The 42,557-nt window shown below is 62.2% G+C and carries 40 protein-coding genes; 10 read left to right on the top strand and 30 right to left on the bottom strand.

Annotated elements, in window-relative coordinates; translation table 11 throughout:
• Positions 1-432 precede the first annotated feature (432 nt).
• On the bottom strand, positions 433-2,388 hold the full coding sequence (locus tag ACWKY3_RS05040) for a glucosaminidase domain-containing protein (RefSeq protein WP_449315333.1): 1,956 nt from the start codon (positions 2,386-2,388) through the stop codon (positions 433-435).
• 491 nt (positions 2,389-2,879) lie between these two features.
• Between ACWKY3_RS05040 and ACWKY3_RS05035 the strand changes: the two genes are divergently transcribed.
• Together ACWKY3_RS05035 and ACWKY3_RS05030 are read left to right on the top strand one after the other, a co-directional pair.
• Positions 2,880-3,605 carry a B3/B4 domain-containing protein gene (locus tag ACWKY3_RS05035; protein WP_449315332.1) on the top strand — a complete coding sequence of 242 codons (726 nt, stop codon included), beginning with the start codon at positions 2,880-2,882 and terminating at the stop codon, positions 3,603-3,605.
• Between the two features lie 95 nt (positions 3,606-3,700).
• Positions 3,701-4,021 carry a type II toxin-antitoxin system RelE/ParE family toxin gene (locus ACWKY3_RS05030; protein WP_449315331.1) on the top strand — a complete coding sequence of 107 codons (321 nt, stop codon included), beginning with the start codon at positions 3,701-3,703 and terminating at the stop codon, positions 4,019-4,021.
• Between the two features lie 57 nt (positions 4,022-4,078).
• On the opposite strand, the gene ACWKY3_RS05025 is transcribed toward ACWKY3_RS05030, so the two are convergent.
• A complete protein-coding gene (locus ACWKY3_RS05025; protein ID WP_449315330.1) occupies positions 4,079-5,359 on the bottom strand; it encodes an O-acetylhomoserine aminocarboxypropyltransferase/cysteine synthase family protein in 1,281 nt (426 codons plus the stop codon).
• Between the two features lie 426 nt (positions 5,360-5,785).
• Between ACWKY3_RS05025 and metA the strand changes: the two genes are divergently transcribed.
• On the top strand, positions 5,786-6,727 hold the full coding sequence (gene metA, locus ACWKY3_RS05020) for a homoserine O-acetyltransferase MetA (RefSeq protein ID WP_449315329.1): 942 nt from the start codon (positions 5,786-5,788) through the stop codon (positions 6,725-6,727).
• Entirely contained in the window at positions 6,708-6,944 is a 237-nt protein-coding gene (locus ACWKY3_RS05015) for a hypothetical protein (protein WP_449315328.1), read from the top strand. The genes metA and ACWKY3_RS05015 overlap by 20 nt, the downstream gene beginning before the upstream one ends.
• 64 nt (positions 6,945-7,008) lie before the next feature.
• Here ACWKY3_RS05015 and ACWKY3_RS05010 read toward each other — a convergent pair whose 3' ends face one another.
• Positions 7,009-7,635, bottom strand: coding sequence for a sugar O-acetyltransferase (locus tag ACWKY3_RS05010; protein ID WP_449315327.1), 627 nt, complete (start codon positions 7,633-7,635; stop codon positions 7,009-7,011).
• 24 nt (positions 7,636-7,659) lie between these two features.
• Positions 7,660-8,541 carry a putative manganese transporter gene (locus ACWKY3_RS05005; RefSeq protein WP_449315326.1) on the bottom strand — a complete coding sequence of 294 codons (882 nt, stop codon included), beginning with the start codon at positions 8,539-8,541 and terminating at the stop codon, positions 7,660-7,662.
• A 202-nt stretch (positions 8,542-8,743) separates the two neighbouring features.
• Here ACWKY3_RS05005 and ACWKY3_RS05000 point away from each other — a divergent pair, with 202 nt between their 5' ends.
• Positions 8,744-9,223 carry a DUF2510 domain-containing protein gene (locus ACWKY3_RS05000; RefSeq protein ID WP_449315325.1) on the top strand — a complete coding sequence of 160 codons (480 nt, stop codon included), beginning with the start codon at positions 8,744-8,746 and terminating at the stop codon, positions 9,221-9,223.
• 217 nt (positions 9,224-9,440) lie between these two features.
• Here the strand turns inward: ACWKY3_RS05000 and groL are convergent, their stop codons facing one another.
• The 3 genes from groL to ACWKY3_RS04985 all read right to left on the bottom strand — a co-directional run bounded on the left by groL (position 9,441) and on the right by ACWKY3_RS04985 (position 13,783).
• Positions 9,441-11,072: a chaperonin GroEL gene (gene groL, locus ACWKY3_RS04995; RefSeq protein WP_449315324.1), complete on the bottom strand. Its 1,632-nt coding sequence runs from the start codon at positions 11,070-11,072 to the stop codon at positions 9,441-9,443.
• 56 nt (positions 11,073-11,128) lie between these two features.
• Positions 11,129-11,416, bottom strand: coding sequence for a co-chaperone GroES (locus ACWKY3_RS04990; protein ID WP_449315323.1), 288 nt, complete (start codon positions 11,414-11,416; stop codon positions 11,129-11,131).
• Between the two features lie 279 nt (positions 11,417-11,695).
• A complete protein-coding gene (locus tag ACWKY3_RS04985; protein WP_449315322.1) occupies positions 11,696-13,783 on the bottom strand; it encodes an FAD-dependent oxidoreductase in 2,088 nt (695 codons plus the stop codon).
• A gap of 305 nt (positions 13,784-14,088) precedes the next feature.
• Here ACWKY3_RS04985 and ACWKY3_RS04980 point away from each other — a divergent pair, with 305 nt between their 5' ends.
• Positions 14,089-15,060 (top strand): LysR family transcriptional regulator, encoded by a 972-nt coding sequence (locus ACWKY3_RS04980; protein WP_449315321.1) that lies wholly within the window; start codon positions 14,089-14,091, stop codon positions 15,058-15,060.
• Here ACWKY3_RS04980 and ACWKY3_RS04975 read toward each other — a convergent pair.
• The 10 genes from ACWKY3_RS04975 to ACWKY3_RS04930 form a co-directional block, all read right to left on the bottom strand.
• A complete protein-coding gene (locus tag ACWKY3_RS04975; RefSeq protein WP_449315320.1) occupies positions 15,024-15,704 on the bottom strand; it encodes a response regulator transcription factor in 681 nt (226 codons plus the stop codon). The genes ACWKY3_RS04980 and ACWKY3_RS04975 overlap by 37 nt on opposite strands.
• Before the next feature lies 1 nt (position 15,705).
• The gene (locus tag ACWKY3_RS04970; RefSeq protein WP_449315319.1) at positions 15,706-17,049 is read right to left on the bottom strand and encodes a sensor histidine kinase; all 1,344 of its coding nucleotides are present in this window, start codon (positions 17,047-17,049) and stop codon (positions 15,706-15,708) included.
• A gap of 210 nt (positions 17,050-17,259) precedes the next feature.
• The gene (locus ACWKY3_RS04965) at positions 17,260-18,774 is read right to left on the bottom strand and encodes an FAD-dependent oxidoreductase (RefSeq protein WP_449315318.1); all 1,515 of its coding nucleotides are present in this window, start codon (positions 18,772-18,774) and stop codon (positions 17,260-17,262) included.
• A 320-nt stretch (positions 18,775-19,094) separates the two neighbouring features.
• On the bottom strand, positions 19,095-19,913 hold the full coding sequence (nadE, locus tag ACWKY3_RS04960) for an NAD(+) synthase (RefSeq protein ID WP_449315317.1): 819 nt from the start codon (positions 19,911-19,913) through the stop codon (positions 19,095-19,097).
• A gap of 1 nt (position 19,914) precedes the next feature.
• The gene (hypB, locus tag ACWKY3_RS04955; protein ID WP_449315316.1) at positions 19,915-20,568 is read right to left on the bottom strand and encodes a hydrogenase nickel incorporation protein HypB; all 654 of its coding nucleotides are present in this window, start codon (positions 20,566-20,568) and stop codon (positions 19,915-19,917) included.
• A 3-nt stretch (positions 20,569-20,571) separates the two neighbouring features.
• Positions 20,572-20,940, bottom strand: coding sequence for a hydrogenase maturation nickel metallochaperone HypA (gene hypA / locus ACWKY3_RS04950; protein ID WP_449315315.1), 369 nt, complete (start codon positions 20,938-20,940; stop codon positions 20,572-20,574).
• A 184-nt stretch (positions 20,941-21,124) separates the two neighbouring features.
• The gene (tatC, locus tag ACWKY3_RS04945) at positions 21,125-21,946 is read right to left on the bottom strand and encodes a twin-arginine translocase subunit TatC (protein WP_449315314.1); all 822 of its coding nucleotides are present in this window, start codon (positions 21,944-21,946) and stop codon (positions 21,125-21,127) included.
• Positions 21,947-21,949: 3 nt separating this feature from the next.
• Entirely contained in the window at positions 21,950-22,930 is a 981-nt protein-coding gene (locus ACWKY3_RS04940; protein WP_449315313.1) for a Sec-independent protein translocase subunit TatA/TatB, read from the bottom strand.
• A gap of 260 nt (positions 22,931-23,190) precedes the next feature.
• Complete coding sequence (locus tag ACWKY3_RS04935) at positions 23,191-23,391, bottom strand: CASC3 protein CASC3 (RefSeq protein WP_449315312.1); 201 nt, start codon at positions 23,389-23,391, stop codon at positions 23,191-23,193.
• Positions 23,392-23,394: 3 nt separating this feature from the next.
• Positions 23,395-24,750, bottom strand: coding sequence for an amidohydrolase family protein (locus ACWKY3_RS04930; RefSeq protein ID WP_449315311.1), 1,356 nt, complete (start codon positions 24,748-24,750; stop codon positions 23,395-23,397).
• Between the two features lie 267 nt (positions 24,751-25,017).
• Here ACWKY3_RS04930 and ACWKY3_RS04925 point away from each other — a divergent pair, with 267 nt between their 5' ends.
• Positions 25,018-25,836, top strand: a complete 819-nt coding sequence (locus tag ACWKY3_RS04925) for a hypothetical protein (protein WP_449315310.1) — start codon at positions 25,018-25,020, stop codon at positions 25,834-25,836.
• 129 nt (positions 25,837-25,965) lie between these two features.
• Here the strand turns inward: ACWKY3_RS04925 and ACWKY3_RS04920 are convergent, their stop codons facing one another.
• Complete coding sequence (locus ACWKY3_RS04920; RefSeq protein ID WP_449315309.1) at positions 25,966-28,149, bottom strand: HelD family protein; 2,184 nt, start codon at positions 28,147-28,149, stop codon at positions 25,966-25,968.
• A 146-nt stretch (positions 28,150-28,295) separates the two neighbouring features.
• Between ACWKY3_RS04920 and ACWKY3_RS04915 the strand changes: the two genes are divergently transcribed.
• Complete coding sequence (locus tag ACWKY3_RS04915; RefSeq protein WP_449315308.1) at positions 28,296-29,042, top strand: class I SAM-dependent methyltransferase; 747 nt, start codon at positions 28,296-28,298, stop codon at positions 29,040-29,042.
• Between the two features lie 72 nt (positions 29,043-29,114).
• Here the strand turns inward: ACWKY3_RS04915 and ACWKY3_RS04910 are convergent, their stop codons facing one another.
• Complete coding sequence (locus ACWKY3_RS04910) at positions 29,115-29,531, bottom strand: YjdF family protein (RefSeq protein ID WP_449315307.1); 417 nt, start codon at positions 29,529-29,531, stop codon at positions 29,115-29,117.
• A 1,587-nt stretch (positions 29,532-31,118) separates the two neighbouring features.
• Between ACWKY3_RS04910 and ACWKY3_RS04905 the strand changes: the two genes are divergently transcribed.
• Positions 31,119-31,370 (top strand): type II toxin-antitoxin system Phd/YefM family antitoxin, encoded by a 252-nt coding sequence (locus tag ACWKY3_RS04905; RefSeq protein ID WP_449315306.1) that lies wholly within the window; start codon positions 31,119-31,121, stop codon positions 31,368-31,370.
• Positions 31,364-31,669, top strand: a complete 306-nt coding sequence (locus tag ACWKY3_RS04900; RefSeq protein ID WP_449315305.1) for a Txe/YoeB family addiction module toxin — start codon at positions 31,364-31,366, stop codon at positions 31,667-31,669. Before ACWKY3_RS04905 ends, ACWKY3_RS04900 begins: the two co-directional genes overlap by 7 nt.
• 363 nt (positions 31,670-32,032) lie before the next feature.
• Here ACWKY3_RS04900 and ACWKY3_RS04895 read toward each other — a convergent pair whose 3' ends face one another.
• From ACWKY3_RS04895 to ACWKY3_RS04845, 11 genes are all read right to left on the bottom strand, one after another.
• On the bottom strand, positions 32,033-33,112 hold the full coding sequence (locus ACWKY3_RS04895; protein WP_449315304.1) for a PseG/SpsG family protein: 1,080 nt from the start codon (positions 33,110-33,112) through the stop codon (positions 32,033-32,035).
• Positions 33,105-33,680 (bottom strand): formyltransferase family protein, encoded by a 576-nt coding sequence (locus ACWKY3_RS04890; RefSeq protein WP_449315303.1) that lies wholly within the window; start codon positions 33,678-33,680, stop codon positions 33,105-33,107. The genes ACWKY3_RS04895 and ACWKY3_RS04890 overlap by 8 nt, the downstream gene beginning before the upstream one ends.
• Positions 33,604-34,152 carry a GNAT family N-acetyltransferase gene (locus tag ACWKY3_RS04885; RefSeq protein ID WP_449315302.1) on the bottom strand — a complete coding sequence of 183 codons (549 nt, stop codon included), beginning with the start codon at positions 34,150-34,152 and terminating at the stop codon, positions 33,604-33,606. The genes ACWKY3_RS04890 and ACWKY3_RS04885 overlap by 77 nt, the downstream gene beginning before the upstream one ends.
• Positions 34,145-35,173 (bottom strand): pseudaminic acid synthase, encoded by a 1,029-nt coding sequence (gene pseI / locus ACWKY3_RS04880; protein WP_449315301.1) that lies wholly within the window; start codon positions 35,171-35,173, stop codon positions 34,145-34,147. The genes ACWKY3_RS04885 and pseI overlap by 8 nt, the downstream gene beginning before the upstream one ends.
• Positions 35,174-35,178: 5 nt before the next feature.
• Positions 35,179-35,907 (bottom strand): pseudaminic acid cytidylyltransferase, encoded by a 729-nt coding sequence (gene pseF / locus ACWKY3_RS04875; RefSeq protein ID WP_449315300.1) that lies wholly within the window; start codon positions 35,905-35,907, stop codon positions 35,179-35,181.
• Complete coding sequence (pseC, locus tag ACWKY3_RS04870) at positions 35,877-37,088, bottom strand: UDP-4-amino-4,6-dideoxy-N-acetyl-beta-L-altrosamine transaminase (RefSeq protein ID WP_449315299.1); 1,212 nt, start codon at positions 37,086-37,088, stop codon at positions 35,877-35,879. Before pseC ends, pseF begins: the two co-directional genes overlap by 31 nt.
• A 10-nt stretch (positions 37,089-37,098) precedes the next feature.
• Positions 37,099-38,121 carry a UDP-N-acetylglucosamine 4,6-dehydratase (inverting) gene (pseB, locus tag ACWKY3_RS04865; RefSeq protein ID WP_449315298.1) on the bottom strand — a complete coding sequence of 341 codons (1,023 nt, stop codon included), beginning with the start codon at positions 38,119-38,121 and terminating at the stop codon, positions 37,099-37,101.
• Between the two features lie 133 nt (positions 38,122-38,254).
• Complete coding sequence (locus tag ACWKY3_RS04860; RefSeq protein ID WP_449315297.1) at positions 38,255-39,697, bottom strand: lipopolysaccharide biosynthesis protein; 1,443 nt, start codon at positions 39,695-39,697, stop codon at positions 38,255-38,257.
• A 12-nt stretch (positions 39,698-39,709) separates the two neighbouring features.
• Positions 39,710-41,116, bottom strand: coding sequence for a hypothetical protein (locus ACWKY3_RS04855; RefSeq protein ID WP_449315296.1), 1,407 nt, complete (start codon positions 41,114-41,116; stop codon positions 39,710-39,712).
• Positions 41,109-42,341: a hypothetical protein gene (locus tag ACWKY3_RS04850; RefSeq protein ID WP_449315295.1), complete on the bottom strand. Its 1,233-nt coding sequence runs from the start codon at positions 42,339-42,341 to the stop codon at positions 41,109-41,111. The genes ACWKY3_RS04855 and ACWKY3_RS04850 overlap by 8 nt, the downstream gene beginning before the upstream one ends.
• A gap of 22 nt (positions 42,342-42,363) precedes the next feature.
• On the bottom strand, positions 42,364-42,557 hold a 194-nt coding region (locus ACWKY3_RS04845; protein WP_449315294.1), incomplete at its 5' end, for a hypothetical protein.

Below are 42,557 nucleotides of genomic sequence, written 5' to 3'. Positions count from 1 at the left end.
GAGCTGTCAAAGTACAAAATCCAACAGTTTAAAAAGTTCAGAAACTCACGATTTGGGTCTTGACTTCATATAGCTGGTCTCCTCTCTCTTTGCCCCTTCTCCTTGCGTTCCATGATAGCCCCCTCCAAGCGGCTCCCCGATTCAAAGACGATAGCGTTAGGATTGCGATTCATTAATGGTTGTTGCGGCAACCGCTGATGGGTCGGAAGGCGCGGCGGCTCGCCTCGCCGCCCCTCCTTGTCCCGGCCCTCCTTGCCAATTCGCAAGGAAAACGCAAGCGCGCCGCAATGAAGCCTTCGCCCGCTCTGCGCTATGATGCGAACAAGGCAAGGCCGTCTCTCCCTCGGCGGCCGCCAAAACGAAAAAGGCGGGGCGCATGGCCCCGCCTTTCTTTTCGTATTCGTATCCCGAACGCCGCGCCCGGCACCGGCCTCACAAACGGCCTGCAAGCGCCCCCTCGCTCTGCACGATGGCCTCGACCTCCGCTATCAGGGCCTCCCCGTACGCATCCTGCCCTACCCCGTTCTGCGGCCCCGCGTCCGGCGTCGCGACGCGCCCCTTCGCAACGGCGTCCCGCACAAAGAACCCGTCCACCGCAAGGGAGCCCTCGTCAAGGGCGCGGCGCAGATCGTCCGCGTCCATGCTCCCGGACGCCCACGCCGCGCGCAGCGCCAGCTCGCCCTCGCTCAGCGAACGCACCTCCAGGATGCGGCGCGCGAAGCTTGGCGCCAGCTCGTCCACGCTAGCCACCTTGACGTCCTCGCCGGCCTGCGGTGCGTGCAGGTAGAACCCGTCCCCCAAATACAGGGCCACGTGGTACACGTCTCCGGCGCGATCGAAGAACAGCAGGTCGCCGGGCAGCAGGTCATCGAACCTGACCGGTTCGCCCTCGTGCTGCATGTCGTAGGTCGTGCGGCCAAGCGTGATGCCGAACGCCTCCCTGAACGAATGATAGATCAAACCCGAGCAATCAAGGCCGTCGGACGAGGCGCCGCCCCACACGTAAGGCGTCCCGATGTGCGACGTGGCCTCGGCCAGCAGCGCGGCGATGGTGCGGTTGTTGTCCACCGTTTTGTAGTCGAGCACCTCGTCGAATCGGTCCAGCTCATACGTCTCTATCAGGCCGATGATCTTCCCGGCGTACTGCGTGTCGGTGGCGTAGCGCCCCTGCAGGTACTGGGCGGCCTCGCGATAGGTGCTGGCGTTCTCGCGCCAAGCGCCCTGGTAGTAGCTGCCCATGTCGTCTCGCAGCAGGCAGGCGTAATCGCGCAACGAGTCCGACACCGTGTCGTAGGAGCGGAAGCTGCCAAGCACTTGGTAGAGCGTCCCCGCCCCGTTGTCCTCGGACGTGAGCAAAGACACGCTGCGCTGTCGGCCCTGTCCGTCGGTCCAGGCGCCCTTGATGCCGAAGAGGTTGTTGTGGGGAGCCGCCGCAAGCTGGCTGGTCCCCGAGCCGCTTTCAAGGATGGCCTGGGCTATCATGACCGAGGCGTACAGCTGGTGCTCCTGGGCGATGGCGCGCGCCTGCTCGCCGATGAGGGCGATGAACTTCTCCGTGTCCATGTCCTCGGTGTAGCGGTGCACCACGGGGATGGCGGTGGTGTCGGCGCGCCAAGAGCTGAGCGGAGAACCAGAAGCGTGCGCGGAATCGGCGGCCGCGCCCTCAACCCGCAGCGAAGGAACGCTCGGATCCTGGTTCTCGGGCGCAGGACCAGGGACGTCTCCCTCGTCTGCGTCCGAACCGTCCTGCGCAGGCTCATCGGGGCCAGCGCCGTCTTCCGTCTCCGCGTCGTCGCCGACGCCCTGAGCCGGATCGTTCGCATCGGCGTCGTCATCGGCCCCCGCGTCGTCGCCGGCCCCTGCGTCGTCGCCGGCGCCCTGCGCGGGATCGTCCGCATCGGCGTCGTCATCGGCCGCGCTTCCCGCGTCGCCGTCGGCATCCTCGTCGGCCGCGCCGTCATCGCCCTGGACGGGCTCCTCCGCATCGGCGCCATCGTCGGCCCCGGTGCCCGCATCGGCGCCCTCCCCGTCCGCAGGCGCATCCGCGTCGTCGGAAGCGGAACCGTCCCCGGCACCCGCAGATCCAACGCCAACGTCCGACGCGCCGCTTCCGGGCAGGCCGGCCTCAGCTTCGGCGGACGCGCCGCCCTCGGACGCAATCGGAACCCGCGACCCGGCGGAGACCGTGCCAAGGCCGGTTCCCGCTTCGTCCTTCTTGCCATCAACCTCGCCGGCGCTCTGCCGTTCCGGCGATTCGTCCCAGCCCTCTTTCGCTGTCCGAGATCCAGCCGCATCCGAAGAACCCGGTTGGGCAACGGCCCCAACAGTGGGCACGGACGCCGCCAGCATCACGGCTATCGCAGATGAGATCACTTTTCCTTTGTCCATGTTCGGTTCGCACCTTCTTTCCCGGTCGCATTCTCCGCCGAACAGCTTCCGAGAATCTCCTCGCAGTTTCGGAGGGCTTCCCCTCGCACGGCGCGGGGCCTCCTTCAAACAGCTCGACTTCCGTTAAAGGCAAGCAGCCTCCAACAGTATGAACGTTCAGCTTTATCTGGTACAGTAAAAATACCATATTCGGGAAATTCTCCGGATCCCCCTTGCCCCATCGAAAACCAGTCGAAAACCCCGGCGCAGGCCCCTTCCCTTCTTCGACCGCTCGCATCCGCCCCGGACCGCATGCGGCGCGCCTGCCCGGCCGGCACGCAAACCCCCTAGGGGCAGATCGCGTTGCCCATCCTGGGGAAAGTCGGCTACACTGGGCACGCACCAGAAGAGGAGGCGCATGCCGACATACCCGCCCAGCTTGCAATTGCACCGCATTCCGAATGGTTCGATTGGGACATCCAGGACGCAGCGAACAGACAACAGGAGGAGCCATGCAAAAGTTCATCGCGGAGGAATCGTTTTGGGAGCTGTTCCCCGAGGCGGCGATCGGGGTGGTTGTCGCAACCGGCATGAAGCCCACCGGGGAAGTGCCTTTCGAGGACAGCGCGGCCATCGCAAAGCTGCTCGCCGAGGCCAACACGCAGGCCGATCGCCATCTCACAAGCAACACCATCTCGCAAAACGAGGCCGTGCGCGTGTGGCGCGAGGCCTACCAGAGGTTCAAGACGAAAAAGGGCGCGCGCTGCTCGATCGAGAACCTGCTCAAGCGCGTGCTCAAAGGAAATCCCGTGGGGTCCATCACGCCGTCGGTGGACATCTACAACGCCGTCTCGCTCAAATACGCGCTGCCCGTGGGCGGCGAGGACATCGACTCGTTCGAAGGCGACCTGCGCTTGGGCATCACCGAGGGCGGCGACGCCTTCTGCGCGCTCGGCGAGGACGAGAACGATCCCACGCTGGCCGGCGAGCTGTGCTATCGCGACGATGCGGGAGCCGTGTGCCGTTGCTGGAACTGGCGCGATGGCCGTCGCACCGCCCTGTCCGACGATTCAAAGAGCGCGTTTCTGGTGATCGAATGCGTCGATCCAACGCGCCTCGGCGATCTGGACGCGGCGCTTCGCGAGCTTGCCCAGCTTGTCGAGCGCTTCCTCGGCGCCTCCGTCGAAACGCGCGCCATCGTCGACCGCGCGCACCCTGATCTGGTCATCGTCCCCTGACCAAACCAGCCGGACGCCACGCCGCCAGCGAGCGCCTCAAATTGCCGCCGTTCCCGCGGAAATGCGCAGACGCTTTGCAGACAAGATGGCCCATTATGAAGCATGACGTCGTATTTGCCGATAGCTTTGAAGAGGACTTGTCCTCGCTAGCAGCTTACGAAATGCAGTTCACCCTGTCTTTAGATGCGGTTTTCGAGCACTTCGACGCCATTGTGGACGAAGTGGCTTGCGCGCTTGAATTGCTTCCCGAGCGTTATCCGGAGAAGACCTCTGGTTTCACAAGCGCGAAAAGACGCAAATACACCATTGGGAAGTATGCGGCGTTCTACCAGGTTGACGAAGCTGCCCGCATTGTGCGCGTCGAGCGGCTCCTTCACAGCAAAGCCAACTTCGAGCGCATACATTTTGGGAATTGAGGTCCGTGCGGCGAGGCACGCCGCACGGACGGAGCACGCACATGAAACGCAAGGCCGCTACACTGCGGCAAGCGCCTGGTCCACGTCGGCCAGCAGATCCTCCGTGGCCTCGATGCCGCACGAGAGGCGCACAAGGTCGGGCGCGATGCCGGCGGCGGCCAGCTCCTCATCGTTCATCTGGCGATGCGTGGAGGCGGCCGGGTGCAGCACGCAGGTGCGCGCGTCAGCCACATGCGTGGCGATCTGCGCCAGCTTGAGGTTGGCCATGAACGTCTCGGCCGCCGCACGTCCGCCTGCCACGCCGAAGCTCACCACGCCGCTCGCGCCGTTTGGCAGGTACTTCTTGGCCAGCTCGTGCTGCGCGTCGCCGGGCAGGCCCGGGTAGCGCACCCACGCCACCTTCGGATGGGCCGCCAGGTGCTCGGCCAGCGCCAGGCCGTTTTTGTTGTGCTGGGCCATGCGCACATGCAGGCTTTCCAGCCCCAGGTTCACCAGGTAGGCGTTCTGCGGTGCCTGAATTGAGCCAAGATCGCGCATGAGCTGGGTCGTCGCCTTCGTGATGAAGGCGCCGGCCAGGCCGAAGCGCTCCGTGTACACCACGCCGTGGTAGCTCTCGTCAGGCTGCGTGAGGCCGGGGAACTTGTCCGCATGCGCGTTCCAGTCGAAACGTCCCGCATCAACAACGGCACCGCCCACGCTGGCACCGTGGCCGTCCATGTACTTGGTGGTGGAGTGCGTCACGATGTCGGCGCCCCATTCGATGGGTCGGCAGTTCACCGGCGTGGGAAACGTGTTGTCCACGATGAGCGGCACCCCGTGCGCGTGCGCGGCTTTGGCGAAGCGCTCTATGTCGAGCACGGCGAGCGCGGGGTTGGCAACGGTCTCGCCGAACACGGCCTTCGTGGTGGGCCGGAACGCCGCCTCAAGCTCCGCATCCGGGCAGTCGGGCGCCACGAACGTGAACTCCACCCCCATGCGGCGCATGGTGTGGGCGAACAGATTGTACGTGCCGCCGTAAATGGCCGAGCTGGCCACCACATGGTCGCCCGCGCCGGCGATGTTGAACACGGCGAAGAAGTTGGCCGCCTGCCCCGACGACGTGAGCATGGCCGCCGCGCCGCCTTCCAGCTCGGCTATCTTGGCCGCCACGGCGTCGTTCGTGGGGTTTTGCAGCCGTGTGTAGAAGTAGCCGGCCTCCTCGAGGTCGAACAGGCGGCCCATATGCTCGCTCGTGTCGAACTTCCAGGTGGTGGACTGGTAGATGGGCACTTGGCGGGGCTCGCCGTTGCCGGGGCGGTAGCCGCCCTGCACGCAGACGGTGGACAGTGACTCGCTCATGAAACGCTCCTTGCGTTACGGGTTCAATGCGACCGGCTCATTATAGCGACGCGGCCCGAACCCCGGTAGCGGCCGGTTTCGGATAATGGGCAATCTCTTTTTACGATAACCGGATTATCTGCTGAAAGGATGACCTGCGAACGAACCGACATCGACACGCGGCGCCAACCCTCACGCGCGCGTTGCCAACCCCTCGCCTGCTGCGCGTTCGCATGCGTGCCGCCCCTTGCCAGCGAACGCGCCCGGGCGCCGCCAGACGCGGGCGCAACAAACGGCGAACTCGGATTCCGCCTGCTGCGCACGCGATAACCTGTCATCGCTTTTACGTATAGCCTAGCTATCTGTTTTGCGCGTTGACGACGCAGGGACTGTCGTACAATGGACGCTCGCACCAACCGCACGCCACCGGACGAAGAAGGAGCCTTCATGCCCATCAGAATCCCCGACTCCCTGCCCGCCACCGACATCCTGGAAGGCGAGAACATCTTCGTCATGACCGAGCACCGGGCCATGCACCAAGACATCCGCCCCTTGAAGGTGCTCCTGGTCAACCTCATGCCCACCAAGATAGTCACCGAGACGCAGATCATGCGCAAGCTCTCGAACACGCCGCTGCAGGTGGAGGTGGAGCTTGTGCAAACAGCGAGCCACGTTGCCAAGAACGTGTCCGAACAGCACCTTGAGGCGTTCTACACCACGTTCGACCAAATCAAGGACCAGCGCTTCGACGGCATGATCATCACGGGCGCACCGGTGGAGCTGCTGGACTTCGAGGATGTGGATTACTGGGACGAGCTGGCCGCCATCATGGACTGGTCGGCCGCCAACGTCCATTCCACGTTCCACATCTGCTGGGGCGCGCAGGCGGGCATCTACCACCACTACGGCATCCCCAAGTACGAGCTGCCCGAAAAGCTCTTCGGCGTATTCGACCACACCGTGGTCAAGCCGTCTTCGCCGTTGGTGCGCGGCTTCGACGACACGTTCCGCGCGCCGCACTCCCGTTTCACCGAGGTGCGCGCCGCCGACATCGAGGCGCATCCCAGCTTGGAGCTGATCGCCACGTCGGAGGAGGCCGGCGTCTACATAGCCAAGAGCACCGACAGCCGCCACTTCTTCGTGTTCGGCCATCCCGAGTACGACGCGGGCACGCTGCAGGCTGAATACGAGCGCGACATCGCCAAGGGAATGGACATGGCGCTGCCCGCCCACTACTTCCCCAACGACGACCCCGCGCAGCAGCCGCGCTCCACATGGCGCGCCCACGCGCAGCTTTTGTACACGAACTGGCTGAACTACTATGTGTACCAGACCACGCCTTACGACCTTGACAAGGTGGGATCGGACGATGACGGAATCCAAGCGTAGCCGTCCACGCTACCGCATCCGCCCCGTGACGACGCCTCTGCCCTCGCGCGGGATGCGAAACGGGGCGAAACGGCAAGACGACACCACGCAAACTGCCGGGGCGGGCGCACCCGACCCGTTCGTCCGTCCCGAAGCCGAAGACGACGACGGCTACGACCCGTTCTCCGACCGCCCGCCCGATCCCGAGCCCGCGTTCCAAGAAGACCCCTGGCGATGAGGGGCAAAGCGCCGGCCGCCCTCGAACGAACGCGCCAAGCGCCCCCGGCGGAAGCGCCCCGCCCTCAGCGCCCTTCGGCCTCCACGGCCGCCCGGTAGGCGGCGCGCTTGGCTTCCCAGTAGGAGGCATCCTCGGCGGTGATGGGGCGCAGCACGCGGCAGGGATTGCCAGCTGCCACCACGTTTTCGGGAATGTCCCTGGTCACCACCGAACCGGAGCCGATCACCGTGTTGCTGCCGATGGTCACGCCCGGGTTCACCACCGCGTGCGCGCCGATCCACACCCTGTCGCCGATGACGATGGGCTTGCAGCTTTCCAGCCCGCTCGCACGCACGTCCGCGTCAAGGGGGTGCGTCGCGGCGCACAGGCTCACGCGCGGCCCCACCATCACGTCGTCGCCAATGGAGATAAGGCAATCGTCGAGAACGATCAACCCGAAGTTCGCGAAAAAGCGCTCCCCCACATGGAGGTTGCAACCGTAGTCGCAATGCAGCGGCGGCTCGATGCGCGAGCCTGCGCCCACCGCGCCCAGCAGCTCCTCCAAAAGCTCGCGGCGGCGCTGGTCCTCGTCTTCGCGCGTGGCGTTGTACAGGCGCGTCAGACGACGCGCCCGCATCCCCATCTCCATCAGCTCGGCATCGCCCTCAAACAGGTACAGCTCGCCCGCCAGCATGCGGTCTTTCTCGGACATGAGCCTCCTCCCAAAGTCGGCGGCCTAGAACACGATGCCCAGGGCGTTCGCCGCCAGCCCCCACAGCACTCCCGTGGCGTACAGCCCCGCCACGATGGCCGCGTTCTGCCGCCAGCGACGGTTCGAGCGGAACAGCACGAGCAAGCCCACGCCCGCGCTCACCAACAGGCCGGCCAGCATGGCGCCCGACCCCAGCGCGCCCTCCACGTACAGCTGCGCGATAACCACGCTGGCCGCGCAGTTCGGCACCAAGCCCACCAGCGCCGCGCCGAACACCGACAAGGCCGGGTTCGCACCCAGGAAATCGGCGAGCGCGTCCTCCCCCACCGCCTCCAGCACGCCGTTCAGCGCCACGGTGACAACGAAGATGAACAGCGTCACCTGCAGCGTGTGCTTGAGGGCGCTTCTCAGGATGCCGCCCTCGCCGCCATGGCAGTGGCAATGATCCTGCTCGCACAGCTCGTGGATGTGCAGCGGCGCGTCGATGCGACGCGCGATGCGCATGCCCGCGTCAACGATGAAGCCCATCACCATGCCGATGACCACCTTCGTCCCGACGATCTTCACGATGACGTCGACCGGCACCTGCTCGGCTAAGAAAATGGGCAGCATCTCGTCGGAGGTGGAAAGGAACACCGCGAACAGCGTGCCGAGCGTGACCACGCGCCCCGCCCACAGCGTTGCCGCCGCAGCCGAGAACCCGCACTGCGGCACCGCGCCCAGAAGCGCGCCCACGAAAGGACCCGCCGCTCCGGCGCGCTGGACGGCGGCCTCGGCCTTGCTGCCCGTTTTGTGCTCGAGCCACTCCATGGCCAGATACGTGACGAACAAGAACGGAACGAGGTAGAGCGTGTCCTCGACAGAATGCTCCAGAACATGTCCTGCGATATGCGTGAATTCTTCCATAGCGCCGTATTGTAACCCACCGCCGAACCCCGGCGCGACGCAACGCCCCATCGTCGCGAAACAGCCACGTTACAGATGCGTGACACCCCTGTAACGCAAAATTGAATGCGCTTCTTCTTCGCTGATCATCGGGCCTTCGTCGCCGAAATTGACGTATACTTGCAAATAAGTACTCAGTTCTCTATCAATTTTGGAGGCAGCTATGACCAACCCGCAAGCCGGATGGTATCCCGATCCGTCGGGAGACACGTCGAAGATCCGCTACTGGAACGGAACGCAATGGACCGACGACTACGCCGACGCGCAGCCTTCCGCCGGACAGACAGCAACAGCAACGGCAACGGGCTTTGAGGCCCAGCAGCCTGCGGCAGACAACCCGGGCGCCACGTCCGCACAGCCGACCGTGAGCAGCACGACGTACTATCCGCAAGCTGTGCCGGTGTCGGGGATGTCGGACAACGACCGCACGCTCAGGCTGGTGGCGTTCGTGTTCTGCATCTTAGGAGCGGTGGCATGGTGCTGGGCCATCATCCCGCTGGCATGGATGGTCCCCATGACGGTTCATGCCTGGGGCATCTACAAGGGCACCAAGGACAACACCACGGCGTTCGGCGTGTGCACGCTCATCTTCCTGTCGCTGGTAGCCGGCATCCTGCTGCTCGTCTCCAAGAAGGACCGGTAAGACCTCGTCGTATGCGGGTCGTCCGCCGCGCGTGCGAGCGGCGGACGACCCGCATACGCGCACGCGCGATCCACCGACGCCGCACTGCGGACAGCGTTCGCCGCTTTCGCAGCGACCCGCATTCGCGCACGCATGACTCACCCGCACGTGAAAAGGGAGGGGCCGCATCGCGCGGCCCCTCCCTTCGTTTGCAGGCTGGTTTCGCAAGCCGGACGGCTTACATCATGCCGCCCATGCCGCCGCCGGCGTTGGCCAGCGCGGACAGGTCCGGACCCTCCTGCGGGATCTCGTTGATGGTGGCCTCGGTGATGAGGATGAGAGCCGCCACGGAAGCCGCGGACTGCAGCGCGGTGCGCGTGACCTTGACCGGGTCGTTCACGCCCATGTCAATCATGTTGCCGTACTCGCCGTTGGCGCAGTTCAGGCCCTCGCCCTTCGCCATGCCCTTGACGTGCTCGACCACAACGCTGCCCTCGTAGCCGGCGTTCTGGGCGATGGCGCGCATCGGAGCCTCCAGGGCCTTGCGAATGATGGCGACGCCCACTTCCTCGTCCTTGTCGGCGGTCTCCACCGAGTCGAGCGCGGGCAGGGCGTCCACCAGGGCCACGCCGCCGCCGGCGACGATGCCCTCCTCCACGGCCGCGCGGGTGGCCTGCAGGGCATCCTCGATGCGGGACTTCGTCTCCTTGAGCTCGGACTCAGTGGCAGCGCCCACCTTGAGCACGGCCACGCCGCCGGAGAGCTTCGCCAGGCGCTCCTGGAGCTTCTCGCGGTCGAAGTCGGAGTCCACGCGCTCCAGCTCGCTCTTGATCTGGGCGATGCGGTCCTCGATGGCCTTCTTCTCGCCCGCGCCGTCCACGATGAGGGCGGTGTCCTTGGTGACCTTGACCGTCTTGGCATGGCCCAGCATGTCGATGCGGGCATCGGCCATGGTCATGCCGAAGTCCTTGTCGATGACCTGCGCGCCCGTGACGGCGGCGATGTCCTCCAGGATGCGCTTGCGGCGGTCGCCGAAGCCGGGGGCCTTGATGGCCACGCAGTTGAACGTGCCGCGCAGCTTGTTGAGCAGGATGGTGGCCAAAGCCTCGCCCTCAACGTCCTCGGCGACGATGAACAGCGGGCGGCCGGACTTCATGATCTCCTCCAGCAGGGGCACCATGTCCTGGATGTTGGTGACCTTCTGGTCGGTGAGCAGGATGTAGGGGTCGGAGAGGACGGCCTCCATCTTCTCCATGTCGGTGGCCATGTACGGGGAGATGTAGCCGCGGTCGTACTGCATGCCCTCCACGATGTCCATGTCGATGCCGAAGGTCTGGCTCTCCTCCACGGAGATGGCGCCGTCCTTGCCCACGGCCTCCATGGCCTCGGCGATCTTCATGCCGATCTCGGCGTCGCCAGCGGAGATGGTGCCCACGTTGGCGATCTGGTCCTTGCCGGCAACCGGCGTGGCGTCGGCCTTGATGGCCTCGACCACGGCGTCGGTGGCCTTCTGGATGCCGCGGCGGATGCCCAGCGCGTCGGCGCCGGCGGTCACGTTGCGCAGGCCCTCGGACACGATGACGTCGGCCAGAAGCGTGGCGGTGGTGGTGCCGTCGCCGGCCACGTCGTTGGTCTTCACGGCAACCTCGCGCACCAGCTGGGCGCCCATGTTCTCGACGGGATCCTCAAGCTCCACGTCCTTGGCCACGGTCACGCCGTCGTTGGTGATGGTGGGGGCGCCGTAGGACTTCTCCAGGGCCACGTAGCGGCCCTTGGGGCCAAGCGTCACCTTGACGGCGTCGGAGAGCTTCTTGACGCCGGCGGCAAGAGCGCTGCGGGCATCGGCCTCGAACTTGATGTCTTTCGCCATGATGCTACTATCCTTTCAACTGCGTTGCTGTTGCTTGGGTATGAAGCGCCTGAGGGCTACGCGAACACCGCGTACAGATCGTCGGCGCGCAGGATGAGCACGTCCTCGCCGTCCACATGGATCTCGGTGCCGCCGAACTTGCCGTAGACCACCTTGTCGCCCACCTTCACCGGCACGGGCACCAGCTTGCCGTCCTTGTCCAGCTTGCCGTCGCCCACGGCCAAAACGGTGCCGCTCTGGGGCTTTTCCTTCGCCTCGGTCGCAAGGTACAGACCCGACGCCGTCGTCTCCTCGGCCTCGTCCTGCTTGACGATGACGCGATCACCCAGAGGTTTCAGATTCATAACGCTGCCTTCCTTTCGTCGTCCGACGCGTGCACGGATCGTGTAGCGCATCTTCGCTATTTAACCACTCCTGTGCGGTGACTGCTAGCACTCTGCGGTAACGAGTGCTAAACATTGAGTTATCATAGCAGCCTCGGTGGCGAATGCAAGCGAATTCGCCGAAATGTGAGCGCCTGTGACTGAGGTTTGACACAATCGCCAGACGATCGCCACAATTGAAAAAGGGCGGCCGCGCCTGTGCCGGCGCGGCCGCCCTTGCCTTGGAAGCTCTCCCGTTCGTCAGCGCGCGGAAACGCCCCGCCCGGCAATCTGGCCGAACGTGAAGATGTCCGCGATGGCGTTGCCGCCCAGGCGGTTGCCCGCATGAACGCCGCCCGTCACCTCGCCTGCGGCGAACAGGCCCTCAATGACCTGGCCCTGCTCGTCAAGCACGCGGGCCTTGGCGTCAATGACCACGCCGCCCATGGTGTGGTGCAGCGACGCGCGGCGCGGGCTGATCACGAACCCGACGCCCTGCGTGCCCTCCACCGCCTCGATGTCGACGGCGCCCGAGATGACCTCTTTGCCGAAGTCGTCGTCTTTTTGGTTCTCGAAGTAGCGGTTGTACGTCTCGATGGTGGCGCGCAGCGCGTCGGCGGAGAAACCCGGGGCGACGCCTGCAGCGGGGCTCTTGGAGGCCTCGGCCAGCTCCTCGAGCGTCTCGCCGTACCACACCTGGCCCGACTCGACGAAGTCCTTGATCGAGCCCGAGGGCGCCATGCTCTCGTACTCGGCGCCCTTCACCCAGCCGTCCTCGCCGGCCACGCCGGCGTACAGGATGTAGAAGATGCCGCCCTCGAGCTTGAGGGACGCCTTGGCCAGCACGTCGCGCTCGGCGTACTCGTCCACGAACCGGTTGCCCGCCCCGTCGATCCATATCTGCTCGGAGGCGTCCCCCCACACGCCGTCGGTCATGGTTCCCTTGACCGGCGACGACGAGGGCATCATCTGCGCCACTTCAAGGCCGGTGGTGGCGGCCCCCACCTCTTGGGCCATGACGATGCCGTCTCCTTCGTTGGTGCCCATGTTGGTGGTCAGCGTGGTGTCGCTGAGGTCGTCGCCCCAGTACTTGTCGTACTCCTTCACCATGGCCGGGTTCGCGCAGTAACCGCCGCATGCGAGCACCACGCCCTGGGCGGCGTTGATGGTGATCTTGGTGCCGTCCGAGCGCTCGGCCACCGCACCCGCAACCGCGTTCCCGTCCATGACCAGCTGCTTGGCGGCCGTCTCGGCGTACGAGGACACTCCGACCTTCTCCGCCGCCTCGCGCAGGCACGTGATGCGGTCCTTGCCCTCGACGAACGTGTGCGTGCGCGGCCACATGGCGCCGAGCACCGTGTACAGGCCCTCGGTGGCCTTCGAGCCGTACACGCACTCCATGCTTTGGGCGTCCATCCACTCGAACGTGCCCAACGCGTTCTCGGCGAGCGTGCGCGCAAGATCGATGTTCGAGGCAATCCACGTGCCGTCGGACAGCTCGCGCAGACCACCGACGTAGATGTGCCACATATGCAGCGAGACGGAGTCGAACCCGGGCAGATCGACGCCGGGCGTCTTCCCCTCGTTGGCCGCGTAGTACGCCCGTATCTCGTCTTGCAGGGCGACGAGCACGTCTTTCCATTCAGGGAACTGGTCGAACTTGAGCGCGGGGTCGTCCGTCGAAAGGGCCAGATAGCCGTCGAGCGTTCCCTTCTGGGCCGCCGAGAGCCGCATGATGGCCTGGGCGTCAGGGTCCACCGCGTTGAAGGCGGCGCCGGCCATCATGGTGTTCCCGCCGAACACCGAGCCCTTCTCGATGAGCGTGACCTGCGATCCCGCCTCGGCCGCCGTGATGGCCGCCGACCAGGCGGCCCCGCCCCCGCCGATCACCAGCACGTCGGTGTCCCACGTCTCGTCCGGACCGGGAGACGCTGTGTAGGCGTTCTTCTTCAGGGCGCCCATGTCAAGCCCCGCGTTCTTCGCCGCATCCTCGGCTGCGGCCATAAGGCCCATCGAGCACAGCGTGGCCCCGGTCACCGTGTCCAACGTGGTGGTTTGGTGCTCCACGATCTGGGCGGGAATGCGCTCAAGGGCCACTTCCGCCACGTGGGGGGTCTCCTTCGCCTCCACCACATCGACGTTCGTGATGATGCCGCTGCTCACATCGATGGACACCTTGATGTCGCCCTGCATCCCCTGACCCACGCCCTCGAACGTTCCGTTGACGGCGGCGCCGGCGTCGGCGTCGCCCGCTCCGTTCGGAGCGCAGCCGCCCGCCGTCGCTCCGGCGGCCGCAAGCGCGCCCAGGCCCAACGCCCCCTTGAGAAACCCCCTGCGATCAAGTGCCATGACGATTTCCTTCCTCCTGCTCCTGCGGATCCTGCGAAACGAGGGCGCACCGCACGCCGCTTTGGGCATCGCGGCGCCCAAACTGAGAAAAACCGCTTTCGCGCAACGCGCCCTTCGAGGTCAGGATAGACGCGCGACGCAACGCAGGCGAAGCAACGTATAGCTGAAAGCGACAACGATTTGTTGAAAGAGATGCCTCGGACTCATCGAAGGGCGCATGCTAGAATGGGCACGGCGTTTGAGGGCGCCCGCGCATCGCAGAAGACGGCCTCAAGCCGCAAAAACACGCGACGGAGGGGAACGCCGTGATCGACATCGACATGAGGCAGCTTTCGTACTTTCTTGAATCGGCGGAAACCGGAAGCTTCTCCCGCGCCGCCAAGAGCCTGTTCGTCTCCCCGCAGGCCGTGTCGAAAGGCGTTCAGATCCTCGAGGGCCGCTTGGGCACGCCGCTGTTCGACCGCAGCAACGGGCTGCATCTGACGGAGTTCGGCGCGGCGGTTCGCGACGAGGCGCGCAGCGTGTTTCTCGGCCTCGACCGGATCGAGCAGATCGCCTTGCGCTACCGGGAGGGCGATCAGCGGGTTGTGGCGGTGGGCATCAACCCCCTGTGCCTCAAAACGCACGGCGGGACGCTCGATGTGGACTCCCTGCGCGACGCGCAATCGGCCCTCCCCGAAATCAAGTGGAAGTTCGTCGAGATGAAAGGCGACCTTCTCATCGACGAGGTCATGCGCGGAACGCTTGAATTCGGCATAAGCGGCTCCACCCCGCCAAACGGCGCGGAGAAGACGGTGCTTTCCCTCTACCCTATGGCGGCCGTGGTGTCGGCATCGCTGGCGCGGTTCAGGAGCCAAGCGTCCGCAACGCTGCGCGACCTGGCCGAATGCGGGGCGCTCTCCCTCCCCGGGGAGGAGGCCATCCTCGCGTCCCTTCTTGATCAAGCCCCCGCCCTGGAGCCGTCTTTGCGCTTGTCGCCCCTCCAGATAGAGCTGGAAAGCGACACGAGCGCCATCGCCCGAGGAGACGTCTTCGCCATCAGGCCCCTCCAGCACGCGCAGCGGACGATTCGCGACGAAGGGGTTCTTGTCGTGCCGCTTGCCCACGAGGACGGAACGCCCGTCGTCATGCCGCTGCACCTGTTCTGGCGATCCCGGGAGCTCACCGAAGCGGAATCGCGCTTCGTCAAGCACATCGAGGATCTGTACCGCGACCGATCCGCCGACGGGGAAGGGGCGCGCTACCGCAGGCCCGGCTTCACCAAGCCGCTTTCGTAGGCGCGCACGACAAGCTGGGCGCGATCATGCGCGTCGAGCTTCGCCATGATGCGCGCGAGGTGCGTTTTGACCGTGGCGGGCGAGATGAACAGGTCCGATCCTATCTCGTCGTTCGTCAGGCCGCGCGCCACCAGCACGAGGATCTCCCGTTCGCGGTCGGTGAGCTGGGACAGCCCGGCCGCCCGAGCAGCCGCCATGCCGATAGGCCGTGCGGCCACGAACGTCTCGATGAGCCGGCGTGTGATGGAGGGCTGTATGAGCGCGTCGCCGCGCGCGACGATGCGCACGGCGGCAGCGATGTCGTCGGGTTCGGCGTCTTTGAGCAGAAAGCCGCTCGCACCGGCGGCAAGGGCGTCGTAGACGTACTCGTCCAAGTCGAACGTGGTCAAAATGAGCACATGCACGTCGGCAAGCCGCGGATCGCTGCGAATGGCGCGCGTGGCCTCGATGCCGTTCAGATGCGGCATGCGAATGTCCATGAGCACGACGTCGGGCTTCAGGCGCTGCGCAAGCTCGACGGCCTCCTCGCCGTCGCGCGCCTCCCCCACCACGTCGATGGTCCCGTACGACATGAGGATGAGCCGAAACCCGCTGCGCACCAGGTCTTGGTCGTCGGCCACCAGCACGCGCGTCTTCTCGCCCATGCTATGCTCCCTTCTCCCCAAAACGGGTTGCGGCCGAATGCGGGAAGCTGCCGTCCGGCGAAGCTCCGTCGCCGGCCGCACCGCCAAGCGGGATGCTCGCCGCCACGCGAAACCCGCCGGCAGCCGCGTTGCCGGCCGAAAACGATCCGCCCAGCAGGCGAACGCGCTCGGCCATGCCCTCGATGCCGTGGCCTCGCCCGTCGGGCGCCTGTGGCAGCCCGCCGCCAGGCTCTGCCGAAGCGCCTGGTTCGCCAGGCGCGACGTAGCCGCGCCCGTCGTCCTCCACCGCAAGGCGCGCCTGCCCGTCCTCCGTCGCCAGCCGGATGGACACCGTTCGCGCGTCGGCATGGCGCACCGCGTTCGTGGCGGCCTCCCGCGCGATGCCGAACAGGGCCATGTCCACATGGGCGGGCACGTCGGCGCGGCGGTAGCGCGCCGTGTCCACAACTGCCGCAAGCCCCGCATCGCGCAGGTAGGCCGCCAGATCGCCCAGGCGGTCGGTCCCTGCTGCGGGAGCCGTCTCGGGCGCCTCGTCGCCATGGCGCAGCACGCCGATCATGCTGCGGATGTCGTCCAAAGCGGTTTTGGCCGTGGCGCGCACCGTGGCGACGGCCTCCTTCGCGGCGGCCGGGTCGATGTCCATCATGCGCTCCGCCGCGGCGGCCTGGACGCTCACGGCCGACAGGGAGTGCGCCGTGATGTCGTGCACCTCGCGTGCGATGCGCACGCGCTCCTCCTCCACGCGGCGGGCCGCCTCCTCCTCGCGCGAGCGCTCCGCCTCCGCAGCGCGCTGCTCGGTGGCCTCCACGTAGGCGCGGTGGGTGCGGTACGCGTACCCCGCGAAGCCCGCCGCAACCACCAGGGCGATGTTCTGGAAGCGCGTGAAGAACGCGAGGCTGGCCGTGCGCGACGGCGCGTCCGCCAGCAGAAGGCCCGCCACCGCTGCCGCTGCCGCTGCCACCGCCTCAAGGCGCCCCCGCTCGCTGGCGATGGTGCACACGGCCACCACGGGGCCCACGATGGTCAGAGAGAACCCCGCGAACGCGTTCTGCAGGCCCAAGAACGACACGAGGCAGAACAGAAACACGGGCCACGGGAAGCGGCGGCGCAGCACCAGCGGCAGCGTGGTGATGGCAAGCGCCACGAACACCTGCGCGTTCGGCACCACGTTCACCGTGCCCAGGTACTGGCGCAGCGCCAGATCGGGAATCACGATGGAGGAGGCCGTGAGCATGAGCTGCGCCGCGCCGAACAGAAACGCCGCCGCAGCCACGGCCACGTCGACGGCCCAGTCCTTCGGAGTCATGTCGCAGTTGTTCACCAGGTAGTTTTCCATAGCCGCCATACTACGCGACCCACGCCACCCGCGCCATACACCAACCGGCGTAAAGCGGAACTCTCTGCCAAACCGCCATTGACGCAAGCCCGTGCCCATCGCGCTCCAAGCCGAACGCCCCCTCATCGGACGCCCCGGAAGGCCCGGCCCGTTCGTCGGCCGGACCTTCCGGGGCGCCGGCGACGACTCGGCGGGAGCGTCCAAGCGGACCTTTCCGCGCTACCCCTCGGACGAGCTGAGCGCGTCGACCACGGCCTGGCCCACCAGCATGCCGAACGTCCCGTTCGACGCCAGCCCCTCGCCACCGTCGGCCGCCACCGCCCCGCAGCAGCACACGTTCAGGATGGTCGCGCCCGACGTCCCTATCAAGCGCCCGTCCTCGTCGGTTGCCGCGCCGCCGCGCGTGCGGTAGCGCACCGGAAGCTGCTTGACGGCGTAGTAAGGCGCTTCGAGCGTTTCCAGGTTGGCCTCGCGCCCGAAATCGTCATCCTTCCCGGCCTCCGCCATCTGCCCGTAGCGGTCGAACGTGGCCCGCAGCACTTCCGGGGAAACCCCTATGGCATCCGCCAGATCCTCCACATTCTCGCACGGACCCACCATCCGGCGCGCGTTCTTGCTGGAAATCTGCGCCGCGCTGCGCGATTGGGAGCCTTCGCTCAAGCGCTCGTCGAACACGGTCCACCAAAAGCCGCGCTCGTCGCTAAAGCACGCGTCCGCCGCGGCGTTCACGTCGTCTTCGCGCGCGAACCGGTGCCCTTGCGCGTCCACGACAAGCGTCGGCGCGAACATCCCCCACGCCGAAACCGGCGGCAGATCGCCGATGAGCGGCAGCGTCAAGTCCATGCCCGACAGCTGGCCGCCCGCGCGGCGGCACAGCTCGTGCCCCTCGCCCATGGAGGCGTACGTGTAGCAGCCGACGCGCAGCCATGCCGGCGCGTTCTCGTCCACAAGCGCCTGATTGCTGGCGAACCCGCCCGTGGCCACAACCACGCGCCGCGCCCGCACGTCTATCACATCACCGCTCTCCTGCGCAAGGAAACGCACGCCGCAAACCGCAGCCTGCTCGTCCAACACGAACGCGACCGCCCGGTAGCCCGTCTGGAACGCGACCCCCTTGCCCGCAAGGGCGTCGCGCAGCGGCACCATGACGCTTTCCATGTCGCCAAGGCCGTTTTTCGGCAGGAGGATGGCGTCGTTGACCCCTTCGCGGGCGTACTGGGACGGATCGCAGAACTGGGCGCCGTAGACGTCCTCCATCCGGTCGATCCACGTTGGAGCCGCCAAGTACAACCGCTTTGCGAACTCCAGGTCGCTCGCCCCGGCATTGGAGAGCTGCTTTTTGCGCGCGGGCCACGCCTCCTCCGCGGTCTGCGCGATACCGGCAGCCTGCTGCAGCTTGCTGCCCGCCACGTGCATGATGCCGTTCGAAGAATAGCTCTCCCCGCCCAGCAAAGACAGCTTCTCGGCCACCATGACCGAAAGCCCCGCCTCGGCGGGCGCCATCGCGGCAGAGAGGCCGGCGATCCCGCTGCCCACCACCAGCACGTCCACCGACGTCGAAAACGAGACGGGCGGCTGGCCGACCGCCGTCGCCTCGGCCTCCGTTCCACTCGCATCCGTCGAGGGCGGCATCGCGTCCGTCACCTGGTCAAGAGCGCAGGCGCCCAGCGCTCCGCCCGCCGCCAGCGACGCGGCCGACACGCCGGCCAGCTTGAAGAACGAACGGCGCTCCATGGCGACAGGGCTCCTTTCCTCATTGGCATGTTCGCGCACACGCCCCAGAGTATAAGGACGCGCGACGCATGCGAGCCGGCCTCGCACCCTGCCGTCACGCAATCTTCGCAAAGAGACGTGCAAGGAGGACGCCCCTGCCCGGGAAGCGCCGCAAGGCACTCCCTTGGGCACCGAGCGCCCCCTCGCCACGCTGAGGCGTTCGCGCCTTCGCGTCGCGTCGCCCTAAAGCCACGCCCTGCCGCACGCAAAGCCCGGCAACGCGGACGCGCCGCCGACGCGAGGGGGTCGGCCAACGCCGCGTGCGCGCGCCCGCGCGGCGCTTACCCGTAGAACGGCGCGTCGGGAAACGGAGGCTCCAGGGCGCGCTTGAACGCGGTCGCGCGCACCGTGGTCAGCACGCGATCCACGTCGCAGCGGGCAAAGCCGGCCGCCTCCAGCGCCTCGGCGCCCAGACCGCGCTCCACGTGCGCCACAAGCAGCGCATCGAGCGTGGCGTAATCGATCCCCAGGCTCTTCTCGTCCTCTTGACCAGGTGAAAGCTCTGCACTCGGCGGCTTGATGAGCACGTGCTCGGGAATGGGTGGCACCTGCCCCGCCGCGCGGGCCTGTTCGTTGCGCCAGCGGGCCACCTCGTACACGTCGGTCTTGTACAGCCCGCCGATAGGGGCGAACGCGCCGGCCGTGTCGCCGTAGAGCGTGGAGTAGCCCATCATGGCCTCGCTCTTGTTGCCGGTGTTCACCAGCATCCAGCCGTGCGCGTTCGACAGCGCCATGAGGCACACCATGCGGCAGCGCGCCTGCGTGTTCTCGGCCGCCAAGCCTGAAAGCTCGCCGCCGCACGCCGGCGCAAGCGCGCGCGCAAACGCCTCGTACGGCTCGCGGATGGACACGGTCTGCGCCTGGATGCCCAGGTTGGCGGCCAGATCCTGCGCATCCGTCACCGAGTGGTCGCTGGAATACGGCCCCGGCAGCAGCACGCCGTGCACGCATTCGGCCCCCAGCGCGTCAACGCACATGGCAGCCGTCACCGACGAGTCGAGGCCCCCCGACAACCCGATCACCACCTGGGAGAACCCGGCCTCCCTCACGAAGCCTCGCAACGCATCGACGCACGCGTCGTAACGCTCGTCGGCCCGCATGCTACTGGATCTCCCGGATGCGCTCGGCCAGCCACTCGGCCCATTCCTCCACGCCCTCGCCCTTCGTGGCGGCGATGGGGAAGATGGGCGCGGTCGGGTTCAGCTGGCGCACGGACGCATCGAACGCCTCGCGATCGAAGTCGAACACGGACATGGTGTCCACCTTGTTGAGCACCACGGCCTCGGCCACCTGGAACACGCCGGGATACTTGAGCGGCTTGTCATGGCCCTCGGGCACCGACAGGATCATCACCTTGGCGTTCTCTCCCAGATCGAAGTCCGTGGGGCACACCAGGTTGCCCACGTTCTCCACGATGATGAGATCGAGCCGCTCCAGATCCAGCGCGTCCACGGCCCGCTTGATCATGGCGCTCTCCAGATGGCACGCGCCGCCCGTGTTGATCTGCACGGCGGCAATGCCCTGGGCCTTGATCTTCTCAGCGTCCACGTTGCTGGCGATGTCGCCTTCGATGACGGCGATGTTGAACTCGTCGCGCAGCGCGTCGATGGTGGCCAGGATGGTGGACGTCTTGCCCGACCCGGGGCTGGCCAAAAGGTCGAGCACGAACACGTGATGCTCGGCGAATCGCGCGCGCAGCTCGGCGGCCAGCTCGTCGTTTTTCTGCAGGATGGGCTGCTTGAGATCAATCTGCATGGGTTACCCCTCGCCTTCCTCGTCATCCGGAATATCCACTTCGATGCTGTCTATTTGCAGTTCGCGGCCGGCTATGAGCTCGGTGGCGAAGCCACCGCATTCCGGGCACAGCAGATGGAAACGGTCGTGCTCGAACTCGGCGCCGCATTCCAAGCAGCGGCTCTTCGGCCGCACCATGGTTATCGCAAGCTCCGCGCCCTCGCACAGCGTGCCCTCCGACAGGGCCTCGAACGCGAACTCCAGCGCGTCTTTGATGGCCTCGGTCATCTCGCCCACCGACAGGCTCACTTTGAGGACGCTCGTCGCCCCGGCCTGCCGCGCCGACACCTCGACCGCCTCCATCACGCCGGTCATGATCCCTAGTTCGTGCATGACGCTCCTTCGCACCCGATTCCCGTTCGCACCCATGGTAGCCGAACGGCCGGACCGAACGCGCCTAAGATGGCGCGGCGCAGGGCGAACGTCACCCGGAATACGCAAACGGCCCGCCGCAACCAGCGACGGGCCGTCCTCGGCAACCGGGCGCAACCGCGCATGCGACGCGCCCCGCTTCCGCCTACTTCTTCTTTTTCTTGGCGGCCTGCGCCTCTGCGGCCTCCTCCGCCTCTTCGCGCTCAAGGTCCTCCGTCTGCTTCTTGATGCGCTTGCTCAAAACGATGCGCGCCATGAGCAGGCTTATCTCGTACAGGGCTATCAAAGCCGCGAACATGAGCAGCATGGTGACCGGCGAGGCGTCCGGCGTGGCCATGGCCGAGATGACCATGAGCGCCACATACACCGTCCGCCAGCTGCCACGCAGCTTCTTGTACGGAATGACATCGAAGATGACCAGGTAAAACACCACCAACGGCAGCTCGAACGCAAACCCGAAGGCAAGCTCGAACTTGATGATGGTGTCGATGTAGGTGGACATGCGCGGAGCAACGGTGCCGAAGCCGGCGGCCTGATCCGTCAGCCATTGGAACGCCGGATCGAGGATGACCAGATAGCAGAACACCGTGCCGAACACGAACAGCGCAACGGCCGCGGCGAACGTGGGGATGAACCACTTGCGCTCGTTGGGCTTGAGCGCCGGCAGGAAGAACGCGAGGATCTGCCAGAGGATGACCGGGGCGCAGGCGACGATGGCGGACCAGATGGAGATCTTGAACCGGGTGGAGAAGCCCTCGAACGGATCCAAGGCTATCGTGGTGGCGGCGCCGGTCTCGTCTTGCGGAATGTAGTTTTTGATGGGTTCCAGCAGGAACTGGCCGATGGTGTCCGAGGCCAGGTAGAACACGATCACGCCCACGACGAGGCAGGCGATGATGCGCACAAGGCGCATGCGGAGCTCGCCCAGATGGTCGAACAAGGGCATGCGCGCCGGTCCGATAGGCATGGCTTACTCCCCTTTCCCGTCGGTCGTGGATTTGGCGGCTTCCGCAGCCTTGGCGGCCTCGGCGGCCTTCCTGTTGGCGGCACGCGTTGCGGCGGCCTTCTTCGCGGCGGCCGAGCGGGCGGCCGCTTTTTCCGCGTCGGTCTTGGGCGCGGCCTTCTTGGCGGCCGGCTTCTTGGCTGCGGCAGGCTTGGAAGCCGCGGGCTTGCTCGCCGCAGACTTCGCGGCCGAGGGCTTGGCGGGTGCCGACTTGGAAGCCGTCGCAGCGGGCTTGGAGGCTGCGGGCTTGGAGGCCGTCGACGTCGCTGCGGGCTTGGGGGCCGTGCTGGAAGCGGGTTTCGCAGCTGCCGGCTTGGGAGCCGCAGCGGCGCTCTTTCCGACTGCGGGCTTGGCGGCCGTGGCCGCAGGCTTCGCGGATGCGGGCTTGGCGGCGGAAGTCGCCGCAGGCTTTTTCTCGGCAGGCTTGTCGCCAGCGGGCGCGGACGATGCGGCGGCCGGCTTCTTGGCCGCAGGCTTCGTGCCGTACAATTCGCTGGGAGACGGTTTGGGCTTGGCAGCGGACGACGCGGCCGGCTTGGCGGCGGCCTTGGACGCCGTCGCAGCCGCAGTTGCCGTCGCGGCCTCCACCGGCTTCTTCTCGTCAGCCTCGCCCTGGGCCTTCTCGGCCTTCTCGGCCTCGGCGGCCCGCTTTGCGGCCCGCTCCTTGTCGTAGCGCGCCTTGCGCTCCGAGAAACTCTCGGTCTTCTCGGCCTTCTTGTCTCCGTCGGCCACCTTCGACAGCGCCTCCAACGGATTCTTGAACGGCTCGTCGGAGTCCGGGTCGTACACCTCGGTCTTGATGACCTTGTTCATCTCCTCTTGAGCGCTTCTGAACTTGTTGATGGCCTTCCCCAGCGTCTTTGCCATAGCCGGCAGCTTGTCGGGCCCGAAGATGAGGAACCCGAACAGCAGAATGAGGAACAGCTCGAATCCACCGATTCCAAACAAAGCAAACCCCTTTGCGCGGTCTATCCGTTCTTGCATATGCGCCTGGACGCGCACCGAATCATACTAGCACAACGAAGCGCGTGCGCGCCGAAGGAGTGCCCGTCACGGCAAAAACCGGCAAAATCGCGCCGAAGCGCCCAGCACGCTCGACGTCCCCGACACGTCCGAAGCGCCCAGCGCGCCCGATGCTACCGAGACGTTGGCGCGCTCGAAGCACCCGAGGACCCCGCGCGCTCAAGCCGCCCGAAAGCCCGCGCGCCCTACGCGCCGCCGTTCAAGAACGCCAGCGCCACCGTGGGGATGCCCAGCGCCAGCACCAAGATGACGCACACCACCACGGTGAACACCTTCTTGGTTTTCTCGGCCGCCGCGCGACGCTCCTTCTCGCGCCGTTCGCGCTCCTGCGCCGCCTTGACGCGCTCGCTTTTCTGCTTGGCCGTGAGCTTCTGTTTCTTGGTCATGGTCTACGCCCTCAGCTTGCCGCGGATCTCGATGACGCGGGCGATGTTCTTCGCAACCTCCACGCCCACGTTCCACTTGTTCTTCTCGTACAGGATGGAGCCGTCCACCATGGTCATGAGCACGTCGGCCCCGCTCGTGCCGCCCACGATGGCCGACACCGGCTCGGTGGTGGGCGTCTGATGGGAGCCGGACAGGTCGATGGCCACAATGTCGGCGCGTTTGCCCACTTCAAGCGACCCTATCTTGTCGTCCAGCTTAAGCGCCCGGGCGGCGCCGATGGTGGCCATCTCCAGCATGGTCTGCGAATCCAGGAAGGTCCCCACGTTCACCGCGCGCTGGACCAGCATGCCTATGCGCATGTCGATGAGAAGGTCGGTGGAATCGGTGGCGGCGGGCGAGTCGGTGCCCAAGCCCATGCGCAAGCCGGCGCGAAGGAACTCGTTGATGGGGGCCACGCCCATGCCCAGCTGCGCGTTGCAGCGGGGGCACACGGCCACGGCCACGTCGTATTCCCTCAGCTTCTTGATGTCCTTGTCGTCCACGTGCACGCAATGGATGGCCAGCACGTTGTCGGATTCGAACGCGCCCCAGTTCAGCGCGTAGCGCACGGGCGTCGTTCCCGTGGGAAGCCACGGCGGGATCTCCACGAAGCCGCGTTTCTGGTCCATCGTGTGCACGGCGAACGGAGACGAGCCGTATTTGATGAAGTTGTACTCCTCGCGGTTGCCCGCCATGTGCATGGCCACGGGGACGTTCTCGCGGCGGGCGAACTCGGACACCTTGCCGAACACGGAGGGATGGCACACGTACATGGCCGCCGGCGCGATGCCGATGGTGATGCGGTCGCCGTCAACCTCCTCGCGCCAGTGCATGATGTCGTTCTCGGCCAGGCGCATGGCGTAGTCCACGCGGCGCTTGTCCATGGAACCCACCTCGCGGTAGATGACCCCGCGCATGCCCAGCTTCTGCGTGGCCGTGCAAGCCGCTCCGGTGGCGGTGATATCGGCCACCGTGGTTATGCCGCTCGAAAGAGCCTCCAACCCGCCCAGGATGGCCGAGTCGTACCAATCTCCCACGTCCATCTTCGCGCTTTTCTCCATGATGGACATGATCCACGTGGTGTAGGGGACGTCGTGGACGATGCCGCGCATGACCGCGTTCTCGAGGTGGGTGTGGAGGTCGATGAGGCCAGGCATGATGGCCGCCATGCCGAAGTCGACGACCTCTTCGTCGGGATAGCGCAGCTTGAGCATGTCGGTCGTGCCGATGTCGCGAATGGCGCCGTCGCGAACGAGCACCGCGCCATGCTGCAGCGGCTCGGACGTGATGGGAAGAACGTACTGTGCGCACAAGAGCATAGCTACCCCGCCCTTTCTCCCGTGATCTCCCGTGATCCATGCGTTTGGTGTACGGAGCATCATAGCATTCCCCGAGTGGTCTGGCGCGCGCTCTCCCGCAAACGCACAGAGGGGCGCGGAGGAGGGGCACGGGTGCAAGCACCGCCTCGCAATCGCGCGCCTCCCTTGACAGAAAGGAAAAAAAGGAAAGAATAGGAAAAAAAGGAAAGGACAAGGTTATTAGAGAAAGTCCAAGACGACGGGGAGCGCTTCGTCAAAGAGCGCTCCGTGCGCCTTTCGGGTGGCAGCGTGGGAGCCCTGGGCTTTTCGGCGGGATTGCAGTTCAGCCGCAACGCCGAGGAATCGAAGAGCTTCCACTACAAGCTCTCCCGCCTGTGCGAGCAGTTGGCGGAGCAGGGCAAGGGCGTCCTCGTGCTGGTTGACGAGATCCAGGGAAACGACCCGCAGATCAGACAGCTTGTGGCCGCCTATCAGGAGCTCGTTGGACAAGGAGCCAACATTGCCCTGGTCATGGCCGGGCTGCCCGCCGCCGTCGCGGCCACGCTGAACGACCACGTCCTGACGTTTCTGAACCGCGCGAACAAGGTGACGCTTGGACCTCTTGCCTTGCCGGACGTGGACGCGTTCTTCCTCCGCTCCTTCAAAAAGCTTGGCCTCGCCGTTTCCGCAGACATCAGAAAACGGGCGACTCGGGCAACCGAAGGATCCCCGTACCTGCTGCAATTGGTGGGGCACAGCATGGTCCTGTACGCGGAGGACGACGGCTCCGTGAGCGAGCAAACGGCGCAGGCCGCTCTGGAAAGCGCGCAGGAGAGCTTCGAGAACGACGTATGCGGCACCACGCTTGCCGCCCTTTCCGACAAAGACGTACTGTTCCTGACCGCCATGGCGCATGACGAGGCCGAAAGCCGCATGGCAGACGTGGCGGAGCGCATGGGGGTCACGGGCGACTACGCCCAGAAATACCGCAAGCGCCTCATCGACAGCGGCATCGTGGTTGCATCCAGGCGGGGGTCGGTTCGGTTCGCCGTTCCCTACCTGGCCGACCATCTGCGAAAGACCTGCGAGATCGCGCACGAGCTTTAAGCTGGCGATCTGCGCCGCGATCAGCATTCCGGCACACCGGTTGCCGCCCCGAGGCGCGCCTCGCGTTCAAGGCGACAACCGAGCCGGCGCAAAACAGGATGCGCGCCTCCGTGCGACAGCTGTCAGACGCTACGGAAGCAGAGGGGTCACAGGGCCGCGCGAGAGCATGGTGAGGCGGCGGGTGGCGCGCGAAGCGGTGGTGTAGAGCCGACGGCGCGACAGATCGTCTGCGGGAAAGACGCGCTCGCTTGCATCGGGCACGATGACGTGGTCGAACTCCAGCCCCTTCGCCAGCTTGAGCGACGTGAGCACCACGCCCTGCGCGGGCAGCGTGGCGTGCGCGTCCACCACCTCGGGAGCGTCCCTGCCCAGCCGCTTGCGCAGCAGCCTCACCGCATAGCCGTCGGGGGCGATCACCGCCGACAGACCGTCCTCTTCGGCGGCGGCGCGCACGGCACGGCGCAGTTCGGCCTCCCAACGCTCCTCATCGTTGCAGATCACGATGCTCGGCGGCTCGTCGTCGCGCTGGATGGACGAAACACGACCGCGCTCGTCGGCCGGGAGCAAGCCGGAGAACAGCGCTGTGATCTCGGGCGCGGAACGGTAGCTGGTCATGAGGCGGCACTCCGAGCACGCGCCACGCACCTGCACGAACAGCTTCCGCACCTCGGAAAACGAAGCTGTGCCCGGGTTGATGGCCTGGTTCTCGTCCCCCAGGAGCAGGAAACGCGCGCGGCGGAAATAGCGCGCCAGCACGGCCAATTGGGCCGTCGTGTAGTCCTGCACCTCGTCTATCATCACGTACTTCGCGTCCGGGTTGCCCAGCCCCGTGAGCGCCATCTTCACGTAGAGCCATTCCACCGGCAGCAGGTTCTCCGCGCCAAGCAGCCGCATGCCTATGCGGTCGATGCGCAGCCAGTCGTCGTTTTCCACGGCTTCGCGCGCCCCGGCGTAGCGCTCCGCGACGAACTGCTGGGCCCGTTGCCGCACGTCGTCCTCGTCGCTGGGGTCGAACGTCTCATGGAAGCGCGCCAGCTGCTCGTCGGGGGTCATGGCCGATAGCTCGTCGAGCACCGCGTCCGTCCCCGCGATCTGCTTGCATCGGGCGTCAAGTCGCTTGAGCAGCTCCTCGCGCATAAGCGTGATCAGGCGCGGGCCGACGGGAGTGCCCGCGAACTTGCCGGCCACCTGCGTGATCTGCGCCACGGAAAGCAGCCGGTCGCCGCCGGCGCGCACATCCTTGAAGTCGTGCTGTTCGAGCGCAAGCCCTTCGCACGCTTCGTCTATGCGATCCAGGCGGGCAAGCGGCACGTCGGCGGAGCCGCCCGTGCGGTCGAGGGGCATGAGGCGCTCCAGGAAATCGGCCCAGGTGAGGGTTTCGGGGTTGCGCTCGCCCAAGTCGGGCAGCACGCTCGCCACGTAGTGTTTGAACACGGAGTTCGGCGTGATGAGGAACACCTGGCTGGGATCCAAATCGTCGCGGCGCTGGTAGAACAGGTAGGCGATGCGCTGCATGAGCACGGAGGTCTTGCCGCTTCCCGCGATGCCGTTCACCAGCAGAGCCGGGACGTCTTCGTGACGTATGACCTGGTTCTGCTCTTTTTGGATGGTGGCGGTGATGTCGCGCATCCGTGCGCTGCGGCGCTTGGAGAGCGAGGCTAAAAGCAGGGAATCCTGGATGGCCACGCTGGTGTCGAAGTAAGCGTTCAGCACGTTGCGACGCACGTCGAACTGACGGCGCAGCTTGAGGTCCGCGTGGATGGTGCGTCCGTTGGCCCGATAGGACGTGGGGCCTAGGTCTTGGTTGTAGTACACCTCGGCCACCGGCGAGCGCCAGTCCACCACCAGGCGACGGCACGCGTCGTCCGAGACGCCGGCCACGCCAAGGTAGAGCTCTTTCGGCTCGTTGCCGGAGGAAAGCTGGAGGACGATCTTGGCGAAGTAGGGCTGCTCGAGCAGAAGGCCGATGCTGGCCAGCTTCTCGGCGTCCACGCTCTGGGAGATGTTGTACGCGTCGATCACGCGGTTGACCGCAGCGAAGTCGGCGTAGGTTTCCATGGCGTCGGCATAGCTGGCCAGGTTCACCGACAGCTCGTCGCACATGGCCAGCTTGTCGGCGGCGGCATCGCGGCTGTTCTGCTCCAGCTTGGCCGCCAGATCGCGCGCCATAGTCTGGAGCTTGGCGTAGACCTCGGCCAGGTGGCGCTGCTCGGCGGCGAACACGGGGTCGTCCGAGGCCTCAGGGGGCGCTTGCGGCGCGGATGCGGGCGTTGCCGGCCGGGATGTCGCGGGATGGATGCGCTCGTTCTCCAAAGATGCTCCTTTGCGTTGCTCGTCAGTCAAGACTCGGGAGATTATACGCCCCGCCCGCGCAAAAAAGGAGCCTGTTCGAGGCTGGTTCCTTTTCTGTATGATAAAGTTACAGCCCCCATTCGTTTTCGACCCATGGAGCATCGCCTGTGAGCATAGACACCGCGACCGGAAAAGAGGCGCCCGCCGACGTTTCGACCGAGCGCGTGAAGGACATCTTCTCGCGCATCGCCAAGAAGTACGAGCGCTTCAACGCCGTGTCGAGCTTCGGCGCGTACCGGCAATGGCTCGCCGGCATGATGCGCCAAGCGCCCATCGGCGCGGACGCGGACGTGCTGGACATCGCCGGCGGCACGGGCGACGTGACGTTTTCCGTGGCGCGTGCGAAACGGCCCGCCCACATCCAGTGCACCGACCTCGTGCCAGAGATGCTCGAGGTGGCGCGCACCCACTACGCCGACGGCGCGGCAGAGGGCGTTTCGGTTGACTTCGAGGTGGTGGACGCGCAGGACATCCCCTATCCCGACGCCAGCTACGACGCGGTGACCATGGCCTACGGCATTCGCAACATGCCCGACCGGCCGCGCGCGCTGTCCGAGATGCTGCGCGTGCTAAAGCCGGGAGGCGCGCTCGTGTGCCTGGAGTTCTCCACGCCGCCGAACCGCGTGTGGCGGGCGCTTTACAGCTTCTACCTCAAGCACCTCATCCCGTTTTGGGGCGGCCTCATCACCGGCGACCGCGAGGGGTTCGTGTACCTGGCGCGCTCCATCAAGGCGTTCCCCAATCAGCAAGGTTTGGCCGACCTGATGCGCAGCGTTGGGTTTGAGGACGTGACCTGGAAGAACTACACCGGGGGCATCGCCGCTGTGCATGTGGCGAAAAAGCCGGAGGCGTAAGGGGGCCAGCCGCTCCCCAATGTGCCGAAAACGCGCCGAGGGGAGTGCCGAGGGGCGCGGGACCTTTGGCGCCTAGTGGCCGCGATGCTTCTGCTTGCGTTTCGCGGCTTTTTTGGCGAACCGTTCTTGCCGGCAATCCTCCTTGCGCCGACGACGCGCGATAGCGCTCTTTTCTTTCGCAAGTTCGCGCTGTTCGGCAAGCGCTTGCTGGGCCTTTGTGCCCTTGCGGGAATTTTCTTGCAGCTCTTTTTCGATCATGCGTCGCAACCGCTTCGGGTTCACTCGTTTGGACTGCCCAACGTCAACCTGCACATCATGCGTGAACCGGAGATCGTTCCAATGATCGCAGATAAAACGGAATACTTCGGGAGTGGTAGGCTCCGTCCCAAAGACATGCCGAGCCACACCGTAGGCACCGCTATCCTCCACTTCGATAAGACCAACCCAGAACGGCTCCTCGAAGCAAACGGTGAGTTTGCACAGGCTCATCGCATCCTCCTTTATGTGCTTTCCGCCATGAAGGAGGGACAACCAAGGAGGCAGGTTACTGACAGCGCGCCAAACCGCGCCGCACCCCGACTACCCAACGGGGTCGTGTTTTTACCTTCGGAGAGAGGATACCACAGCGCGGCCACGGATTGACCATGGCGGAAGACGCCACTCACAAGAGTCCGGCGAAGGCGCTGCGTCACTTTGGAGGTGCTGCACCACTTTAAAGACGCCGCACCCACTTTGGAGGCGCTGCACCATCTTGAAGACGCCGCACCCACTTTGAAAGCGCCGCACCACCTTCTGAGTCGTTTTCGCCCTCCGTCCGTTGGCAGATGCGCGAAAATTTTCCTGAGTTGGTCAAAATTCCTAGAAATCGGGGGATTGGATCCCGCTCAAAGACCAGTTTGGTTGAAACGAGAACTTGTGACCTGGCCTTTCTTCAATCTCTTCGCCGACTCGCTTGTTTTGCGCCTCGAAAATCCCCCGACTTCCCCAACTTTTGACCAACTCAGGAAAATTTCGCGCATTCAGACAACAGAGACGCGTGTTAGAGATGCAGCTGTGCGCTAAAAGACGGAACGACATGGAGAAGCGGCGAGGATTTTCGGAACGCGTGGAACCTTTTGGCCCCGAACGCCCACACAATGGAGATTATGCTCTAGAGAAGCACCGGGGCCGGGGTCCCACGATAATCACGGGGATCCCGGCCCCGACTTCCGCGTCCTCCGCAGGAGTGGCGTTGACTTGATTGCACCCGGAGAGCACCAAACCAGCAGCGGGCACATTGTGGATTTTTCGAACACTGGATCTGGGCATGCAAGCTTTCGGTCAGCTCTTCGAAGAACCTTGCTCGAGGGGCCTCAATGCGCACGCCTCGGCAATGCCGGGAACTGACCCTGCTTTCCTTCGCCACTATCGCGATGTGGACGGACTGGAGACCGATATCATCATCGAATTACGCGACGGGCAATGGGGGCCATCGAGATCAAACTGAGCGGCGCGAAGACAGCGCGGCTCTCTCTAAAAAAGTTGGGGGATTTCTTCCATTTCAGCCATTTAGGCCGCTTCCCCCATGTTTTCGGCAATTTGGCAAACACGCTCTCCCTCTGATCAGAAAGTTGGGTGACGCGAGGGGTGATACTTGCCTCATCCGGCGTGTGACCTGTCCTTGATGCTAAGGCGGCGGGTATGCCCACACGCCGGGATAAAGGCAGGTTGGAAGGAGAGACGACGCCTCCCCTTCCAACCCTATGGCGACCCGTCGTCTTAGCAGATTGGAGCAATGCCATGGAAGACGGGATGACGCCAAGTAGGCGGATGCTGTCTGTGCAGGAGCGAAGCCTTATAAGACGAGCGCTTAGACCCGAGAGGGTAAGCGAAGAGGACTTCGAAGCGCTTCTGTGCTTGTTCGAGGAGTGCGCTCTTACAACTTGCGAAAAGGACTTCAGTTCCCCATACAAAGCCGCGGGGCACAAGCCAGCGCCCGGCTGTCCTGGGATTATGAATTATCGATTTTCATTTGACGAACGCTTTTACGTACGCTAGCATCAGTAATGCCAGTGAGATGAAAAGGAAACCACCACCATGACTGCCATCAGTGCAACCGCCCTACGGAAAGACTTGTACAACATCATTGCTACAGTCAATGCAGACTGTAAACCTGTTGTCATCACCAACAACCGTGGTAAAAGCGCTGTGCTTGTGGGGGAAGATGAGTGGGCAGCTATTGAGGAGACTTTGCACCTCATGAGCATTCCTGGTTTCGCAGAAACACTGGCTGAAGGACATGCCGAAGCTCTTGATGAGTGTGTCCTTGAATCTGATCTGGAGTGGTAGATGTGTGGCTTATTGTATTCACCAAACGTGCTGCCAAAGATGCGAAGTTACTTAAATCCGCAGGCCTTGATGGAAAAGCCAAAGCCCTTTTAGATGCGATACGACAGGATCCTTTCAACACACCACCTGCCTACGAAGCTCTTGTAGGCAGTTTGCAAGGCATGTATTCCCGACGCATCAACATCCAGCATCGACTTGTTTATGAAGTGATTCCTGGACCTGTCGTTAAAGATAGCACGGAATACGCGGGAACGGTGAAGGTCCTCAGAATGTGGACACACTACGACAGGGTTCGATGAGAGTTGATCTCCACAGGCCGTGAAGGCTAAGCCCCACATTCTCATCAGCGACTTGGCTAATATTTTGACTAGAACCGTCCTGGGACAGGAGTTGTCACCCCGTAAGAGTTTTGTTAAGCCGCGCAAAGTCGAGTAGCGCACGGAAGCCTATGCAGACAATGCGTGGTAGATTGATTGAGTTGCGTCCTGCTTGTCGCGCCTGGAATGAAATTGGAACTCATGCTACATGGTAGTCACGCCGGGTGTATGCGACAGCAAGCAGCACCTTTGTAGAGTTTTACGCTTTTGTGGGGGAACAATCTACCAGATCGGCTCCCTCGAATGCGAATGAGGCCTTTCGGATTTCCGCGTGACGCACGCAAGTCAATCGACTTTCCTTCCAATAGGCGCACATCCAAGCAAATAATTTGCAATACGGGAAGCTCCCTGGCCATCAACCAATTTTCTACCCATATGAGGCATATGCGCAAAGTCAGGCTCGGCAAGGAGAGCAGAAAGACGATCGGCAACATCTTTCGACCCCCAAGACAAAGTGGTCAGCGCACGCCCCGCGCCACTGCAACCATACCCGACAGCATTTGGTATTTGATTTTCAACAATCGGACAAGCAAGCGTAGGTACACCAGCGCATGCAAGCTCGTACAGCGTCGAACCTGCTGCTGACACCGCAAGGTCTGCCCGCTGCATAAGCGGGGCCAAATCGCGCACACCCTTGCGTATGTGCACCTGGTCGATGCTCAATCCTGGCAGATCAAAATCAGCAAGCGGCCCTTGCACAACATCAATGCAAGCATCGGGCAGCACTGCCAGAACCCCCTCAACCATTCGCTCGAGCGCCTGATATGGATTGGTCGATCCAGCAGTCACTAAAACACGCTGAAACGCCCCTGTTCGATTTCGGGCTATGACCTTAAACGACGGTCTTACAGGAGCAAAAGACGGCCCTATGAGAAGATCAACCGATGACTCATACACCGCACGATAAACTTCCCTAGAAGCACCGAACCCATAATTAACCACCGCATCAACATCAAGTTTTAGCGGGTAGTTCTGTCTGCCCGTATCGAATGCATACAGATCATCAATATAAGCAACGCGTATTGCCTCGTCCAGCCGTTCTCTCAACTGCTCGAAAAATTGGAGAGTTGCCGCATAGGTATCCACCAGTAGCGCTACCGCGTCGCGCTCGTGACAAAAACGTGCGAGCGCTATTGCATCCTCATCACCTAGCTCGCTCCACGCGCCGCCGAGCACATGCACCATACCCCCTCGTGCCTCAACAAACTCAGCCGACTCGTCATCTGACACGGCGAACACAACTTCTGCCCCGAGCGCCTCCATCTCGGCGACGACGGACAGGCACCGCATTGCATGACCCGATCCAATCTTTGAGTTGGCATCAAGTCGAACAACTATGCTTCTTGCGGCGCATCGGCTACTCAAGACCGTACCGCTCCTTCCACACGTCAATCCTGTCCGACCATGCAAAGGGATACTTCTCGCGTAGCGCTTGCATCTCGGCAACCGTATGATAGCTTCCTTCGCCTTTTTGCGGATACGGCAAACAAATCCCGTCTCTCAAGTCTTTCCAATTTACTTTAACCAGATCAATTGCCGTTGCAATAAGTTTTGCATATGACGAAGAAAATGTCTCGATGTCACTCATGTGGACTTCCCGCTGCAGCAGAATGCGTCCTTGGTCCAACTTTTCAGTCAGTTCATGCACCGAAACACCTTTAGGCGTATTGTCATAAAAACTGAAGAAATTCGGGCTTGCGCCCCGGTTCCATGGCAAGAGCGAACAGTGGACATTGATTATTCTTCCTCGGACTGCGTCGATAACATCTCGTCGCACAATATGACGATAGTTAAAGCTCAGCACTAACGCAGGATCAGCCTCCTCTACGGTCTCAACATCCAGCGGGTCCGAAATCTCAATGACCCGCTCCCCGACCTGCTTCAGCCAGGCCACCAAAGGCTCGGTGTTGTCGTTGTTCGAGAGGAAAATCACCGGACGCCTCGAAGGTGAAGATACGCTCTGACTCAACGTACCCCCCCCCTATGACAACACGGGCCGACGCCTCGTTTTCCGGGCGAACCCGAGCGACAACGCGCTTCACGCCAAGCTCACGCAGTGCAACGTCCGTCAGCAGACGAACCGCTTCGGTCGCATATCCCTTGCCCCGCTCGGCCTTCTCTCCGATCATATACGACACTTCGCACGAATCATCGGTGATGGACGAGAGACCTGCGGTGCCAATCGGCTGCCCGTCCTCGTTGAAAATCATGAAGTCGTAGCGGGCGTCATCGACGAGATAGCGCTCGAACCAGGTCAGATGCTCCTCCATCGTAATGGGGCGTGCATCGAAGAAAGTACGGTAGTTGTCCGGATCGCTGCGCCAATGGACGATTTTCGCAGCATCTTCGCGCCTGATGCCTCGCAAAAGCAAACGGGCGGATCGGTACGAAACGTCTTTATTCATCGTCGCCCCTATACATGATCGGATCGCCAAATCCATACGCGCGGTCGGCGACGGCCCCAAGAACGTCATTGTAGTGCTTCGGTTTTGCCCCATATCCCGGGCGCACGATGCGAATGTTATCTTTGGTGAAAACCTCTCCCTTAGCGATATCTTTGCAAGCGAAAATCGAGCGCCGGAATACCGTGCTATCCTTTTCATCACCCGACGGTCCGAAGGAAGGCGAACCTAGGGCAGATGCGGCATCGCCCACGGCCTCCACCATGGCGGCGAACTCAGCGGGTTCCATGGAGAAAGCGGAGTCCACTGTCTCCATCTCACGGGAGAGGCAGAAGTGCTTCTCTATCACGCGAGCACCGAGCGTCACCGCCGCCACGTCGGCGGTGTGCCCCATCGAGTGGTCAGAGAACCCGACGCGACACCCGAATATTTCAGCCATCCTCGGAATGCTTGCGAGGTTCATGTCAGAAAAGTTCGCTGGATACTCGCTGCAGCAACGCAGGAGCGTGATGTCATCGCATCCGCCCCGACGCGCAGCAGCCATCGCTTCCGCTATCTCTTCTTCCGTTCCCATGCCGGTAGAAACGATGAGCGGCTTTCCTTTAGAGGCGGCGTATTCGATGAGCGGAGTATCTACCAACTCAAACGATGCTATCTTGAACGCGCCGATACCCAAATCGCAGAGGAAATCTACCGCCGTCTCGTCGAAGGGGGTGGAGAGAAAGTCCATCCCGAGTTCCTCGCAGCACCTCATGACAGGCTTGTGCCACTCCCACGGAAACGACCCCTCACTATAAAGATCGTACAGGGTGCGCCCATCCCACAACCCACCCTTCACCCGGAACCACTCGTTATCGCAGTCGAGCGTGAGTGTGTCGGCAGTGTAGGTCTGAACCTTGAGGCAGTCCGCCCCCGACTTTGCGGCCGCCTCGACAATCTCAAGGGCCGTCTCTAGACTGCCTCCGTGGTTGGCGCTCATCTCGGCGATACAGTACACACCGCCGCTCGCCAACTTCTCCGACATTCGCTTCATTCGTTCAAACCTTTCAGATTTCTGAACTTATCCTCAGCTATCTTCCAATCCTGCAGAGTATCGATATCTTGCACTTCGGCATCTGGAAGAACAAGCAATCGCGATACTCCGCATACAAGAGCATGCTCGCGTCGAAACGCTTCAGTGCGAGCCAGATAAAGCTGTCCTGCGTCATGGTAGAGAGGTTCGAGGTCTTGACTGCGCGTTAGTGCATGTTTGGGCATCCACCATGCAACCTGACCGTCCTCCACGCGAAACGCCCGCTGAGGCGGGAAAGAAAACCGAACTGCCGAAATAACAGAATCAACACCCGTATCAAGCAAAGCGAACGCCTCGACAATACGGGCTGGTGTCACAAACGGAGCTGTGGCGTACAGGCAACAAAGCGCATCGAACGAACGCCCACGCGCCTTGTACTCAGTAAGCACTTCTTCTAGGACATCGGCTGTCGTTGCAAAGTCGTCGCTCGTCTTCGCGCTGCGCATGAACGGCACGCTCGCGCCGTGCGCTCGCGCGACCTCGGCAATCTCCTCGTCGTCGGTGGACACCATCACCTCGTCGAACAGTTTGCTTTCCATCGCTGCCTCGATGGAGTAGGCGATGATGGGCTTACCGCAGAAATCGCGCACGTTCTTGCGTGGGATGCGCTTGGACCCGCCACGTGCCGGAATCACGCACAAGGCCCGGCTCTTTCTCACAGTGCTGCCTCTTTTCTTGTGCGACATGCCTTCACCACCTTGCGCACCGCACGCACCACATCCTCCGCGTCGCTGTCGGACATGCGGCAGTGAAGCGGCAAGGTGACCGCCTCCTCGTAGTAGCGGTTCGCCTCCGGGCAGCAGGCCGGGTCGTAGCCGAGGTCGGCGTAGTAGGGCAGCCGGTACACCGGGAGGTAGTGGACGTTCACGCCGATGCCCTCCGCCCGCAGCGCGTCGTAGACGAAGCGCCGCGTTGTGCCCAAAGCCTCTAGGTCAAAGCGCAGGCAGTACAAGTGCCGCGTCGTCTCCTCCGGAGACTCGTCCTTTTGAAACGACACTTCGGGAATGCCCGCGAACTCCTTGTTGTAGTGCGCCACGATCTCCTGACGTCGGCGGGTGAACTCGGGGAGCCGCGCCATCTGGGACGCGCCGAGCGCCGCCTCGATGTCGCTGATGCGGTAGTTGTATCCCAATTCGAGCTGCTCGTAGTGCCAGCCGCCCTCGTCGGACTCGCGCATGAGAGAGCGGTCCCGCGTGATGCCGTGCTTGGCGAACAGCGCGACGCGCGCCGCCAGCCCGGGGTCGTTCGTGCAGACCGCGCCCCCTTCGCCCGTCGTGACCGTTTTGACCGGATGGAAGCTGAAGCAGGTGAGGTCCGCAATGGAGCCGACGGGCCGCCCCGCGCGCGACGTGCCGACGGCGTGGGCGGCGTCCTCTATGAACGCAAGCCCGAACTCATCGCATACGGCGCGGATCGCATCATGATCGACGGGCACGCCGCCGAAATCCACCGCCACGACCGCCTTGGTGCGCCCGGTCACCTTCTCGCGGATGGATTCCGGAGACACGTTCCACGTGAGCGGATCGATGTCGGCGAACACCGGAGTGCCGCCACAATAGAGCACGCAGTTGGCCGACGCGGCGAAGGTGACGGGACTGACCACGACCTCGTCCCCGGGACCGACGCCCGCGGCGAGGCAGGCCACGTGCAGCGCCGCCGTCCCGTTGGCGACCGCCGTGACGTAGCCGGCCCCCACGGCGTCCTTGATGGCGCTCTCGAACCTCTCGGTGGCGGGACCGCAGGTGAGGAAGTCGCTGCGAAGCGTGTCAACGACCGCCTGGATGTCGCCTTCGCTCACGTCTTGGCGCCCGTACCCCAGAACACCGTCGCGGACCGGAGTTCCCCCGTCTATCGCAAGCCTCTCCACGCCCGACCTCCTAGTACTTGATCTCCATGCCCGACACCAGATCGCGCAGCTGCTCGACGGAGAGCCACTCGGCGTTCGTGCCCGAGTCGTAGACGAACCCGGGCTCCACCTTCCTGCCGCCCGGGGCCACCGCCTTCCCGAGGTCGCACCACTCCATGTGGGGGTAGACGACGTAGTGGCCCTCGTACTCGTAGGTGGTGAGGCTGTCGGCGGCGGGCACCATGCACTCGTGCAGCTTCTCGCCCTCGCGGATGCCCACCTCCACCTGCCTGGCGCCGGGCGCCATGGCGGTCGCCAAATCGGTCACCTTGAACGAGGGGATCTTGGAGATGAACGTCTCGCCGCCCTTGGCCTCGGCGAGCGCCTTGACGACGAGCTGCACGCCCTCGCCGAGCGAGATCCAGAAGCGCGTCATGCGCATGTCCGTGATGGGCAGCTCGGTCGCGCCGCCCTCGATGAGCTTGTGGAAGAACGGGATGACCGAGCCGCGCGAGCCGGCCACGTTGCCGTAGCGCACCACCGAGAACGTGGTGCCCGACGCGCCGCGGTAGGCGTTGGCCGCCACGAACAGCTTGTCGGAGACGAGCTTGGTGCCGCCGTAGAGGTTCACCGGGTTGACGGCCTTGTCGGTGGACAGCGCCACCACGCGCTCCACCCCCGTGTCGAGCGCCGCGTTGATGACGCTCACGGCCCCGTCGATGTTGGTCCTGATGGCCTCGATGGGGTTGTACTCGCAGGCGGGCACCTGCTTGAGGGCGGCGGCGTGCACGACGTAGTCCACCCCGTCGCACGCGCGCCTCAGCCGCGCCTCGTCGCGCACGTCGCCGATGAAGAAGCGCAGGCGCGAGGCGTAGTCCCTCCCCGCCTCGCGGCCCAGCTCCTCGAAGCGGTTGCGCATCACGAACTGCTTGTACTCGTCGCGCGAGTACACGATGACCTTTTTCGGTTCGTGGCTCTCCAGCACGTAGCGGACGAACTCGTTCCCGAACGAGCCGGTGCCGCCGGTCACGAGCACGGTCTTGCCATCAAGCATGGTCTCTCCTTCTCTCTATGGGGTTTTCAAAGTGCGGACAACAAGCATCTCGTGATATCAACCTCGCCAGAGTAATCTACTCACCACGCTACATTCCAATAGATACCCGGCTAGCGATAAACCGAACTTTTCCTTATGCCCTCTTACGAAAAGTCAACTTTTTGGCCATGTGCACAAAATCGGCCGCCCCTGCAAGGCGAAACAACCTTGCTCCACCTGCGTACACCAGCAAGAACACCACCACCTGAATAACAATCGAAACAATGCTATTCAGACCGGCGAGAAGCACAAACCAAGCAGCAGCGGCGGCAACAGCCGAAAGGGTGTACACTGGCGCTAAGTCAAGCAATTGTTGAGATCGAGCATAGCCGATCATTCGCGCCGCAGGATGCAGATCTATCAACAGCACAGACAATAGCCCAACGACCATAGTTGCAAACGACACAGCATAAATGTCTCGCGAAATCATTGATGTTACCGTGATTGCCACACCACCGACAACCACTTTCACCACCTGAAGCTTCAGATATAGCCCACTATTACCAAGAGCCATATATGCCCGCAAGTTCACTACCTGCAAAAGAGTCAGACTCCCCGAAACACAGAGCATCTGAAATACAGGAACACATGGTAGCCACACATCCCCCAAAAGCAGATCTACGGCCGGGTCGGCTGCCGCCGCAAAGAACAAAGCAAAAGGAACCGTCACAAACGACCCAGATACAAGCGAGCGTTTGACAGCAGCGACAAATACATCTCTACTATCTTTGATCGAAGAAAACGCGGGGAAAAACACGTTTTGCAACGCGTTAGTGGCTACACCTATCACAGCATTGGGCCATTTCCTACCCTGACTGTAATATCCAAGATCGGAGGCCGGACATGTTTTACCAATTACTAATTCGGAAACCCCCGAATACAACACATTAAGAATTCCAGTCGCACATACTTTCCAGCCATAGGAAAAAAGCTCTCTTGCCACATGAGGATCAAACGAAAAAGAGGGTTTCCAAGGCACAACTACTAGCATGACCGCGCAAGCGCAAGCTCCTTGCGTAACCGTTTGCACGACAAGCGCCCATGTACCCCACCCTGATAGAGCCGCCAAAATACCAAAGATTCCCGACATTAACATAGCAATCAGGTTCACTTGAAACAGCCCTTTGAAATTCATGGATCGCTGTAAGTAGGAACGCTGAATAGAGTTAATGGAATTCAACACTACAACTGAGGAGAGAACGCGCAGCAGACTTTCTAAATCAGGCATATTGTAGAATACGGCACATATCGGGGCAAGGAAAAACAAAGCGACATAAAGCACGATAGCGATGATGAGACTCAACCAAAACCCCGTGGAATAGTCCATGTCGGTAGAATCTGTACGCTGTATGAGCGCTATTCCCAAACCACTCTGAGCCATAGCGTCTGCAACGTTGACTATCACAAGCAGGATAGCAAGCACCCCAAACGTCTCAGGCGCAAGCAATCGAGCAAGGCCAATCTGAACGGCAAACCCAACAACTTTGGAGCCGCCTTGTTCGAGAAACGACCAGAGAAGTGATTTGGCAACAGACAAAGTTATCTATGCCTAACTCAGCACCTCATCAACAAATGAAACGAACTTCTTCCGCCAGTCAGACTCCCATACTCCATTCGACCCAAATGACACCTTAGTTGATCCTCTCAGTATTCTTTGTATATCGCTAATATCCTTAACCCAAGGGAATGGCGAATTTGCCAAGTTTTCACGCGTCAAGTCATCATCTCGCACCGCCACCCTCTCCGCTATTCCAACTGCCTCAAAAAGGACCGTGGAATACGACCCCACCACCAAAACACACCTGGTAAATGTCTCGTACAAATTTCCCGAATCTATCTCAACTGATGCATATTTGCTAGACAGAGCAGCCGTTTCGACCCGTTCAAGAGGATGGGGGCGAAATATCACTCGATATTCCGGAAATACGCCCGCCAGGCTATTAGTAAAATCAAGGACGTTTTCGGTCCCATACGCACAACCCATGACTGCTATGGTGTCCCTTGTTTTTTTCTCGAGAGAGGACAGACGCGCCTCTCGGTATGGGTTCCCAATGCATATACCCTGACTGGGCATATGTGTTTGCGCTTGCCACCACGATCCGTAAAATAGCCAATAATTTGGTTTACCGCGGGCAAATAAACTATCTTTTGAGATCCGCGGAGATGGAGAACAGATAACATTCCTCGAAGAAAAGGCGCCGTGCTGCATTTCAGCAACAACTACGCCACGCTTTCTCAAGGCAGAGACAAAACCCCAGTTCTCAGAATAAATTCCACCTATCATTAAAACAAGGCGCGTTTCGCTCCCCATTAATCGAGTGAAGTAGTTCAATCTATATTGCGAAGCTAGATACCTAGCATAAGCTACTCGACAAGATCTTTTTATCTTTTCAGCATCAATTTTGTCCCCATATTCACACATGAGCCAATCAACAACATGAACGATCATATTTTTATATGAATTCGGTATTTCTCCCAAACGGGAGCGACTCTCCGACTTTCCAAAGCACACAATATCCAATAAACCTACCCCTATCACATTGCGATACAAGCGATCAGAAGGCAATTGCCAATCCGAAGAAGCGCGCTCCAGCACAAGAGAAGACAAGGGAAGAGCGCTGGCAAAGTAATCCACGTACATATTGACAGCTTTACCTGAGGGTATGTCTTCCTCATACCTTGCAGGAACAAAGAATGCGACTTTCGAATCATGCGTAGTGTGCATTTGACGACAAAGTGTGGGCGCCGTTTGTAAACAATACCGGATTGCTTTGAAATCAAAAGAGCGAGATGATCGCACAGGGGCCGATAAACTAAGAAGTTGCTGATGAACTTCTTGCAAAATCGAATCACGGACAAAATACCACCAAGGAATCCCATCTTCATTCACAAAGCTAAGGAGATCCCCATCGAATTCCTCTATAAATCTTGCATCGTTACGATGTATTTCAAACACGACGCAACAGACCTCCTGTCTTAGAATGAGGCTTTGGCAAAACAACACTCTCATCAAAAAATGCCGATATACAGAGTAAATAAATCACGAAATCAAGATTTGAGAAGAAGCATATCGAATCCGTTACTATCCTCAAAGGAAATGACAGGACTATGAGCAGCATCCCGATCTTCCCCTCCGAAATCCTGAGCATGCCCTTGCAAAGAAGTATCACTACCAATAAAAATCCGAATAGGCCCGTATACGAATGGAGCAAAATATATGAATTGTGCGGATGTTTCAAAAAATCAATAGACGGGAGTTGAGACAAATCAACCCCAAATATGATGTTCAGAGGATTGCTCAATTCATGGAAATACTGCTCTGCTATAGAACTCCTGCCGTCAGAATCAAGACCTCCTGTTAAAAAATTCTGATAGATTGCTGTATCCTGGAAAATGTTTATATTTTGTACCAGAATTATAGCGGCCACAATAATGCTCAATACGAACACAATCCTTTTCAAGGAGAGCAGCCTGCCATTTTTAAAGTTCAGAACCACACCTATCAGCAGCATCGCTGAAAAAAGAACCCCGGATCTTCCACCTACCAACAAACATAAAAACAGAGTGAGAATCGCAGGGGCCAAATAGATGATTAGGGGCATGCGTTTGTTTTCGCGCGCAATTCCAATATAGATGAATTGAAGAAGCCATAAAAGCTCTGCAGACAAAGCGTTCGAATTTGTTTCGCTAAAAAGTTCACCTCTGATTACACTTTGCGGCACCGATAGAGCATACGCGCTAAGAAAAAGAACCAAAGCAACGTACCCCCACCATAACAACCAAGTAAAAGAAAACCACCGTGCAATCTGACAAGCAAATATCACGCCTAAAGCAATAAAACCGAATTGGGCAATTGTTTCTTCAAACCCCGTCCGTTGCTGATAAAGAATAGAGCAGCCAGCACATATCATTAAAGCAAGAGCAATCAGTAACACTTTTTGAAAATCGCGTCTTTCCGCAAATATATGCACGTTTTTCGTTATAAGAAAATTGGCCACTATGCTGGCAATCAATAATGGATATACAATGTATCTCTGGGATCCTAGTACAATGTGACCTACAAAATATCCACAACACATGAGAAGAAGTTCTGCCGAAATGACTTTCCTCATTTTTTGGCGTGCGGCTTCCTCAGCATCGCAAGTATCCATCTTGATCGCTGCAGGCAAAACATCGTCCATAATCAAAAAATCTTTCGTCTTACTAGCCAAGACGCTTCAACTCCACATGTCCTGTCCAACCAAAGTGTGGCTTGAAAGCAAGGGTGCTTGCGGGTTCCACATCCACTACACGTCCACTCCACTTCGAATATGCTCCTGCAATGCAGACATCATCCGAAGTGAAGCTCGCAAGCGGCCAGCGCATGCTGTCAAAAGCGTGGGATATGGTCGGCACAC

The organism is Rubneribacter sp. (genome assembly GCF_965361815.1).
The sequence above is the reverse complement of the archived record's forward strand: the minus strand, read 5'-3'. Positions and strand labels throughout refer to the sequence as shown.

What these genes read in the sequence shown, in the direction of transcription:
- ACWKY3_RS04910 (WP_449315307.1), bottom strand. Translation starts at nt 29,531, where the DNA reads ATGAGCCTGTGCAAACTCACCGTTTGCTTCGAGGAGCCGTTCTGGGTT.
- ACWKY3_RS05025 (WP_449315330.1), bottom strand. Translation starts at nt 5,359, where the DNA reads ATGAGCGAGTCACTGTCCACCGTCTGCGTGCAGGGCGGCTACCGCCCC.
- nadE (WP_449315317.1), bottom strand. Translation starts at nt 19,913, where the DNA reads ATGCGGGCCGACGAGCGTTACGACGCGTGCGTCGATGCGTTGCGAGGC.
- pseB (WP_449315298.1), bottom strand. Translation starts at nt 38,121, where the DNA reads ATGCTTGATGGCAAGACCGTGCTCGTGACCGGCGGCACCGGCTCGTTC.
- ACWKY3_RS05015 (WP_449315328.1), top strand. Translation starts at nt 6,708, where the DNA reads ATGACGGAATCCAAGCGTAGCCGTCCACGCTACCGCATCCGCCCCGTG.
- tatC (WP_449315314.1), bottom strand. Translation starts at nt 21,946, where the DNA reads ATGCCTATCGGACCGGCGCGCATGCCCTTGTTCGACCATCTGGGCGAG.
- ACWKY3_RS05040 (WP_449315333.1), bottom strand. Translation starts at nt 2,388, where the DNA reads ATGGACAAAGGAAAAGTGATCTCATCTGCGATAGCCGTGATGCTGGCG.
- hypB (WP_449315316.1), bottom strand. Translation starts at nt 20,568, where the DNA reads ATGCAGATTGATCTCAAGCAGCCCATCCTGCAGAAAAACGACGAGCTG.
- hypA (WP_449315315.1), bottom strand. Translation starts at nt 20,940, where the DNA reads ATGCACGAACTAGGGATCATGACCGGCGTGATGGAGGCGGTCGAGGTG.
- ACWKY3_RS04975 (WP_449315320.1), bottom strand. Translation starts at nt 15,704, where the DNA reads ATGGGCGAGAAGACGCGCGTGCTGGTGGCCGACGACCAAGACCTGGTG.
- metA (WP_449315329.1), top strand. Translation starts at nt 5,786, where the DNA reads ATGCCCATCAGAATCCCCGACTCCCTGCCCGCCACCGACATCCTGGAA.
- ACWKY3_RS05005 (WP_449315326.1), bottom strand. Translation starts at nt 8,541, where the DNA reads ATGGAAGAATTCACGCATATCGCAGGACATGTTCTGGAGCATTCTGTC.
- ACWKY3_RS04965 (WP_449315318.1), bottom strand. Translation starts at nt 18,774, where the DNA reads ATGGAGCGCCGTTCGTTCTTCAAGCTGGCCGGCGTGTCGGCCGCGTCG.
- ACWKY3_RS04905 (WP_449315306.1), top strand. Translation starts at nt 31,119, where the DNA reads ATGACTGCCATCAGTGCAACCGCCCTACGGAAAGACTTGTACAACATC.
- ACWKY3_RS04990 (WP_449315323.1), bottom strand. Translation starts at nt 11,416, where the DNA reads ATGAATCTGAAACCTCTGGGTGATCGCGTCATCGTCAAGCAGGACGAG.
- ACWKY3_RS04985 (WP_449315322.1), bottom strand. Translation starts at nt 13,783, where the DNA reads ATGGCACTTGATCGCAGGGGGTTTCTCAAGGGGGCGTTGGGCCTGGGC.
- pseF (WP_449315300.1), bottom strand. Translation starts at nt 35,907, where the DNA reads ATGTCGCACAAGAAAAGAGGCAGCACTGTGAGAAAGAGCCGGGCCTTG.
- ACWKY3_RS04850 (WP_449315295.1), bottom strand. Translation starts at nt 42,341, where the DNA reads ATGGACGATGTTTTGCCTGCAGCGATCAAGATGGATACTTGCGATGCT.
- ACWKY3_RS05000 (WP_449315325.1), top strand. Translation starts at nt 8,744, where the DNA reads ATGACCAACCCGCAAGCCGGATGGTATCCCGATCCGTCGGGAGACACG.
- ACWKY3_RS05030 (WP_449315331.1), top strand. Translation starts at nt 3,701, where the DNA reads ATGAAGCATGACGTCGTATTTGCCGATAGCTTTGAAGAGGACTTGTCC.
- ACWKY3_RS04935 (WP_449315312.1), bottom strand. Translation starts at nt 23,391, where the DNA reads ATGACCAAGAAACAGAAGCTCACGGCCAAGCAGAAAAGCGAGCGCGTC.
- pseI (WP_449315301.1), bottom strand. Translation starts at nt 35,173, where the DNA reads ATGTCGGAGAAGTTGGCGAGCGGCGGTGTGTACTGTATCGCCGAGATG.
- ACWKY3_RS04885 (WP_449315302.1), bottom strand. Translation starts at nt 34,152, where the DNA reads ATGAATAAAGACGTTTCGTACCGATCCGCCCGTTTGCTTTTGCGAGGC.
- ACWKY3_RS05010 (WP_449315327.1), bottom strand. Translation starts at nt 7,635, where the DNA reads ATGTCCGAGAAAGACCGCATGCTGGCGGGCGAGCTGTACCTGTTTGAG.
- groL (WP_449315324.1), bottom strand. Translation starts at nt 11,072, where the DNA reads ATGGCGAAAGACATCAAGTTCGAGGCCGATGCCCGCAGCGCTCTTGCC.
- ACWKY3_RS05035 (WP_449315332.1), top strand. Translation starts at nt 2,880, where the DNA reads ATGCAAAAGTTCATCGCGGAGGAATCGTTTTGGGAGCTGTTCCCCGAG.
- ACWKY3_RS04930 (WP_449315311.1), bottom strand. Translation starts at nt 24,750, where the DNA reads ATGCTCTTGTGCGCACAGTACGTTCTTCCCATCACGTCCGAGCCGCTG.
- ACWKY3_RS04970 (WP_449315319.1), bottom strand. Translation starts at nt 17,049, where the DNA reads ATGGCGGCTATGGAAAACTACCTGGTGAACAACTGCGACATGACTCCG.